Origin of the sequence: Pseudomonas sp. NMS19W, from assembly GCF_051554255.1 — a bacterium.
GTDB classification, from domain to species: domain Bacteria; phylum Pseudomonadota; class Gammaproteobacteria; order Pseudomonadales; family Pseudomonadaceae; genus Aquipseudomonas; species Aquipseudomonas kribbensis.
This window is the reverse complement of the sequence record NZ_CP136718.1, coordinates 3,423,342-3,481,012: the sequence shown is the minus strand read 5'-3', so window position 1 is coordinate 3,481,012 and position 57,671 is coordinate 3,423,342. Positions and strand designations below refer to the sequence as shown.

Genomic DNA, 57,671 nt, shown 5'->3' with positions numbered 1-57,671 from the left:
CGCGACACAGGTCAATGGTCATTTCTGGCACGCCTGTACCGTAAAACCGGGGATTCAGACCGGCGTTGCGCCCCATGAATGCTAGTGTTTACCGATGCGCCTGCCCGGGTTTACGTGCCAATGACCGAATATGTCGCAGCACCGCAAGCAGACACATTGTCGCACCCATTAAGCTGCGCAACGGATGAGCACCCGTAAAGGCATTGTCGCAGGCTCCAAAAATGATGCCGGACAGTCGTTTTTGCAGATGCCCATTCATGGAAGGTGAATGTGACCTGAGTGTCTCGTCCAGCTTCACCCACCTGTCACCCTGTTTCCTCTGCCCGAGATTCAGGAACAGGGCGACGGAACGCCCCGAAAGGGGTTTTGTACGCGACGCTTTCCATCAATAACAAGCCCAAGCGGAGTACCACAGATGGCGTTCTTCACCGCAGCCAGCAAAGCCGACTTCCAGCACCAACTGCAAGCGGCACTGGCGCAGCACATCAGTGAACAGGCACTGCCACAAGTGGCGCTGTTCGCTGAACAATTCTTCGGCATCATTTCCCTGGACGAGCTGACCCAACGTCGCCTCTCCGACCTCGCTGGCTGTACTCTTTCTGCGTGGCGCCTGCTTGAGCGCTTCGATCACGCGCAACCGCAAGTGCGCGTCTACAACCCCGATTACGAACGTCACGGCTGGCAGTCGACCCACACCGCGGTCGAAGTGCTGCACCACGACCTGCCATTCCTGGTGGACTCGGTGCGCACCGAGCTGAACCGCCGCGGCTACAGCATCCACACCCTGCAGACCACCGTGCTCAGCGTGCGTCGTGGCAGCAAGGGCGAACTGCTGGAAATCCTGCCGAAGGGCACCACCGGCGAAGGCATCCTGCACGAGTCGCTGATGTACCTGGAAATCGACCGCTGCGCCAACGCGGCCGAACTGAATGTGCTGAGCAAGGAACTGGAACAGGTTCTGGGTGAAGTCCGCGTCGCGGTCGCCGATTTCGAGCCGATGAAGGCCAAGGTGCAGGAAATCCTCACCAAGCTCGATAACAGCGCATTCGCCGTCGATGCCGGCGAGAAGAGCGAAATCAAGAGCTTCCTGGAATGGCTGGTGGGCAACCACTTCACCTTCCTCGGCTACGAAGAGTTCACCGTGGTCGATCAGGCCGACGGCGGCCACATCGAATACGACCAGAATTCGTTCCTCGGCCTGACCAAGATGCTGCGCACCGGTCTGACCAACGAAGACCGCCACATCGAAGACTACGCCGTGAACTACCTGCGCGAGCCGACGCTGCTGTCGTTCGCCAAGGCTGCACACCCAAGCCGCGTACACCGTCCGGCCTACCCGGACTACGTGTCGATCCGTGAAATCGACGCCGACGGCAAAGTCATCAAGGAACACCGCTTCATGGGCCTGTACACCTCGTCGGTGTATGGCGAAAGCGTACGTGTCATCCCGTTCATCCGCCGCAAGGTCGAGGAAATCGAGCGTCGCTCCGGCTTCCAGGCCAAGGCTCACCTGGGCAAGGAACTGGCCCAGGTTCTGGAAGTGCTGCCGCGTGACGACCTGTTCCAGACCCCGGTCGACGAACTGTTCAGCACCGTGATGTCGATCGTGCAGATCCAGGAACGCAACAAGATCCGCGTGTTCCTGCGCAAAGACCCGTACGGTCGTTTCTGCTACTGCCTGGCCTACGTGCCGCGCGACATCTACTCCACCGAAGTCCGCCAGAAGATCCAGCAAGTGCTGATGGAGCGCCTGAAGGCGACCGACTGCGAGTTCTGGACCTTCTTCTCCGAGTCCGTGCTGGCTCGCGTGCAACTGATCCTGCGCGTCGACCCGAAAAACCGCATCGACATCGACCCGCTGCAACTGGAAAACGAAGTCATCCAGGCCTGCCGCAGCTGGCAGGACGACTACGCCGCCCTGACCGTTGAAACCTTCGGCGAAGCCAACGGCACCAACGTGCTGGCCGATTTCCCGAAAGGCTTCCCGGCCGGTTACCGCGAGCGCTTCGCTGCGCACTCGGCCGTGGTCGACATGCAGCACCTGCTCAACCTCAGCGAGAAAAAGCCGCTGGCCATGAGCTTCTACCAGCCGCTGGCTTCCGGCCCGCGCGAGCTGCACTGCAAGCTGTATCACGCCGATACTCCGCTGGCGCTGTCCGACGTGCTGCCGATCCTGGAAAACCTCGGCCTGCGCGTGCTGGGCGAGTTCCCGTATCGCCTGCGTCACAACAACGGTCGCGAGTTCTGGATCCACGACTTCGCGTTCACTGCCGCCGAAGGCATGGACCTGGACATCCAGCAACTCAATGACACCCTGCAGGACGCGTTCGTCCACATCGTGCGCGGCGACGCCGAAAACGATGCGTTCAACCGTCTGGTGCTGACCGCCGGCCTGCCATGGCGCGACGTCGCGCTGCTGCGTGCCTACGCTCGCTACCTGAAGCAGATCCGTCTGGGCTTCGACCTGGGCTACATCGCCAGCACCCTGAACAACCACACCGACATCGCTCGCGAACTGACCCGGTTGTTCAAGACCCGCTTCTACCTGGCGCGCAAGCTGGGCAGCGATGATCTGGACGACAAGCAACTGCGTCTGGAACAAGCGATCCTGACCGCGCTGGACGACGTTCAAGTCCTCAACGAAGACCGCATCCTGCGTCGTTACCTGGACCTGATCAAAGCGACCCTGCGCACCAACTTCTACCAGACCGACGCCAACGGCCAGAACAAGTCGTACTTCAGCTTCAAGTTCAACCCGCACTTGATCCCTGAGCTGCCGAAGCCGGTTCCGAAGTTCGAAATCTTCGTTTACTCGCCTCGCGTCGAAGGCGTGCACCTGCGCTTCGGCAACGTTGCGCGTGGTGGTCTGCGCTGGTCCGACCGTGAAGAAGACTTCCGTACCGAAGTCCTCGGCCTGGTGAAAGCCCAGCAAGTGAAGAACTCGGTCATCGTGCCGGTGGGTGCGAAGGGCGGCTTCCTGCCGCGTCGCCTGCCATTGGGCGGCAGCCGTGACGAGATCGCGGCCGAGGGCATCGCCTGCTACCGCATCTTCATCTCGGGCCTGTTGGACATCACCGACAACCTGAAGGACGGCAAACTGGTTCCGCCGGTCAACGTCGTGCGTCATGACGACGATGACCCGTACCTGGTGGTCGCGGCGGACAAGGGCACTGCAACCTTCTCCGACATCGCCAACGGCATCGCCATCGATTACGGCTTCTGGCTGGGTGACGCGTTCGCGTCCGGTGGTTCGGCCGGTTACGACCACAAGAAGATGGGCATCACTGCCAAGGGCGCGTGGGTCGGCGTACAGCGCCACTTCCGCGAGCGCGGCATCAATGTCCAGGAAGACAGCGTGACCGTGGTCGGCATCGGCGACATGGCCGGCGACGTATTCGGTAACGGTCTGTTGATGTCCGACAAGCTGCAACTGGTTGCCGCGTTCAACCATATGCACATCTTCATCGACCCGAATCCGAACCCGGCCACCAGCTTCGTCGAGCGTCAGCGCATGTTCGACCTGCCGCGTTCGGCATGGTCCGACTACGACACCAGCATCATGTCCGAAGGCGGCGGTATCTTCTCGCGCAGCGCGAAGAGCATTGCCATCTCGCCACAGATGAAAGAGCGCTTCGACATCCAGGCCGACAAGCTGACCCCGACCGAACTGCTGAACGCCTTGCTCAAGGCGCCGGTAGATCTGCTGTGGAACGGCGGTATCGGTACTTACGTCAAAGCCAGCAGCGAAAGCCACGCCGATGTCGGCGACAAGGCCAACGATGCACTGCGCGTGAACGGCAACGAACTGCGCTGCAAGGTAGTGGGCGAGGGCGGTAACCTCGGCATGACCCAACTGGGTCGTGTGGAATTCGGTCTCAATGGCGGCGGTTCCAACACCGACTTCATCGACAACGCCGGTGGCGTGGACTGCTCCGACCACGAAGTGAACATCAAGATCCTGCTGAACGAAGTGGTTCAGGCCGGCGACATGACCGGCAAGCAACGCGATCAGTTGCTGGCGAGCATGACCGACGAAGTCGGTGGTCTGGTGTTGGGCAACAACTACAAGCAGACCCAGGCCCTGTCCCTGGCTGCCCGCCGTGCCTACGAGCGTGCCGCCGAGTACAAACGCCTGATGAGCGACCTGGAAGGCCGTGGCAAGCTGGACCGCGCCATCGAGTACCTGCCGACCGAGGAGCAGCTCACCGAGCGCGCCGCGACGGGCAAGGGCCTGACGCGTCCGGAGCTGTCGGTGCTGATCTCGTACAGCAAGATCGACCTCAAGCAGCAGCTGCTGGACTCGCTGGTGCCGGACGACGACTACCTGACCCGCGACATGGAAACGGCGTTCCCGCCGAGCCTGGTCAGCAAGTTCGCCGATGCCATGCGCCGTCACCGCCTGAAGCGCGAGATCGTCAGCACCCAGATCGCCAACGATCTGGTCAACCACATGGGCATCACCTTCGTTCAGCGACTCAAAGAGTCCACCGGCATGACTCCGGCGAACGTGGCAGGCGCGTACGTGATCGTGCGTGACATCTTCCACCTCCCGCACTGGTTCCGTCAGATCGAAGCCCTGGACTATCAGGTCTCCGCTGACGTGCAACTGGAGCTGATGGACGAGCTGATGCGTCTGGGCCGTCGCGCTACGCGCTGGTTCCTGCGTGCCCGTCGCAACGAGCAGAACGCTGCCCGTGACGTCGCGCATTTCGGTCCGCACCTGAAGGAGCTGGGCCTGAAGCTGGACGAACTGCTGAGCGGCGAAATCCGTGAAAACTGGCAAGAGCGTTATCAGGCTTACGTGGCGGCCGGTGTTCCGGAACTGCTGGCGCGTATGGTGGCGGGAACGACCCACCTCTACACGCTGCTGCCGATCATCGAAGCGGCCGACGTGACTGGCCAGGATCCAGCCGAAGTGGCCAAGGCGTACTTCGCCGTGGGCAGCGCGCTGGACATCACCTGGTACATCTCGCAGATCAGCGCCTTGCCGGTTGAAAACAACTGGCAGGCCCTGGCCCGTGAAGCGTTCCGCGACGACGTCGACTGGCAGCAACGCGCGATCACCATCGCCGTTCTGCAAGCAGGCGGCGGCAACCTGGATGTGGAAGAGCGTCTGGGGCTGTGGATGGCGCAACACGACGCGATGATCCAGCGCTGGCGCGCCATGCTGGTGGAAATCCGTGCCGCCAGCGGCACCGACTACGCCATGTATGCGGTGGCCAACCGGGAGCTGAACGACGTGGCGCTGAGCGGTCAGGCGGTCGTGCCTGCTGCGGCGACTGCGGAGCTTGAGCTTGCTTGAGTAGCTGCTGAATGAAAAAGCCCCTGCATTGTGAGATGCGGGGGCTTTTTTTTGCCTGCTAACTTATTTGTGTCCGTTAAATCCTACCCCCTCACCCCAGCCCTCTCCCCCAGGGGGGCGAGGGGAAAGGGAGCCGATCTTCATGCTTTTCAAGCCCGAGTTCGACTCGGTATTTCATGTAGGCGTAACTCTAACAAACACCTCGGTCAGTCCCCTCTCTCCCTGGGAGAGGGTTAGGGTGAGGGCAGCGGTCTGATTGTCACTGCAACTTATGTGTTTGTTTAGTATCGAGCATCGACACTTTATCTGCCGGTCTGGTCAGTAAATTACTGAGCGACTGGTCAAACTTTTGCAACGCCCGAACCTGAACTTCCTGCTGCTGATTAATATCCGCAACAATCTCCTCGGAACGCTTGAAGTCCGCCCAGACCGGCGTCAACTCTTTCGCCTCGGACCCTTTGGCCGTCCCGATATAGTTGAACTTGCCGTCATAGAAGTCCGCACTCACATCGGCCTTGATGTCCGAACTGCGCGAAGTAATCAACTGGCTGTGAGTATCGACGATCGCCACCACATCCGGATTCGCCGCACGCAGGCTCTGCATGTCCGGGTATACCGTGACCGAGCCGAACTGGCGTTGCAGCGAGGCGTTCACCCAATCCACGGCCATGTCCGGTTTCGAGGTGGCGACGTAGGCATCATGGATCGGCTGCACCAATAAACTCTGGCCGAAACCGGTGCCGGCGTTGGCCTGATAGTCGCGCAGGTATTCACGATTGGTCTGGGTACTCGGACTATAGACGATGCCCAGCGAGACACCGGGGCCGCTTTTCACCTGGGCGGCGCTGCTGCGCCCGACGGGTTGGGTGAACAGAGTGTCGAGGGAGGAAACCGCTTTGGGGGCGGTAGGAACTGAACAGGCGGACAACGCTAAAACCGATATCGCCAACGTACTGGCAAAGGCAAGTTTCATGGTGAGTCTCCCGTGAAGCAACTTCAGTCGGAAAGTAAGGAGTGTCGGGGTTCATTAAATAGAATCGGCGACAGTTGCCTCAGACTACTCCCGCCAAACTGAAAACAACCTGACAATTTGCTGAATGACTGTCATGCAATAGTTTTATTGGCAGTAAGCGTTTTTGACTAATTGCCACGGGAAATAAAAAAGGCGCAAATCAACAATTTGCACCTTTTATTTATGGCTGGTTAAACAACCATCAGTTTTTCAAAGGGATCAGCACTTGCTCGTCCGGCGACAGCACCATGAACACCAGCAACTTGGCAGGTTTGGTTTGGCTGGCGTTTTTCGACACCAGATGTTCGGAGCCGGCCGGTTCGTACCAGAACTGGCCTTTCTTGTAGGTGATCGCTTGTTCACCCTTGACCTGGGAAGTCACTTCGCCTTCGAGCACATAGGCCATGGCCGTGCCGTCGTGTTTGTGGGCGATGGAGGACTGGCCGGGTTTGTAGTCGACTTCGATCATCATGGCTTTCTTGCCGGGGACGTTTTTCAGCATCTGATCCTGCAGGACCGAGATTTTCTCGGAGGCGTCGTGGGCCATGGCAGCGGCAGAAACAGACAGGGCGAGAGCGGCGGCGAAAATGGGCAGGAGTTTCATGGCGGGTCACCTGTGAAGTGGGGGAGTCGGCCTTCACAGTAGTCCGCGAAGTGATGCATTCAAACGGCCAATATTCGGGAAGTTCGGGTGACCAATCCGGATTCCCCACAAGCCAGAAAAACCACAGCCTTCGACAGCCTCACAGGTTCCCCCGAGGCTGCCGAAGGCTGTAATTTTTTTGAGTTTCAAACGATAGGGAACGAGTTGAAGTCGACGCTGTTAGCCAGCCGACTATCGATCAAATCAATAAACCCCTGCGCCTCAGGCCGGTTGAAATGCGCCTGCATCGCCGCCTCCGACTGCCAACGGGCACTGACCGTCCAGCGGTGGCTGTCGTCAGGGCAGCGGTCGACCAGATAGGAATCACAGCCCGGCGTTTCGCGAAGGGTTTCGACGATCTTCTGCAACTGCCTGCCCAGCTCCTCGGAGCGGCCGGCCGCAGCCTGCACCTGTACGGTGTTGATCACTTCGTTGGACATTGCTCACACTCCTGAATCAGGCCGGACGAATCCTGCTCATTGAGGGATAACGCCTGTGCAGAATAGGCCTGCACCCCCGGATCACCAATAACCAATCGGCGGGTAATCCGTTAGACCAATCTACCCGGCGACCTGTTGCAGAATGTCGCGCAGGCGGTCCAGCGCGATATCGATATCCAGCGTCTCGATGGCGCCAAAACCGAAGTACATTCCGCTTCTGGCCGGCTGCTGGTAATAGAAGCCGTCGATGGCGTAGAGCCCGACTTCGACCTTTTTCGCCAGTTCGATCACCAGCGGCAAGTCGATCGGCACCCGGCAGAACACCGCCATATGAAAGCCCGCGCTGGCCGGTACGGCCTCCAGCCATGGCGACAGGTCAGTGGCCATGCGCGCAAGGATCCGCTCGCGGCGCTGGGCGTAAACGGTGTGGCAGCGGCGAATGTGCTTGAGCAGGCAGCCCTCGGCGATGAACTTGGCCAGCGCCCATTGCGGCAGGGTGGAGGCGTGCAGGTCGGTGAGCTGCTTGGCGCGGATCACCGCTTCGAGAATCGCCGGCGGCAGGATTGCGTAACCGAGGCGCAGCTCTGGCAGCAGGGTTTTCGAGAAAGTGCCGACGTAAGCGACGATGCCGCGCTGATCGAGATTGTGCAGCGAATCCGTTGGCCGGCCCTCGTAGCGAAATTCGCTGTCATAGTCGTCCTCGATGATGATCGCGCCCAGCTCGTAGGCCCGCGCCAGCAACGCCTCGCGCCGCGCATGGCTCATCGGCATCCCCAGCGGGAACTGGTGCGACGGCGTCACGTAGATCAACCGCGTGCCGTCTGGAATCTGCTCGACCTGAATCCCTTCCGCATCCACCGGCACCCCGACCACGGTGGCGCCGTGAGTCCCGAACAGCAGCCGCGCCGGCGGATAACCCGGATCTTCCATCGCCACCAGACTGCCGGGGCGCAGCAGCACCCGGGCGATCAGGTCCAGCGCCTGTTGCGCGCCGTTGCACACCACGATGTCTTCGTCCTGACAGTTCACGCCACGGGAGAACGCAATGTGCCGGGCAATCGCATTGCGCAGCGCCGGCAAGCCTTCCGCCACGCTGTAAAAGCCTTTGGAACCCGCCATTTGCCGCATGGCGTGGGAGACGCAGCGGCGCCAGTCATCGTGGGGGAATTGCCCTTGCTGGTGGCGCCGCCGATGAAGTCGTAACGCAGCGAGCCTTCCAGCGTCGGGTGCCGCAGGAACACCGGCAGATTGCACCAGCTCTCTATCACCTCGGCACTGGCCAGCTCGGAATGGCTTTGCTTGCGCTGCACCGGCGTCGAGCGGGCGTTGACGTAGGTGCCTTTGCCAATGACGCCGGTGAGGAAGTTTTCGTAAGTCAGCTGCGCGTAGGTGTCGGAAATGGTCTTGCGCGAAATCCCCAGTTGCTCGGCGAGCAAGCGGCTGGGCGGTAGTTGTGTGCCGGCGGCCAGACGCCCGGACTCGATGGCGCCGCGCAGTTGTTGATACAACTGACCGGCCAGATCCTTGCGGCCGTTGATCACGACATGAAGTTCCATACCGACGGGGCTCCTGGGGGCGAATGAGGCGGATTGTGCGCCCGCCAGATTACTCCCGAATGCACGCGGGGCAGAAGTTGCGCGGAGTAAAAACCGGAAATTGGTCAAGGATCAGTGGTCTGCCGGTTTTCCGTGCAATTGGGGCTGTAACCGTGGCGCACCAGCGCTTACCGTGAAATCACTCTTCTGCTGCCCGAGACCCGCCCATGTCCCCGCGTCTGGATTACTACAGCGCTTCACCCAAAGCCATGAAAGCAATGATTGCCCTGGAAGCGCTGACCAGCAGCCTGAGCATCGAGGCGCCGCTGCTGCACCTGATCAAAATCCGCGCCTCGCAACTCAACGGCTGCGCGTTCTGCACCGACATGCATTCGGTGGAAGCTCGGCGGGCAGGGGAGACGGATCGACGGCTGTACGCCATCGCGGTCTGGCGCGACAGCGGCTTCTTCAACCTGCGCGAGCGGGCGGCGCTGGCCTGGACCGACGCAGTGACGCTGCTGGCGGAAAGTCATGTGCCGGACGACGTCTATGAGCAGGCGCGGACACAGTTCAATGAAGGCGAACTGGTGGACCTGACCATGGCCGTCAGCACCATCAGCAGCTGGAATCGCCTCGCGGTGAGTTTCCGGCAAGTTCCCAGCGATCACTAGTTGATGATCGTTCCCGCGCGGGAGCGTGGGTAGGAACAGGTAAAAACTAGTTCGGCGGCCGCTGCGGTTTCACCGACGTGCCAAACGTATTGCCCATCCGCGTGCTGGTAGCCGCCGGCGTCGCCAGCCCCACCTGATTTGGCGGCCGCTTGTTGACCGGCACATTCATCGCTTCCTGATTCTTCTGCGCAGCCGCCGCGCCGTCGGGGTTGTTGCCCATCTGCTGGCTCAGGCAGTCGTAATTCGGCGCCTTGTAACCGCCCACGGTCACCTCGACGCAACCCACTGCCTGCTCGGCATGCACGCCGCCCGACAGGGTCAACAACAGCCCGCTCAGCGCCAATGTCCACAGTGATTTCATGTGTGCCTCCTGGCCGGCCCGAAGGGGCCGCTCTAGCTCAAGAGTCTAGTGCAACGACGGCGTCGATCCCGTGATGGTTTTTTTGCAGTGGCCGTCACACCAGATTCATAAACAGCCCTCAGGATGACGGTTTTCAGGGGTGCATCAGCCGTGCAGCGAGGCCGTGCCAGGGACGAATTTGCGCGCTCAGCGCTCATGCGCCAGCTCTGTCTGGGGCTGCTGCTTGGCTTGTTTCTGAGCCGCGCCAGCGCCGACCCGGTGCCGGCGACGATGCGCATGACGCTGCACATCCCGGCCCAGGAACTGGCCCGCGCCCTCGATCAGTTCAGCCGCGCCACCGGCATGGCGGTGCTGGTCGACAGTCAGTTGAGTCGCGGTCGACGTTCGTTGGCGGTGGATGGCGAATTCACCGCTGCGGAAGCGTTGCGCCGGATGCTCGGCGGCAGCGGGTTGATGGCCAAGTACAGCCGCGACGACGCGTTCACCTTGCAGGTGGCGCAAGTCGAGGACGTGCCATTGCCGGCGGAGAAACCGACCCCCGCCAGCGTCGCGGTCAACCGCAGTTACGCCACGGCGGTGCAGGCGGCCATCGAGCGCAACCTGTGCCGCTCGCCGCTGACCCGGCCTGGCAGTTTTCGCGCGGTGTTGCAGCTGTGGATCGGCCGCGACGGCGTGGTGCAGCACAACCGGTTGGTCACCTCGACCGGCGATGTTCGGCGCGATGCAGCGCTGGTAGACAGTTTTCACACGCTCAAGATCGACCGGCCCACACCCGGCGCATTGCGCCAGCCAGTCACGTTGCTGTTGTTACCCGAATCGTCAGGAAAGCGCATGGAATGCACACAATGGGAAGGAGTTTCCGGGGGATGAAAGACGCCGGACAAAGTTCGATGGTCCAGCTGTTCCTGACGTCCTACGAGGACTTTCGGGTACGCCTGCGACGCCGTCTCGGCTCGGAGGACCTGGCCAACGACGTGCTGCACGAAACCTACCTGCGGGTCGACCGCATGGAAGCGCCGCCGAACCTGCTGCGGCCCAACGCCTACCTCTATCGCATGGCCCTGAACATCGCCGCCGACCGCCGCCAGGCCGATGCGCGGCTGCTCACCGGCAGCGAAGTCGAAGAACTGCTGCAAGTCAGCGACGAAGCGCTGGACCCGATGCGCGTGGTCGGCGGCCAAAAGGAAATCCAGTCCCTGCTCAGCGCCCTCTACGAACTGCCGGCCCGGCGCCGCCGGATCTTCATCGCCGCACGGCTGGAAGAAGCGCCGCACCTGGAAATCTCCCAGCGTTTCGGCATCTCCACGCGCATGGTCGAGAAGGAAATCAAGGCCGCCCTCGGACACTGCGCGGCCAAACTGGAAAGAAAAGTGTTTCAGCGGTTCGGTCGCGGGGCCGGAAAACCGTCTAGTGAATGAAGCTCCGATTGAGTGTCCCGATCAACCCGTCGAGTACCTGTGCGTTTGAACATCTTCCGTCTGACACCTGCCGAGCCCACGCCTGCCGAGCGTCTGCAAAGCGAAGCCCGCGACTGGCTGATCCTGCTGACCTCCGGCCGCGCCACGGTCGCCGACGCCCGAGCGCTACGCCAGTGGTGCGCCCAGAGCCCCGAACACGCCCGCGCCTTTGAAGAGTGCAAGGCGTTGTGGCACCTGCTGCAACCGGCGGCGGAAGCGATGCAGGCGCCACGCCGGTTTGGACGACGGGCCTTTCTCGGCGGCGCGATTGCTGCGTCGGCCGCTTTCTTGCTGGTGCGCGGCACGATACCGGGCGGCTTCTCAGGGCTTGGCGCGGATTACATCACTGAAGTCGGCCAGCAACGTCGGGTCGAACCGGCCGACGGCCTGAGCCTGGAACTGAACACCCAGACCCGCATCAACCAGCGTTCGGTGGATGAGGGCGTGCAGGGCTTTGAACTGGTCAGCGGCGAAGTCGAAGTACAGACCGCACGGCTGCCGATGGCGATGCAGGCCGGTGGCGGATGGCTGCGGGCGAGCAGGGCGCGGTTCAACCTGCGCAACCTCGATCAACAGGTGTGCGTGACGTGCCTGGATGGCGCAGTAGAAGTGGAAGTTGAGGGTCGCAGCCTGCGACTGGAACCGGGCCAGCAACTGACCTATGACGCGCAACAGGTTGGCACTGTGCAAAGCGTCGACACGGCGGCGGTGATGAACTGGCGTCAGCAGGTACTGGTGTTCAACGGCACGAGCCTCAGCCAGATGATCGACGAGATCAACCGCTATCGTCCGGGCATGTTGTTGCTGCTCAATCGCGAACTCGGCCAACGCCGCGTACAAGCGCGTTTCTCTCTTGATCAACTGGCCGGGGTAGGTGCACTGATCCGTGATGCCTACGGCGTCAAATGCACCGAACTCCCGGGCGGCGTCGTAGTCCTCAGCTAACCCAACACAGTATTCAAAACCACCCCAACCCCCCTGTGGGAGCGGGCTTGCTCGCGAAGGCGTCGTGTCAGTCAATACATTCGCAGCTGATCCACCGCTTTCGCGAGCAAGCCCGCTCCCACAAGGGTTTTGAGTTGACAGGGCTTACTCCAACGGCCCCATCACCTGCCGATATTTCTCCGGCCCTTGCGGTGCTTGCCGAGTCAACCGCACCTCCAACCCCAACGGATCCTCCCGCCGATTCCCGCTCAACTGCCGCCACCCCTTGTCCATCTCCCAAACCCGCACCTGCAAATCACTCACCTCACCCAAAACCGCCACCCCAGCCGTAGGCGCCGGTAACGGATACCGACTCCGCGCCGGCGCCACCGCGCGATACAACGTGTCCCCCTTGAGCCACCAGCGCACCCGCTGCAAAGCCCCCGGCTGATCCGCCGCGCTACGAATGATGTCCAGCCGAAACCCCTTGCTGTCACTGCTGCGCACCGTAAGCGCAGGCGGGGCCGTCGCCGGCTCATCCTCCGTACCAACCTTCTTCGGCTCCGTCAGCTCGATCCCGGCGCGCATCTCCACATCCCGCTGCATCTGATTCAACGCCCGCAACAGGCTGTCGCTCTGTTCACCACTGGCCTGCAAATGGCTGTCGGCGCGGGTGACACTGTCCAGCCCCTTCCAGGCAATCAGACTGACCACCGCCATCAACAGAATCGCGACCATCACCTCGATCAGCGTAAAACCCTGTTGTCTGTTCATTGCACGCTAATCCGGCCCGAAGCATCGCGCAGCACGCTCAACCGATTGAGCCCGTCAGACAGCGTCAACTGCAGCGGCGGATTGATCCACTCCGCGTTCAGCACCACTTTCTGCTTCGGCTCCACTCGCACCTCCAGCTTCGGACTCTGCCAGGGACGCGGCCGCAACTGCGGGTCCCGATCGAAATGATCAAAGCCCTTGCCACTGTCACTGCGCCGACTGAACCGAAACCCCTTGCCATCGCTCAACCACGCAATCGGCCGCCCATCGGCGCGGGCCTCGGCCTGGGCAATCTGCAGCAACTGCGCCACGCGCTCGGCATCCTTGCGCAGCAACTGCAACGGATCGGGCTTGATACTCAGACTGATCGCCGCACTGGCGATACCGATGATCACCAGCACCACCATCAACTCGATCAGCGTAAAACCCTGCTGCCTGCACCGGTTCATCGAATGCGCACTCCCTTGCGTCCAGCCCCGTCCCAAAAAACCATCCTGCACGGCCAACATGTAAGGCGTGTGAAATAAAACCGTGAGAATTGCCGCGTAGTCTGGTCACCGGGACTAAAAGGAGATTCAGCCCATGAGATTCACCGCACGCTTTTCACCCCCCAAATCACCCAGGCCGCCGCACTGCTGGCCGCCCTGGTCGGCATAGCCACCTGGTCATCCCTGCTCCTGACCACCGCCGAATCCCACACCCCGGCCGCCACCCCGCAACTGCTCGCTGCGCGCAGCGATAACCCGGCGTTGCAGTGGTTCTCCAACCGCACTGCGCCGGTGGAAATCAAGGTCAGCGGCGTGATGGCGGGGAGTCGGGGGGCGGTGGCGATACTCAGCCTCAACGACGGACCGCCGAGGAGTTTTTTGCAGGGGGAGCGGGTGAGTCCTGGGGTGAAGTTGGTGGCGGTGGAGGGGGATGGGGTGGTGATTGAGCAAGGTGGGGAGAGGGTGAGGTTGGGGGTGGAGAGGTTGGGGGAGGGGGTGGAGATGCCTAGGTTGTTGAGGCCGTGATTAATGAGCTTTAAGGAAGAAATTTTGACGTTTCAGTTGGAGAGTGCCTTCTACATTGTCGGTTCAATCAGCACGGCACATGAAGAGAACGGCAGTGTGAAAAATGTTTGTGGTTGTTTTCAGAGCAAAGCGCCGCTTCGTTTCTACCTCCTCAAATGCGGGGGGCAGGTTCTAAATTTATTTTGCTGACTACTTCCTGATTTGCTTTTGTCTGCTAGACATACTGAAGGCAAGTTTCCGCTTTTTATTCATCGGTGTGGTTGTTCTACGCCAAGGAGTAGGTGGGTGACGATCATTCAGGAAATTCACGCGTGGTCTAATGGACTGCCTGCGTGGCAGCAAGATGCAATTGCTCGCCTTTACCAAGATCGAATTCTCAGTGCTGCCGATCTTGACGATCTTTATGCGTTGGCCAAGGCCGAATCTGGAATCCCGGATCCTGAGGGTCGAAATCCCAAGAAGCTTGAAGATGCATTGATAGCTCAGCCGAACGATCCAGCACGGTTAGTACAGGTGGCTGCGATCAAGCAGCTTGTAAACGTAAATGCCTTAGCCAACGGGGGAAGTGTTCCCATCTCCTTGACTGGTTTGACCGTAATTTACGGCGAAAACGGCGCGGGAAAATCGGGTTACTCGAGGGTGTTCAAACATGCATGCCGCGCCAGGGATCGGCGCGAGCCAATTCTCCCAAACGCCAACCTTGACCCAAAGACAGCTGGCGTCGCCCAGGCAATTTTTGAAACCGTAATAGACGGTGTGACAACCGATCTTTCCTGGCAATACGGAGCCGTTGCTCCCGAGCCGCTTTCGGACATTGCCATCTTCGATACTTATTGCGCTCGTGCTTACATTGATAACCATGGTGACTTTGCTTATGCGCCATACGGGCTGGATATCTTGGAAGGGATGGCTGGCGTATGTAACAAGCTGAAAGCGCGTGCCACGCAGGAGAAGGCAGCGAATGCTCCGACTGACGCATCGTATGCCGCCCTTACGAAGGATCAAACGCAGGTCGCCGCCGCATTACTCGGCATCCCGAGCACTACCCTTCCACAGCAAATAGAGACTCTTGCCGCGCTTACTCAAGTTGAGCTAGATCGATTATCGCTTTTGACTCAAACCCTCGCCGAAGCAGATCCGAAGCAAAAAGCACAAGCGTTACGCCAAAAGGTAACGCGTTTCTCCGGCTTAAAAGATCGCTTGGTGGTAGCGATTGCATTGGTTGACGAGAGAGCGGTAGGCCAGCTTAGACAACTTATTGAAATCTCGAAAACTGCAAAAGCTGCGGCAGAGCTGGCAGCGCAAGAGTTCAAACAAACCCCGGGTCAACTTACGGGCACTGGAGGTGAAGAATGGAAGGCGCTGTTTGACGCTGCCAGAGTTTTCGCACAAGTGAGTCATCCAGGTCATGAGTTTCCGGAGATACCTCAGGATTCTGCATGTCCCCTCTGCCAAAACCAGCTTGGTATAGAAGGTGTTGCGCACCTAATTCGCTTTGATACGTTCATTAAACAAGCTGCCGAAAAGGACGCGAAGGAGGCTCGTGATACTGCAGCCACGGCCTACAGGGCAGTCCAAAAGGCGACACTGGACGTAATGTTTCGTGATGGTCTTGTGGAAGAGTTAACCGAGCTTGATCCCGAGCTCGCTGCTGTCTGTTCGTCGATGCAAACATGCCTGAACAGTCGGCGGGCTTCGATTCTTCAAGCCGCTGCGGGTGAGCTCAAGTGGGAAGAGGTATTGGCACTATCGACTGACCCATGCCCCGGTTTAACCGCTGTAATTGAAGGCTTACTGAATCAGTCCAAAGCGCTGGACGCTACGGCGGACGAAAAGATTCGCTCTCAGATGATGGCGGAGAAGCGAGAGCTTGATGCACGGATACGTCTGGGCGAGATCAAGGACGCTGTTTTGGAAGCGATTGCCAAGCATGAGGCAGGTCGTAAGCTCCAATTGTGCATCGATGGTTTTGATACTCGAGCCATTTCTAGAAAATCCACCGAACTTTCACGGACCACCGCTAGTCAGGAGCTGGCGGACGCTCTCAACGACGAACTCAAACATCTTAAAGTGCATCAGCTTCAGATCGTGATGAAGCCTGAGTCTCCAGGTGGTAGGACGCAATTCAAGCTCGTTTTGCAATTACCAGGCGGAGGTACTCCTGCAGCCATTCTCAGTGAAGGGGAGCAGCGAGCTATCGCAATTGCATCCTTCCTTGCCGAGATTAAGCTCGGCAAAGGGCGTGGAGGAATAGTCTTGGATGATCCAGTGTCTTCGCTAGATCACCGACGTCGCTGGGAAGTTGCAGAGCGCTTAGCTTTAGAAGCGCTAAACCGACAGGTGATTATCTTCACTCACGACATCTACTTTCTTTGTATTTTGGAGCAAAAAGTCGAGGAGCTAGGGGCTCAATTGACCAAGAACTATATTCGTCGCACTGCGGAAGGATATGGTGTGCACTCGCATGAGCTGCCATTCGACGTCGTCGGTACCAAGGATCGGCTTGCAAGGCTTCGACAAGAGTTGGTGGAGGTTCGCAACGCGCAGAAGAGCGGCGATGAAGATGAACTTCGTCGCTTGACGTCTGCTTGCTACGGTCGTTTGCGCCTTGCTTGGGAGCGATGTGTTGAAGAGGTGCTCCTGAACGGGGCAGTCCAAAGATTCGGCGAGGGAGTGTCGACACAGCGCCTGAAATCGGTTGTCGTCACCGACGATGATTATCGGGAGGTAGAAAGCGGCATGTCCAAAAGCTCCAAGTTCGAGCATGACGCGGCAACTCCCGTAGGACGGCTTCCAATACCAGACCCTGACGAATTGGGTGCGGATATTGAAAGGTTAGCGGTATGGCGGAGTGCTCTAGATAAGCGGTCGAGAGAAATCGCCAAAATGAGAGGTTGAAAAAGAGGACTGAGTTGAAGGGGGCACATTGACTCGTATCGCTTGTCTGGGATGGGGCTCCTTAATTTGGGAGCCAAAAGGATTTCCAATTCAGGGGCAATGGTTCATGGATGGCCCTCTGATACCAGTCGAGTTCGCTCGGCAATCGCGCAATGGGCGAATTACGCTGGTGTTAATTGAATCTGAAAGTGTTGTTCACTCCCTGTGGGCTCTAATGCAATCAGAGGATCTCGCCTCCGCGATAGAGGCTTTGGCCTGCCGGGAAGGAATACTGAGGAAAAATGTTGAAAGGCATGTGTGTAGGTGGTCTGTGGGCCAGCCTTCGCCAAGACTGATTCCGCATCTATCCGAATGGGCCGATGCGCATGACATTGATCAAGTGATATGGACCGGTCTTCCCCCCAAGTTTAATGGTAAAGAAGTCACGCCTTCAGCCGAGCAGGTTGTTGAGTATCTAGAAAGGCTCACCGGTGAGCGGCGAGAGATAGCCGAACAATATGTTCGTCTTGCTCCGCGGCAGATCGATACGCAGTATCGACGCCTCATTGAATCGTCGTTTCACTGGTACGATGAGAGTAGTGATTAGAGAAGTAAAAGTGGACGGAAGTTTTTTGTATAAGGTGAAAATAGATCGGTTCCCAATTTGGTTGGCCGTAAATAGAGTGTGTATTATCTAAATAAATGCATTCATTGTCTTTGAATGCGCGCCTCTTTTAATTTGAGCAAGATTTTACCGTGGAAGAGAATTCGTGAATTTCTATGCAAATAAGTTAAACGGAAGCTTTCTCAGGAATGTGCTTCCTGGAGAGAGTGTTCAGGTTGATTGGGTACGTGCGGCCATCGCCTATGGCAGTGATGGAACTACTCTCGTCGAAAACTGCATTGAGCACGGACGTAGACTCGACATCTGGATGCGATATGACCATACGGTTCCGGTAGATCCTCGCCTTCTCAGAATTTTACTTCGAAGCAGTGGTAAAAATATTTTTTGCATGCTAATTCCCGATGTTCTTCACGCAAAGGTAATTTGGTGGAAGAATCATGGCGTATACATTGGTTCCGCAAACCTTACCGAAAGGGCTTGGGTATCTAATATTGAGTTTGGCGTATTTATTCCGGAACAGGATCTAGAATCCAACGGAGGCATAGCTGAGATAGAGGGGTTCTTTGAGTCACTAATATCCTGCGACGCAGCCCAGCAGTTGACGGAGGAAATAATCCAGGAGCAAGAGAGTATTCTTAGGTCTAGAGAGAAGGATCTGCAAAAACTTGAGCAAGTTTCAGAACGTATGAGGAGCATAAAGAAGTGGGATGGCCCTGCATTTACCAGCTCAGAAAAAGCGCTGGATGTTCGCCGGGAATCTTTCATTAAAGAATGGCGCAATGGCCTTTCTGTTTTGAGAGATATTGCTGACAAAGCGCCGGACTATCGACCGAGGTGGCTCAATCAAGATGTGCCCCCGGCTTGGCAAGCTGATCAGTTTTTGCACGCTTTCTACTATAACAAAGTGGTTGATGGTGTTCGTCATCCGTTTGATGAGCACTATCAGAAGAATCGAAAAAATCCAGCCGCAAGTATGCTCGCTGCATTGAGATGGTGGTCTGAACTGGAAGCACCTCCATCCAGTGAAGACGAGAATTGTCATGTCCGAGCCCCGGTCATACGTCGCTATCTAGCGAAGGACAAGGTGAGCGCTCTTTCTCTCGACGAGTTCTCTAAAGTTTTGCAAGCCAACCATTCAACCGTAGACCATGTGCGTCGTATGAGGCTTGAGGAGTTAAGTTTGAGGGGCGCGAAAAATATTACTGAGGCGCAGCGTGTTAATGCATTCGCCTCGCTGTTGTTTAACCAGCGCAATGAAAGGGGGGAAACAGTCTTAGATATCATAGCGTTTGTCCTGGATGGCGGTTCTCCGAATGAACTACCGGCAAGACTATTTGAGGTTGTGCATAGTTCAGCCAGAAGATTTCCGCATTTTGGAAATAATCAAATTGCAGAGCTTGCAGGGTGGGCTCGCCCTGAACTATGCCCACCACGTAATGGCAGAACCAGTAAAGGGTTGAGGGCACTAGGCTACGATGTTCGGGTCTATTAAACGGTTTCAATGCACTGAGATATGTTGATGCCGAACAATTCGTGCAGATGCTAGGGCCCTAACGGGCAACAGCTGGAGTTCAAACTAGTTCGGATTACGCGAAAGTGGCTGAGGTCCGAGCGATTGTTTCTTGCCGAAGCCTCGGAATGGCGTTGAAGCGTGCCGTAAAAAAGAGCGTTCATTTGGTCGAGGTCGTCAGTAATATCTGACAACCTCGTCCATTATATTTCCGTCTATTGAGATGTGGACAACAAGGGGCAACAAAGGGGACTAATTAATTTTCATAAATCAGTCTCCTTTGTTTGCTCCTTTGAATGCACTAGCAAGTGGGCATGTCAAAGAGCACATTTCTTTGGGGGTTCGAATTTTATTCCCGTTGATTGTTTACTTGCCAGAATGTAGTTCTCATCACCTAACGATGCTTGGCGATAGCTAGAATCAATTTTGCATTCTGTGCCGGGATACATGTCGAACTCAAATATAGATGCTCCAATAGTTGATTCTATTTGTTGATTGTATCGATTTAGCAAAAGAAGAAATGTTGTTGGTGCGAACCCTCCCATCGCCGAATAAAAAATTATTTGAAAAATTACCGTTGCAATAATGTAGCGACTTCCTTTGCCGTTAAGCTTAATCCCGAAAAACCACTTGGTGAGTCGTGGTGCTTTTGCCGCAAAGCTTGATCCGTAAATGAGAAGTGGAGCCATTACAACGGATATAGGGATGAAGATGGTTCCTGCGGCAATAAAAAGAAATGGAATCGCAAAAATTGCTAGAAAAGACAAAGTGTGCGGAAAAGTTGTAGGCGGTACATGAGTCATTCCGCCGATTATTTTTCCCGAGATGCTGAAGGCGAGATTAGAGCCAATAGCAAATGCGATGGCAATAAGCCCTTTGCCAACCGTGGTTTCATAGAGAATTGCGTAGATGCGATAAACGTCATGCGCCGCAACGGCTAGGCAATATATAAAAAATAATATAGCCATCGGTGTAAATAAATTTTTTGCGTCCAGCAGGTAAAGATAACCAAGTAAGGGGAGGCATAAGGTGACATTAAGGTAAAGTTGATGACGGCGCTCAAGGTTTTCGTACCAATTTACTATGACTCCCCACAACTCGGTGAATTCATATTTTCCTGGGTGAAGGATTTGCATCACCCTAACTACGACCCCAGCGGCTAGAAAAAGCACACTTGTTGTAAAGTATACAGTTCGCCAATTAGTCGGAATAATAAATAGTAAAAAGCAAATAGTGGCGCTAATTAATGCAATTCGCTTCATGAGGTCGCGAAAATTTGTTCCTCTACTAATCGGCTGCGAATCCCCAGAAGTAGTGTTGCTCGTCAGGTTTTGATTTTTCATTATTACTGTGGTCCTGAATAAAAGTATGTGCTTGCGATGATGTATGGCTACTGGGTTATCGGTGTGGCATGCAGGAAATCCAAAGCTATTTCGTCAAATCAGCATTGGTTGCCCAGCGTGTGCTGAAATAGAATTCGTACATCCACTCCAATCAGCTTTGCCATGTGAAATAGTGAAAAAGGGGACTTGTTTATTTCCAGAAAATAATCGGTCCCCTTTGTTTCTACACTCCCTTCATTAACTCGCTTCGCCGCTGTCTAGTTCTAAAAGCGCATCCGGACATTCATCGGCCCATCGCGTAACCGTCATGTCTTTGAGCCGCTCCCCCATGGTGTCGACGCGTAGGCAGGCACCTTCCTTTGAATAGAACAGGATGCAGCGCGAGTTATCAAAAGAGCAGGTATCGAGTTCCAGAAAATTGTGAGCAGCCAGTTCGCGCTCGACAGCACTGTATTCATAGCCATCGCTGGTGTGCATCCGGGTCGGCTTCCATCCCTGTTTGATCAACTTGGATCTGGCCGACACCAAGGGCTCATCGACGGCGATGCCTGCTGGCCCGTGCTTTACGTTTGTCGCTTGCGAGCCGCCGGCAAACGCAAAGCTTATACCCGTGCAATACATTGCGAGGAGCAGGATAGTCGGGGTCTTCATTTGATCGTTACACAAAAAGGAACAGACTCCTGTCCCTTTTGATTTCTGGCTTCAATCCTTTTCAGGGCATTTGAAGTTCCAGGAATAAATCTTCATGTCTTTGACTTCTTCGCCGACAGTTCCTACACCTAAACAATCTCCGCCCTTGATGTAGTTGAAGCTGCAGTAACGGACGCCTTCCGTGCAAGACTCGATTTCACTGAAGCCTTTTCTTTGGATGACGCTTTCAACCCCGAACTCACCTGAGTAGGTCGGATTCGGCTTCCAGCCATTTTTGATCAAGGCTTTGCGGGCTTTCGAAAATGGCATTCCCTCTTTGATAGGAAGGTCTGCTGCGCTAGAAAATAAACTGACGCAACCTAAAAGGCTGATGGCTAATATTTTTAGTTTCATTTAACAGTACCGCCAAAGCCTTTATATATTTTTTCTACTTCGTCGTACTCGGTATAAGGTTGGCCGGAAGGCTTTCCGTTAATTGGTCGGTTTGCCAACCCCGGCCCCATAGGTAACGCTTCCCATTTTTTTGATGCTTTTCCAACTGCCGTTTTTAAGTCGCCGCCGATCAGCGGTTCGATGGCACTCACGTTGCGCAGGAGCTCAACGGCAATCAAATCCTGGGTTCCGGGGCTGAAGTCAGATAGCCCCATTGCTTTGATGGAGAGTTCCGACCATGTGGCTTTCGTGATTTGGTACCTTCCAGAAGCTGTCGTTGAACCACCATGACCTGGTCCTGGGTGAGTGGACTCATCACTGAATGTCCACTTCCCGGATTTCCAGCCGGGTGCCCAGCCATACCCGAATTTCGCGTGATAATCGCCACCCTCGACTTTAGCCAACGTATCCAGAAAGGCCTTCACATTTTGATTCTTTAAGAACTCCGCATTCTCGGCACGCCTCTTTTGTTGCTTTGCGTCTACGGATACAGCTTTAGGGCTGGAGTCTTTGACAGGTGTCACCGTTCTGGTGGCTACAGGTGACATTTTTCGGCCGTTTTTGCTAATGACTTCAGCCATGAGGAAAACTTCCGTTATTTACTTTGACATCCATGTTCAATCCTCCAAAAACAGTTGGATCGTTTCGGCGAGGTGCGAGCTGACTACGTGCGTATACCCCATTGAATCGCTGACACCGTGCTCAATGCTGCCGTCAGCTCGCTGAATGGCGTAATCAAGATTAGCCAGGGGCTCCCCTGACTCGTCGTCAATAAGCCTGAACTTGTCGTTGAAGTGCACCGGCATTGGCATCAGGCCGCTAAAGGGCGCTGATACAACGGTGTCGCCGATAATGACCGTGCCGGAACCACCTACAACTACGTTGCCGTGGCCGCCGGTACTGCCTTGAGTCGCGGCATTCAGCCCATTGATAAAAACCGTAGAGCTGACCGCGCCGGTGATCGGGCTACCGCACGCGGATTTATCGGTCATCCGAGCGGCGGGAAGGCCATCGAAATTGACGTTGGGAGAGCCGCTGACAATTGGATTTGTGCCGTGCCCCGGGAGCGGGCAACTGGTGGGATCTGTGACTCGGGCTGCAGGTTTGCCGCTCACGGGAAGTTCCTTTTCAAAGATTCAGATGTCCTTGGCCTGATTGGATTAGAAATTCCGGCCACTGAGATAGCGCTTACATCAACCGTTCGGCAGAGCAGGAAGCGTGCTTTGGTGGAGGAGAGCATCAAACTCCACCACCCATGTACGTTTGCGTCGCACAGGATGCCTGAGGCAAATGTTGCGCTCAACATTTCTTACAATTCTTTGGTTGACGGCTTGTGAATGACCTTAAAGCGAGCAGCCCGTAACACCTTCGCGTTCGGGTCGGTTGAAGCTTTTGGTACAGAGAAAAACGCATTTGGCCGAGGTTGTCAGTCACACCTGACAACCTCGGCCATTTTCTTTCCGGCTGCTGGGCTACAGCGCTCAGCCGATCACGTCTTCACCTCAACATGATCCAACGCCTGATTCACCGCCAGCCCCGCGACCATCACCACTTGCGCGATGCCCAGTGCCGTTTTTCGGTGGCCGGGTTCCAAAATGGCGGCGAAGTTGCTGAGCATTTCGCTGGCGGAATCGAGGGACTCGCTGGCGTTGGCCAGGAGGGATTCGCTGTTGTAGGCCGGGTTGGCCAGGAACATGGGGTCGTGTTTGGTGTGGCTGCCCATGATGCGTTGTTGTGGGGTGAGGTAGTGGTCGAGGGCGCGTTCGGCGGCTTCGTTGAGGGTTCGGGAGTCGGGGAATTGGTAGGGGGAAACCGGGTCGGTTTCTGGTGGGTTGGGTGTTGGTTTGATCATTGATGTAACTCCAGTACTGATTGAATTGGAGTCAACCACTCTCGCTACCAAACGAGGGGGTGGCGACCATACGCAGGTTGGTAGACCGGAGCACTGGAACCGGCGCTTCCGAAGAAGCCCTGAGCATGGCCACCATAAATCCAGTCGCACGAATGCAACTGCATGAGGTGACGCAATGCGTCAGCGCTGCGGGCTACCAAACCCGATCACTGGTTTTCAGTGACCATGGAACGATAAGACCCGCGTACTAGACGCACAAGCCGGCGGATTCTGGCGTAGTCGTAGGTAATGACGCAAGGTTGTGTAGCCTTGAGGACGTTACGGATGGTGTCTTTTAAACGGGGTTTTGGGAGGGAGTAAACGAGTGGGTTGAAGAGCGGCCCTCACCCCAGCCCTCTCCCGGAGGGAGAGGGGGCCGACCGAGGTGTCTTGCGCTTTACATCGACCTGAGAGATCGAGTTGATTATGGATTCAACGCGGTATGTGCAGGTTGGTTTAGATCTTTAGGTGGGTGTCGGAAATGTCCCTCGGCTGATTCATATACCTCCGAGCCGTCCGGCGTTTCGGGACGGTTTAGGGCTAGGGATTTTCGGGACGGCTGAGCAACGTTTCAAGTCTGGCCAACGCCGGCGCTTCCTGGCTGCGATCAAAAACTTGCACCCCAACCTTGAGCAACCGTCCATTCTCCGCCCCCCAATCACCTGCTCACACCGCAACAACAACCGCCCTTGATCACACTCCATCGCCTTGACCCCCATCGGCAATCTCCCTTCCAACCGAAGTTCAGCCATCCGACTCTGCGCCGCAATCATCGCAATCGAGCGATCCCGCAAAATCCCGCTGCTCTGCGTCATCAACCCCGCCACGCGCACGGCGGCGGACATGGCCACGGCGATGATCGCCAGTGCGACGAGCACTTCAATCAGGGTGAATCCGGCTTGCGGGGAGGGGGTGCGCATCGGGGGCTCGGGCAGTCGGGCAGCCCTTGACGCTAACGCCCGTGCTTGACGGCTTGACGACGAAAACACCCGAGGATTTTCAACATCCCTGACATATCTTCTTGCAACACTGCGCGTCGAATCGAATCAAGCCAGGGAATGACGAGATGGATATCGCGCAGTTCAAACAGCCCAGTCGACCGAGCCGGATGCCCCGTGGGCAGCAGGGTTTTACGCTGATCGAGATCATGGTGGTGGTGGTGATTCTCGGGATTCTGGCGGCGATGGTGGTGCCCAAGGTGCTCGACCGGCCGGATCAGGCGCGGGCCACGGCGGCGAAGCAGGATATTGGCGGGTTGATGCAGGCGCTGAAGCTGTATCGCCTCGATCACGGCACTTACCCGAGCCAGAGCCAGGGCCTGAAGGTGCTGGTGGAGCGGCCGGCCGATGCCAAGAACACCAACTGGCGCTCGTACCTGGAGCGCCTGCCGAATGACCCGTGGGGTCGTCCTTATCAGTACCTCAATCCCGGTGCCAACGGCGAGATCGATATCTTTTCCCTCGGCGCCGACGGCCAGCCTGACGGCGAAGGCGTGAATGCCGACATCGGTTCCTGGCAGTTGTAAGGCCGGTCATGAACAGCCAATCGAACCAGCGGGGGATGGCGATCATCAGTGCGCTGCTGATTGCGGCGGTGGTCGCGGTGATCGCTGCCGGCATGCTGACGCGCCAGAGCGTTTCGACCCGGGCGCTGGAAGCCGAACAATTGCGCGTGCAGGGCCGTTGGGTGTTGCACGGCGGGTTGGAGATCAGCCGGCAATTGTTGTGGGATGCGCGGCAGCGCGATCCGCTGACCCGACTCGATCAGCCTTGGGCGCAGCGGTTGAACACCCAGGGTTTCGAGGGGCGGCTGGAGGACGAGCAGGGCAAGTTCAACCTGCGCAATCTGGTGGCCAACGAGCGGATCGATGACGCGCAGGTGCAGGCGTTCGAGCGCTTGTGCGAGTTGATCGGTGTGAGCAGCGGCTTGAGCCGGCGCATCAGTCAGCGGGTGATCGGCTCGTATCCGCACCTGTTGAATGCCCAAGTGGTGGACAAGCCTGTGGCGAAAAACACCTTCGACAGCGGGCGTGCGACGTCGCCGTCCGCTTCGCGCAAACCGCAATCGCCGACCTTGCCGATGCTGCGCACGCTTGACGATTTGCGCAGTGTCGACGGGGTCAACGATGCGCTGTTGGCGAAACTGGCGCCATACCTGACGGTGATTCCGGCGACCACCTGGCTCAACGGCAACACCGCCACGGCGCCGGTGCTGGCGGCTTATGTGCCGGGGCTGTCGCTGGAGCGGGCGCAGGCGTTGATCAATGAGCGTGACGCCGGGCGCTGGTTTATCAATCGCGGGGATTTCGTCAATCGGCTGCGACTGCCGCAACTGGAGATCACCAGCGTCAAGGTCGGCATCACCAGCGACTGGTTCCGGCTGCGCGGGCAGGCGCGGCGCGATCAGCGGCGGGTCAGCCTCGATGCGTTGCTGCATCGCAGCCAGGATCGTTTGCCACAAGTGATCTGGTCGCGGGTGGGCGTATGAGCCAGTTGCGCGTGAGTTTGCCGCCGCTGGCGGAGCTGAGTCTCGACAGTGAAGTGGATTGTGCTTGGCTGGATCGTCAGGGGCAGGTCGCTCGCCAGGAGCGCGTGCGCCTCGGCGCGCTGCCGAAGCAACCGCTGGTGTGTTTTCTGCACCCGTCGGACAGCCTGCTGGCGAGCATTGATCTGCCGCCGCTGCCTGCGAACAAAACCGCTGCGGCGGTGCAGTGTGCGGCGCAGGCCTTGATGCTCGGTGACAGCGCCGAGATGCACATCGCCCACAGTGCTCGGAATGAAAGCGGCCAAGTGCAGATTGCCTGGGTAGCACGCAAGGATTTGCAGCACCTCGGGCAATTCGGCTTGAACCTCAAAGGCCTGTACCCGGCGGCCTACAGCTTGCCGGTGATGGCGGGCGGCGTCGGTTGCTTGCACAACGAGCATCTGTTGCTGCGCCACGGCCCGAATGCGGCGCAGGTGCAGCCGATGATCGATGAAGCGTGGCTGCTGGAAACCGGTCTGCCGGCGCACTGGATCGGTGACGGCGCGCCGGAGGCGGTGCAATCGACATTGCCCGACACGCAACGCTGCTCCGGCCCATTGCCGAACTGGGGACTGCACGGCGGCCTTCAGCAACCGGGCACCGAACATCGCGGTTGGGGCAGGGCGCTGGGTTGCTGTGCGCTGGCGCTGGCGGTGTGGGTGATTGGTTTGAACCTGTACGCCGCCCGCGAGGCCGGGCAGGGCCAGCAGCTCAAGGCGCAGATGGCGCAGCGGGTGAAGCAGGCGTTCCCCGAGTTGCCGGTGATCCTCAATCCGCTGCAACAGGCCCGTCAGCAAATCGCGGCGCGTCAGCAGGGCGCGGTGGATGCGCCGGGTCAGGATTTCACGCGGCTGGTGTTGCAGGCCGGCAGCGGCATGCCGTCCATGGCGGGCACGGTGCAGCGGCTGGAGTTTGTCGACGGCGCGTTGCAACTGAGTCTGCTGCCCGAGGCCCGGCGTTCGGGCAACGACAAGGACTGGCAAGGCACGCTGGCTCAGGCCGGCATCAGCATCAGCCCGAATGACGACGGCTGGGTCCTGCGCCCGGCCGGCGAGGCGACCGCTGCCACCGACAACGACGACAGCAGCGGAGCCGAAGATGAATAGCCCCTCGCTTGCGAAATGCCGCGCCGGCTGGCAGCGCTTCAACGCTCAGTTGCAGGCCCGTTGGCAGCCGTTGGCGCTACGGGAAAAGCGCATGGTCGGCGGCATGGCGGCGCTGTTGCTCGGGTTGTTTGTGTGGGTGGCGTTGGTTCAGCCGCCGCTGAAGAAGATCGCCGCCTCACAAGTCGAAACCCCAAAACTGCGCGCCCAGGCCGAAGCGCTGGAAGTGCTGTTGCGCGATGTCAGTGTGCGCCCGGACGGGCAGAACCTGGAGCAGTCGATGCAACAGACCTTGCAGGCCAGCGGACTGGGCGGCCATTACCAATTGGCGGCCGCGTCCGCCGGTTGGCAGTTGACCTTCGATGCGGCACCGGCCGACGCCGTGCTTGACTGGCTACTGAGCCAACCCCGGAATTTTTCACTGCAAGTGGTCGAGGCCCGTCTGCAACGTGCAGACGACGCCGCGACTGATGACACGGCCGGCACTCTGTCGGGCACCGTACGCATGGATCAGGCGCTGGGCGCTAAGGAAGCTTCATGAAGGGGTCAGGGTCCAAACGCATGGCGTTGCCGATGCTGTTGATGGCATTGAGCGCGTGCAGCAACACCACGCCACCGAATCAACCGCCGCTGCTGGTGGACAGCGAACTCGGCCGGCCGCTGGCCAACACCCAGCGCAGTGGCGACGCGGTGCTCGACCGCGAGCGGGCGCAGGCTCAGGCAAGACCTGCGCCGAAGCAATTGCACAACATCACCGAACGCGCCCGTAACGGCGGTTTGGCCCGGGGCACGACGTTGCCGGCGAACCCTTTGGGCGATCAGCCGGTGACGCTGAATTTTGTCGACGCGGATATTCAAGCGGTGGTGCGGGCGTTATCGCGCTCCACCGGTCAGCAGTTTCTGGTGGATCCTCGGGTCAAGGGCAACCTTACGCTGGTGTCCGAAGGCCAGGTGCCGGCGCATCAGGCTTACGACATGCTGCTGGCGGCGCTGCGGATGCAGGGTTTCAGCGTGGTGGACGTCGGCGGCGTGGCGCAGGTGGTGCCGGAGGCCGATGCCAAGTTGCTCGGCGGGCCGATCTACAGCGCCGACAAACCGGCCGGCAACGGCATGCTCACCCGCACATTCCGCCTGCAATACGAGAACGCGGTGAACCTGATCCCGGTGCTGCGCCCGATCGTGTCGCCGAACAACCCGATCAACGCCTACCCGGGCAACAACACCATCGTCGTCACCGACTACGCCGAGAACCTCACGCGGGTCGCGCAACTGATTCAGGGCATCGACACCCCGAGCGCCATCGACACCGACGTGGTGCAGATCCAGAACGGCATCGCTGCCGACATCGCACCGATGGTCGCTGACTTGCTCGATGCGCCGGGCAATGATCCAACCCAGAAAATCGCAGTGATCGGCGACCCGCGTTCCAACACCATCATCATCCGCGCCGGCAGCCCCGAGCGTACGGAGCTGGCGCGCAACCTGATCTACAAACTCGACAACGCCCAGAGCAACCCGAGCAATCTGCACGTGGTGTATCTGCGCAACGCCCAGGCCGGCAAGCTGGCCCAGGCACTGCGCGGTTTGTTGACCGGCGAGAGCGACAGTGGCACCAGCGACAGTGCGCGTTCGGTGCTCAGCGCCATGGGCAGTTCCACCAATTCGGGCGGCGGGCAGAACGGCCAGAGCGGTACGCAAACCAACGGCAGCACTTCGACCACCAACAACGGCAGCACCGGCGGCAGCTATGCCCAAGGCAGCAGCAATAGCAGTGGCAGCAGCAACGCGCAAAGCAGCGAGCAGAACGTGGCCTTCAGCGCCGGTGGCGTGACCATTCAGGCGGACGCGACCACCAACACCTTACTGATTTCCGCGCCCGAGCCGCTGTACCGCAACCTGCGCGAAGTCATCGATCTGCTCGACCAGCGCCGCGCACAAGTGGTGATCGAAAGCCTGATCGTCGAAGTCGGCGAGGACGACGCCAGCGAGTTCGGCGTGCAATGGCAGACCGGCAATCTGGCCGGTAATGGCGTGATCGGCGGCGCCAACCTTGGCGGTTCGGGGATCAACGTCAACGGCAAGACCAGTGTCGATGTGTTGCCCAAAGGTTTGAACCTCGGCTACGTCAACGGCACCGTCGACATCCCCGGCATCGGCAAGATTCTCGACCTGAAAGTGCTGGCCCGGGCGCTGAAGAGCAAGGGCGGCACCAACGTGCTGTCGACGCCGAACCTGCTGACCCTGGACAACGAAGCAGCGAGCATTTTCGTCGGCCAGACCATCCCGTTTGTCAGCGGCAGTTACGTCACCGGCGGCGGGGGCACCAGCAACAACCCGTTCCAGACCGTGACCCGTGAAGAGGTCGGCTTGAAGCTCAACGTGCGGCCGCAGATTTCCGAGGGCGGCACGGTGAAGCTCGACATTTATCAGGAAGTCAGCAGCATCGACGAGCGCGCTTCGGCGGCTTCGACTTCGGCGGGGATTGTCACCAGCAAACGCGCGATCGATACCAGCATCCTTCTGGATGACGGGCAGATCATGGTGCTCGGCGGTCTGCTGCAGGATGGCTACAGCCAGAGCAATGACGCGGTGCCGTGGCTGTCGAGCATTCCCGGGATTGGCGCACTGTTTCGTAACGAACGCCGCTCGATCACCAAGACTAACCTGATGGTGTTCCTGCGCCCGTACATCATCCGCGACAGCGCGGCGGGCCGCAGCATTACGCTTAACCGCTACGACTTCATGCGCCGCGCTCAGGGCGGTCTGCAACCGGAACGCAGCTGGGCGATGCCGGACATGCAGGCGCCGCAATTGCCGACCGCTGCGCAGGGCGTGCCGGCAGCCGTTCCGACTTCCGGGCCCCGCGCGGTGATCAAGGCTGTGCCGATTGAAGCAGGCCCGCGGTTATGAGCAGCTTGCCTTACGCCTGGGCCAAGGCGCAGCGGATTCTGCTGCGCGACGGCGTGCTGACGGTGTGCCCGTCGACGCCGGGCTGGTCGATCAGCGAAGTACGGCGGCAGTTCGGCGCGGCGAAGCTTGAACGGGTGCGCGATGACGAACTCGACGGCTTGCTCGCCACGGCTTACGCCGATACCGGCAGCGCGGCGGCGGTGGTCGGTGCGGCGGAAAACGAAGTCGACCTCGACCGCCTGATGCAGGACATGCCGGAAATCACCGACCTGCTCGACACCCAGGATGGCGCGCCGGTGATCCGCATGATCAACGCCTTGCTCACCCAGGCGGCGCGGGACGAGGCCAGCGACATTCATATCGAACCGTTCGAAACCCATTCGGTGGTGCGCTACCGGGTCGACGGCACCCTGCGCGACGTGGTCTCGCCGCGCAAGGCGTTGCACGGTGCGCTGGTGTCGCGGATCAAGATCATGGCGCAGCTCGATATCGCGGAAAAACGCTTGCCGCAGGACGGCCGCATTGCCTTGCGCGTAGCGGGGCGGCCCATCGACATTCGTGTCTCCACCGTGCCCACCGGCCATGGCGAGCGGGTGGTGATGCGTCTGCTCGACAAGCAGGCCGGACGTCTGCATCTGGAAACCCTGGGCATGGACGCGCAGGTGCTGGCCAAACTCGACCACCTGATCCGCCAGCCCCACGGCATCGTGCTGGTCACCGGCCCCACCGGTAGCGGCAAGACCACCAGCCTTTACGCGGCACTGGCTCGGCTCGATGCGAGCACCAGCAACATCCTCACCGTGGAGGACCCGGTGGAGTACGACTTGCCGGGCATCAGCCAGATTCAGGTCAACGCCAAGATCGACATGACGTTTGCCCTGGCGCTGCGGGCGATTCTGCGGCAAGACCCGGACATCATCATGATCGGCGAGATCCGCGACCTCGAAACCGCGCAGATCGCTGTGCAGGCTTCGCTGACTGGTCACCTGGTGCTCGCGACCCTGCATACCAACGACGCGGTGTCGGCGGTCAACCGCTTGATCGACATGGGCGTCGAGCCGTTTCTGCTGGCCTCGTCGATGCTCGGCGTGTTGGCACAGCGCCTGGTGCGACGGCTGTGCAATCAGTGCAAACAGGAAGACCCGGCCACGCCCGGCACCTGGCGCCCGGTTGGTTGCGCGGCGTGCAATTACACCGGTTACAGCGGTCGTACCGGCATTCACGAATTGTTCTGCATCGATGACGACATCCGCACCCTGATTCACCAAGGGGCAGGGGAGCAGGCGTTGCGTGCGGCGGCGAGCAAGGCCGGGATGTTCAGCCTGCGCGAGGACGGCGAACGCTGGATCCGCAGCGGTGCCACGGCGCCGGAAGAAATCCTTCGTGTGACACGGGACGCCTGATGAATCGCTATCGTTTTGAAGCCGCCGATGCCAGCGGCAAGATCGAATCCGGGCATCTGGAGGCGGACAGTCAGGGCGCGGCGTTTGGCGTGCTGCGCGGTCGTGGTTTGACGGCGTTGTCGGTGGAGAAGGAAAGCAACGTCTCCCAGCACGGCGGCGGTGGTTTGTTCAGTGCCAAACTGTCGGATAACGATCTGGCCTGGGCCACCCGGCAACTGTCGAGCCTGCTCGGCGCTAGTCTGCCGCTGGAAGCTGCACTGAGCGCCACGGTCGAGCAAGCCGAAAAAAACACATCGCCCACACCCTCAGCGCCGTTCGTGCCGACGTGCGCAGTGGCATGCGTCTGGCCGAAGCGCTGGCGGCGCGGCCACGGGACTTTCCGGAAATCTACCGGGCGCTGATTGCGGCGGGCGAGGAGTCCGGAGATCTGGCCCAGGTGATGGAGCGGCTGGCGGATTACATCGAGGAACGCAACAACCTGCGCGGCAAGATTCTCACCGCGTTCATCTATCCGGGCGTGGTCGGGCTGGTGTCGATCGGCATCGTGATTTTCCTGCTCAGTTACGTGGTGCCGCAGGTGGTCGGCGCGTTTTCCCAGGCGCGGCAGGATCTGCCGGGGCTGACACTGGCGATGCTCAATGCCAGTGATTTCATTCGGGCGTGGGGCTGGTTGTGCGCGGGCGTCATGGCCGGTGCGTTCTGGAGCTGGCGCCTGTATCTGCGCAATCCGGCGGCGCGCTTGAGCTGGCATCACCGGGTGCTGAAGCTGCCGCTGATCGGGCGCTTTGTGCTGGGGCTGAACACCGCACGGTTCGCCTCGACGCTGGCGATTCTCGGTGGCGCCGGGGTGCCGTTGTTGCGAGCGCTGGAAGCGGCGCGGCAGACCCTGTCCAATGATCGCTTGAGCCTGAGCGTCAATGAGGCTACCGCTAAGGTGCGCGAGGGCGTCAACCTGGCGGCGGCGCTGAAAGTGGAGAACGTGTTCCCGCCGGTGCTGATTCACTTGATCGCCAGCGGCGAGAAAACCGGTGCGCTGCCGCCGATGCTCGAGCGTGCGGCACAAACCCTGTCCCGCGATATCGAGCGCCGGGCGATGGGCATGACCGCTCTGCTTGAGCCGCTGATGATTGTGGTGATGGGCGGGGTGGTTTTGGTGATCGTCATGGCGGTGCTGCTGCCGATCATCGAGATCAATCAACTGGTTCAGTAAACTTTTCCAATCTTTTTTCTCTCGTCCAACTATCACCCGAGCGCGGAAACAACCGTCCTCGGGTTCTCCTTTCTGTCATCTGCAACGGCCCTGCAAGGGCTGTGGCCGATTCCCTCGAAAAGCTCGTCTTAGACCCTCCGGATAACCACCGGAACACCCGAGAAAATCCCTCGAAAATCAGCCTGCACCTCCCGAGGTTTTTTCCTTTATCTGTCACCGGAAACTGCGAATTTCTCAGTGCGACTTAACCACGGACCCCGCTTGCGAAGGTCAGCGGTGAGTCCTCCCAGTGTCATGCAAGCAATCCGAAACCTGTGTTCCCAACCTAGTTGAAAAGGAGATTCTTCATGTTCAAGCGCACTCTGATCGCAGCTTCCCTGACCGTCGCTGCCCTGGCTTCCGCCCAGGCCATGGCTGCCAACGTAACCGGTGGTGGCGCGACTCTGCCTGCCGCTCTGTACAAAGGCTCTAGCAACAGCATCCTGCCAGCCAACTTCAGCTACCTGGGTACCGGTAGCGGCACCGGCAAAACCGCTTTCCTGACCAACAACTCGGCACTGTTCAACACCACCGGTTCGGTTCACTTCGCCGGTAGCGACTCGATCCTCAGCGCTTCGGAAATCAGCACCTACAACGCCAACTTCGGCGCTTCCTACGGCCCGCTGATTCAACTGCCTTCGGTGGCTACTTCGGTTGCCATTCCGTACAAAAAAGCCGGTCAGACCGCTCTGAACCTGACCAGCGCTCAGCTGTGCGACGCCTTCTCCGGCGCCAAAACCACTTGGGGTGATCTGCTGGGCACTTCCGACGCCACGCCGATCCGCGTTGTTTATCGCAACGTTTCCAGCGGCACCACGGAAATCCTGACCCGCCACCTGAACTCGATCTGCCCGACCAAGTTCGTCACCAACTCCACCTTCGCCAGCGCTCGTCTGCCAGCCGGTTCGACCCTGCCATCGACCTGGGTAGGCGTTGCCGGTACTGCTGACGTGGCCACTCAAGTCAACGCCGTTGACGGCTCCATCGGTTACGTTGGTCCGGACGGTGTGAACGCCGCCAGCAACGCCGTGGTTGCTCGCGTCAACGGCGTACAGCCAACCACCTCCAACGTTTCGCTGGCTCTGGGTTCGGCGACTCTGCCAACCGCGCCTTCGAACCCTGCCCAGTGGGTACCGGTCGTTCCTAACCCAGCCAGCGGTTACCCAATCGTGGCTTACACCAACTTCATCTTCGGTCAGTGCTACAAGGACGCCTCCGTGGCCGCTGATGTCAAATCCTTCCTGACTACTCACTACAGCAACCCGGGCAACAACGCTGCCACCATCGCTCACAGCTTCACTCCGGTTCCAACCAACTGGAAAGCGGCCGTGACTGCCAACTTCGTCACCAACACCTCGGGCAACAACCTGGACATCAACAACGCCAGCGTCTGCAACGCTGTCGGCCGTCCTTTGTAAGCCTCGCTTCACGGCAATGAAATGGCAGCAGCCTTCGGGCTGCTGCCATTTTTTTTGGCCGATCTACTCCTCATTCATGAAGTTTGTGTGACATCCGTTCGGTCGCGGCCCTCGCCAACTGCCTATGTCGTAACAGCAGGGGCAAGCCGCCCTGCGGCCTCATGTGGCAAACAAAAAGGATCTCGTAGTGATGCTCGCTCGCCCATCCCGTCGCAGTACCCGTGTTCAGCCTCAGCAGCGCATGGCCGCCGATCCGGCGCTGTGGTTGCTCAAGCCCTTGGCGCAGGCAGTTGCCTTGTGCCTGGTGGCGGGCAGTGCCGAGGCGGCGACCACATTCAGTTCGGGATGGTTTGCCGCCAAGGGCGCAGCGCAACAGGCAGCGGCAGCACGCCCGAGTGCGGGTGGTTTGCCGGGGATGACGCCGCCGCTGGCGCAGCAGCAAAAGGCCAACCAGCAGTTGCAGCGCTCGATTCAGACCCTGAACAACACCGTAGCGGCGATTGCGGCCCAACAGGCGGCGCAGGCGGCCGGTCGCGCGGCGGCACTGGGCACGGTGCAGTTTGTGCCTGACGGTCTGGGCGAGGGTGGCCTGAAGGTCGACAACAGCCTCACGCAAGGTTGGCAGAACGCCAAAGGCCCACAGCAGACTCAGGCTGACGGCAAGACCACGGTGAAGATCGAGCAGACCGCCGACAAGGCGATCCTCAACTGGGAGACCTTTAACGTCGGGCGCAACACCACGGTCGATTTCGTCCAGCAGTCGAACTGGGCGGTGCTCAACCGGGTCAACGATCCGAATGCCCGGGCCAGCCAGATTCAGGGCCAGATCAAGGGCAACGGTACGGTGATGTTGATCAACCGTAACGGCATCGTGTTCAGCGGCACCAGCCAGGTCAACGTGCGTAACCTGGTGGCGGCGGCGGCCAACATTACCGATATTCAGTTCCGCGATCGCGGCCTCTATTTCGACAGTACCGGCAGCCAGCCGACGTTCACCGAGGCGGCCGGCAAAGTACTGGTGGAACGCGGTGCGTCCATCGAAACGGCGCGGCCGGCCAAATCGACCGATGCTGGCGGCTATGCCTTGCTGCTCGGCAGCGAAGTGCAGAACGACGGCAGCATCAACACCGCCAAGGGCCAGACGGTGCTCGGCGCGGGGGATCGCTTTTACATTCGCAAAGGTTCGGGCACTGAAGGCAATGCCTTCTCCACGACGTTCGGCAACGAAGTCACGCCGGGTTTCAAGACCGGCAGCACTGCCGGCAAGGTCAGCAACAACGGTCTGATTCAGGCCGCAACCGGCGACATCACCCTGACCGGCCATGAGGTCGTGCAAAGCGGCGTGTTGCTGGCCAGCACCTCGGTCGCCACTCGCGGCACGATCCACTTGCTCAACCCGGCGACAGACACCCAAGGCAGCGTGACGCTGGGGCAGGGCAGCGCGACAGCGATCCTGCTCGACAGCAGTGACCTGACGGCCCTCGACAGTCAGCATCAGGCCGCCCTGACCGGCGTTACGCCCAACAACAGGATTCGCGGCGATCAGTCGCGTATCGACATCCAGAGCGGTGGCAGCGTCGAGTTCCAGAACGGCTCGATCACCCTGGCCACCGGCGGGCAAGTCGCGGTGGCGGCGCAGCGTCGCAGCCTGGTGCGTGACGGCGCATTGATCGATGTTTCCGGTGCCATCGGCGTCAAGGTCGCGATGGAATCCAACAGCATCAAGATCAACGTCCAGGGCAACGAACAGCGCGATGCCTCGGTCAATCGCGATAAAGGTGCGCTCAACAGCAATGACATCTGGGTCGATGTGCGTGAGCTGGTTTACGTCCCGGCCGGCACCAATGGTTACGCGACGGATCGCTGGTACACCGCTGGCGGTTTGCTCGAGGTCGGCGGCTATCTCGGCACCCAGGGCCATAGCATCGGCGAGTGGATGGCTCAGGGTGGCATGGTCAGTTTTGCCGGCAATGACGTCGTGACCGAGAAGGGCTCGCTGATCAACCTGTCCGGCGGCACGCTGGATGTTCAAAGCGGCGAGATCCGCCAGAGCTGGCTGCGCGGTGCCGACGGGCGCCTGTATGAGGTCTCCAAAGCACCGGGGGATCTGCTCTACACCGGGCTGTACAAAGGCTTTGAAGACAGCAGTGAACGCTGGGGTCAGACGAGTTATTACTACAACCCGTTGATTGCACCGACCAAGCGTCAGGAGTCGGGCTACACCGTGGGACGCGATGCCGGACAACTGGTGATCGGCACCCGCAACGCCGTGCTCGAAGGCCAGATGCTTGGTGAGGTTTATCAGGGCGAACGCCAGACCCAGGCACCGCGTGCGGTACTCGATGGCTATGCGCAGAGTCAGACGGCGCTGGCGCGGCGCGGGCAGTTGATTGTCGGCAGTTATGACCCGGCTTACGTGGCGGCTTCCGGTGGTTTGCTCTATGGGCTTAATCCTTTGCTCGATCAGGTGCAGATCGGCGGCGAGCGCCCGGTCGCCGGCCATGATCTGGATCTGAGCGGCGCCGTGTCCGATGCGCGCAACGGCAAGCTGTTCCTCGATGCCGGGCAACTCAGCGACTGGCAACTGGGCGCGTTGAAAGTGGCGGCCAAGGAGCGGATCGACGTGCAAGGCGCCGTCACGGTCGACAATGGTGGCGACATCACCCTTTACGGGCCGGACGTGCAGGTCAACGCTAACCTGACCGCGCGCGGCGGCAGCCTGCACCTGGGCAACGTGCTCAATCAGCTCAACACCGATCGCCTTACCGACACCCGGCTCGTCGCACCGACCGGCAAGGCTACCCGCGTGAGCGTGGCTGAAGGGGCGCAACTGGACACTCGCGGTCTGTGGAGCAACCTGCGCACCAACCCGGACGATGCGGCGAGCCTGGCGTATCTGGACGGTGGCGTGGTGTCGATACGCAGCAGCGGCGATATCGAGGTCGGTGCCGGCAGTCTGCTGGACGTGTCTTCCGGCGGGGCGATTCTGGCCAACGGCAAGACTCGTGGTGGCAAGGGCGGTGACGTGACGCTGGAGGCCGGCGCCTTGACCGCGTCGGGTGACAGTCATCTGACTCTGGACGGCCAGCTGCGGGGTTACGGTGTGTCTGGCGGCGGCCGTTTGTTGCTACAGACCGGCGATGTGCTGATCGGCCAGACCGATAAGCGTCAGGCCGACTCTGTGTTGCAGCTGACGCCGACGCTGTTTGAAAAAGGCTTCTCGACCTACAACCTGCTTGGCCTGAACCGGATGGAAGTGACGGATAACACCGTCATTGATGTGTCGATGCCGGTCTATCGCTTCAGCGAGGCGGCCGCCAATCAGGTCAGCGGTGCCGCGCCGCAGCAGGCACTGGAGCTGTGGACGCCGCCGCTCTATCAGGAAAATCCGACCAAGGCCCAACTGACGCGGCGTGCCGGTGCCAGCCTGACGCTGCAGGCCGGCACCAGCGAAGTCAGGTTGCTCGATCCTGCGCACACGACCCTGAGCCTCGGCCAGGGCTCGCGCATCAGCGTCGACCCCGGGCAGACCATCAACTTGCGCGGCGCAGGACAGATCACCCTCAATGGCGAACTGAATGCCTGGGGCGGCACCGTCGATATACGCCAGCAACAGTTCGGTTTGAACGACGTCGCCGACAACTCACAACTGGCTGACAACGCAGCGCACAACCGCTCGATTTGGATCGGCGAACACGCGGTGCTGGATGTGGCTGGCCGCGCGGCCACGGCGGTGGATGCGCTGGGTCGTACTTACGGGCTGGTGGGCAAGGGCGGCACGATCATCGTCGGCGGTGAAATCGATGCGAAAAAAGCCACGGCGACATCGGCCGATGCGTATGTGATCGTGCGTGAGGGCGCACGACTGGACGCGTCCGGTGCTCAAGCCACGCTGGATATCGCCGGGCAGGGTCCAACGCCGATAGCCACCGATGGTGGGCGAATCAGCCTGAGCTCCTATAACGGACTGTTCATCGATGGCAGCCTGCGAGCAGTCGCCGGTGGTGCGGGTGCAGCCGGCGGGCGTCTAGACATTGCACTGGAGACGCCGCTCTACGACCTCAACCTCGCCGCCAATAAAGTGCGTGCCGCCAGGGAGATTATCCTCGGACAGGACGCAGGAAAGTCCCAGCTGCCGCAGGATCTGCAACCCGGTGCCGCTGCTTCAGCCTTGCAATACGGTCGTGCCCGCCTGGGCGCCAATCAGTTGATGGCCGGCGGTTTCGACAACCTGAGCCTGCTGAGCAATGGCTTGCTGTCGTTCGACGGCGATGTCGATCTGCACAGCCGCCAGAGCCTGAGCCTGTATGCCGGCGCATTGGCGTTGGCCGACGGCGCCAGAGACACTGCGCGGATCAATCTGTCAGCGCCGTATCTGCGGTTGTCGGGGACCGGCAAATACTTCGACGCGCCGGGTTATCTGCGCCCGCGGGTCATGAACACTCCGACGACCCAGGTGGCACCCGCCACGTTCAATGCCACGGCGGACCTGCTGGATCTGGGCAATAGCCTGTCGTTCGGCACGGCGGGGAAGATTGCGTCACTCAACGGTGCGGCAATCGAGGTCAGTCGGCGTGGCTTTGATCAAGTGACCTTGCACAGCCGGGGTGATCTGCGCTTTCTGGCTCCGACCGGGTACACCACTAAAACGGAGTTGTGGACGCCCGGAGATCTGAACTTGCAGGCCGCGCAAATCTATCCGGCCAGTGATGTCACTGCCGAGGTGCGGGTCGGTTATCAGAGCGTGCACCCGGGCGCGGACCCGGCGCGCACCTTGCGCATCACTCGCGCCGGTAACGCCCCGGCCGGCTTGCCTTACTCGGTGTTTGGCGACCTGACGCTGGCTGCCGGGCACATCGAGCAGGGCGGCGTTATTCGTGCGCCGCTGGGCATGATCCGCCTGGGTGACGAGACCGCGGTCAATACCCATGACCTGCATTTGTTGCCGGGCAGTGTGACGTCGGTCAGCGCGGACGGACTGGTCATGCCCTATGGCGGCACCACCGACGGCATCGACTATCGCTACGCTGGCAAATCGGTCGTGCTCAAGGGGATTACCGCAGAAACGGCCGGTGTAACCCTGACCTCGCGGTATGTTGATGTGCAGCAGGGCGCCTTGATCGATTTGTCTGGCGGCGGTGATCTGCGAGGTGCCGGGTTTGTGTCCGGACGCGGCGGCTCTACCGATGCACGCTTCAATCCGCTGGTGCGCAACGCCGCTGACGGTACGTTCAGCTTGCCAGGCCTGGCCAGCAACCCGGTGTACGCCATCGTGCCCGGCAATCAGAGCACCTATGCGCCGATGCTCGCCGAAGCGGGGGCGGTTGATCCGCGCATCGGCCAGCAAATCACCCTCGGCGCCGGCGTGCCGGGGCTGGCGGCAGGCACCTATACGCTGCTGCCCTCGACGTTCGCCTTGTTGCCGGGGGCGTTCCGGGTCGAGGTCAACGGCCAGGCCGCAGCGGGTGTCACGCCTGGCGCGTTGCCTTTGCGCAATGGTTCATGGACCAGCTCGGGGCTGATGTCGATCGCCAACACCGGGCTGCGTGACAGCCTGGCCAGCCAGGTCATCCTGACCTCGGCCGATGTCGTGCGCCGTTATTCGCAGTACAACGAAACCGGTTTTACTCAATTCATCCGCAGTGACGCTGCACGGCGCGGCGTGCCACGGGCGTTGGCGCCGATGGATGGCAAGTCGCTGAATCTGTACTTGATGTCGGGCGCCGAGCAGGGCATTGCGCTGGATTTCGCCGGACAGGTGTTGTTCAAACCGGCCACTGGCGGCGTGGTCGGGACGGCGGTGGTGAGGGGCGCGCGGGATGTGGAACTGCTCGGCGACGGGCATCGGCCTACCGAGGGTTTCAGCGGCGTCTCGCTGTATGCCGACAGCCTCAACAGACTGGGTGCAGGCCGTCTGACCATCGGCGCGCAACCGGCGATCGATTACAACACGGCGGGCAATATCGTTTCGTTCATCGGTGATACATCGAATATCACCCTGCGTGAGGGCGCCATGCTGTCTGCGCCTGAAGTGCTGCTGCGCACCACCAGTACCCGTGGCAGCATCACGCTCGAAGCCGGTTCGGGGATCAACACTCTGGGGCGCGGCGACGCACCGTACGATTCATCCTCAGGCTTTATCTATGCTCCGGGCACGGCAGGTCTGCTGGTGGTCTCGAACGGTTGGACCAACGTGCTCGCGCCGTCGCTGTCGACCCCTACCTCCGGCGCGGGGGATATTCGCATCGGCAACTGCCCGACGAACGCCTGCACCAACCCGACGCTGCTTTACTCCAATGGCAGCATCACGGCGGCCACAGACAAACAGTTCGAGCTCGACGAAACGGTACGCTTCGGTACTCGCCATCTGACGCTGGCGGTGGGGACGATCAATGCCGGCAGTGCCGAGGCCTTGAGTGCCGCCGGCAATCGCGTGCCCACCGGCCTGACCCTCAACCAGAACGTGCTCGACCGGCTGTTGCGCGGTGATACGCAGTTCGGCGCTCCAGCCCTGGAGACCTTGAGCCTGACCAGTCGCGATGCCTTCAATTTCTATGGCAGTGTCAGCCTCGACACGCTGGATCGGCAGACCGGCGTCAGCAAACTGCAGAATCTGATACTCAGCACACCGGCCATTTATGGCTTGGGCCAAGCAACAGACGTTGCGAGCATCCGCACTGCGAATCTGGTCTGGAACGGTGCCACGCAAGCGCCCGCTGCTGTCATCTCTGGCGGCGCCGGCACCGGGCAGGGCACGCTCGACATTCAGGCCCAGCGCATCGAATTCGGCTACGGCCCCAACCCGCAGGCCAGTGGCCTGGAGCAGAACGATCGCCTGGTGCTGGGCTTTGCCAACGTCAATCTGACCGCCAGCGACCGCATCACCGCCAACCACAAGGGCAGCCTTGCGGTGTATGAGGCGCAAGGCGCTTTCGACCCGGTCGGGGGCTATGCCTACAGCGGTGGCAACCTCAACCTGCGCACCCCGTTGCTGACGGGAGAGGCGGCCTCGGTGAACCTGCTCAAGGCCGGTAACAACCTGACTCTCACGGGCGCCGGTACCCCGGCGGCGGCCAATGCCCTGGGCGCGGAACTGACACTCGATGCGCGTAATGTCACGCTCGACAGTCGCATTGCTCTGGCCAGCGGCAAACTGGTGATCAAATCGGCAGAAGACCTGACCCTGAACAGTGGCGCTTACCTGGATATGGCCGGGCGTACCCTGGCGTTCAACGATGTGAACAAGTACAGCTGGGGCGGTGATGTGGCGCTGTACAGCAGCCACGGCAATATCCGTCAGCTCGCGGGCTCAAGCATCGACCTGTCGGCGCAGAACAATCAGGCCGGCAATCTCAGCGCCATCGCCCTGGCCAGCGATGCCGGGATGGTCGATCTGCAGGGCCAGATCCTCGGCGCCAGCAGCGGCAGTTATGACGCGGGTGGTACATGGGTGCCGTACAAGGCCGGTGGCGTGGACATCCGCGCGCAACACTTGAATGGCGATCCGAGCCAGCAATTCGCGGCGCTTAATCAGCGCTTGAACGCAGGGCAGGTTTTTGGCAGCCGCAGCCTGCAACTCAAGCAGGGCGATCTGTTGATCGGCGACGGGCTCAAGGCCGGTGAGGTCAATGTCTCGGTGGACAACGGTAGCCTGACCGTCGCGGGTCTTGTCGACGCGAGTGGTTCAAGGGTCGGTTCGATTCGTCTGTCGGCGAAGAACGGCCTGACAGTGACTGGCAGCGCCGTGCTCGACGCCCATGGCCGTGTGCTGCGGGTCGACAGCTACGGAAAAATCATCGATGCACCGAACCGGGCGATGGTCGAGCTCAATTCCGGCGCCGGAACGCTGACGCTGGGCTCCGGCGCACGGATCGATCTGCGCCACGGCACCGACGCTGCACCTGGGCCATTGCCCGGGCAGTCCGATGGATTGCCGCGCGGTACGCTGGAGTTGAACGCACCACGTCTGGCCGGCGGCGACATCGCCATCGATGCCAGCGGCGCACTGAACATTCAGGGCGCACGTTCGATCGGGCTCAATGCCACGCGCCGTTACAGCGATGCCAGCGACGGTGCAGACCCGGCGGCCAGCGGACGCCCGTATCAGGTGATCGATCAGGCCTACCTTGACCGCATCCATGACGACAACACGGCGTTCATCGATGCAGCGTTGCTCAACAGCAACCTGCTGCAGAACAAACTGGCCGGCTTGAACAATGCGTCCTATGCCGATGCCTTCCACCTGCGACCGGGTGTCGAGATCGTCAGCAAAACCGCCGACGGCGATCTGGTGGTGCAGGGCGATGTAGATCTGTCCGGTTACCGCTATGCCAGTCTCAATCCGCATACGCAAAAAACCGCAGCCTATGGTTCTGGCGAGTCAGGCAGCCTGGTGATTCGCGCCGGCGGCAATCTCGATATCCACGGCAGCCTCAACGACGGCTTTGCTCCGCCACCCGAGACGGTCGACGATGCGGGCTGGAAACTGTTACCGGGGATTCAGCCGTTCGGCGGTGATCTGGTGGTGCCGGGTGCAGGCGTCACACTGGCGGAGGGCACGCTGTTCCCGGCGGGCGTCACGTTGAACTACGACGTGCCGCTGCAAGCGACGACCCTGGCCGCTGGCACGTTGTTGCCAACCGAAGCGACCTTGGCCGCGCCGTATACGCTGGGCGCCGGCACGGTACTGGCAGGCGCGGTTCACGATGCCTCGGGCCAGTTGATTTTTGCCGCTGGAACGCTGCTGACCGACAGCGTCACATTGCCGGCCGGCAGCCGCCTTGGCGCGGGCATTCGCTTGAATGACGTCACGTCTGTCAATGCGATTCGCTGGCCGAAAGGCGTGCCGTTGCCGGGAAGTGTCGAAGCCGGTACCAACGCGATCAAAGGCGTGCGCTTGAGTGGATCGCTGGCATTGCTGCGCGGTTCTTTGATTCCGTCGATGACCGACGTGGTGCTGGCCGATGGGACGGCGTTTATCGAGTTGCGGCCATTGAACGGCAACCAGCAGGGGCGCAACTGGGCCGTTGCCAGCCTGTTGCCGGCCGGCAGCGCGTCCTGGTCGATGCGGGTGGTGGCGGGGGCCGATTTGGGTGCCGCTGATACGCGAGCGATCAAGCCGGTTTCCAGCGACGGCAATCTGCGTCTGGCCGACACTCATTACGGGCTCAAAGTTACTGAAAAGGCACCCACCCTGGTCTGGGGTGAGGGCAACCTGGGTGGCTTCACCCCGGGCGATCCGGTACCTGACGAGCTCAAGGAATGGTGCGACTGGGCACCGAACTCCTGCGTTTCTGCACCGCGATGGACGTGGGCACCGGACAATTGGATGGGCATGCCCCCGGGGTCACCGATAAGCGATGACGACGTGCTTGCCTGGTGTGGGCCTTTCCCTGAGCTGTGCCTGGAAAACAAACCGGGCATCACCGTCAAGACTCGCACACAAATGTTCAGCGTGCTGCGTACCGGCACCGGGGATCTGGACGTACTCGCAGCCGGTGATCTGAGCATGGACTCACCGTTTGGCGTCTATACCGCCGGCACCCAGTCCGAAGAGATTGATCCGCGCTTCAACCAGCCGCGCGGACGTCTGTCGGACAACGGTTCGGTGCTGGGCAGTGCCGGCAGCGATTACGAGCGGTGGGTCACAGGCAACGACAGTCTGTATCAGGCCTGGTACCCCCAAATGGGCGGCAACCTGATCATCAACGCCGGTGGTTCGATTTCGGGGGATGTGCTGGGTCGGCGTGGCCCTTCGGCAACCCTGGAAACACCTGAACAAGTGCCAAGTGTGGCGGTGGGCAACTGGCTCTGGCGTCAGGGGACCGGCAACAGCGATGTGCCGACGGCGTGGTGGATCAACTTCGGCAGTTATGCGACTCAGCCGTTGCCAGACCAAGGTGTCGATACCGGGCCGTTCCTGGTTGGCTTCACCGGTTTCGGTACGTTGGGTGGCGGCAACATCAGCCTGCGCGCAGGTGCCGATGCGGGCATGGTCAAGGCGTTGGGCGAAAACTCCAACGCCAATCTTTACCCCGTGGCCAAGGCCTGATCGTGGCGATCGGGAGTACCGGGCGCGTCGGCGACGATGGCCGGCTGCAATTGACCGGTGGCGGCGACATGGACATCCGGATCGGCGGTTCGCTCAATCCGTCGTTGCAGGCCCGGGCTGGCAGCAGTGGCGTGGGAGTCCCCCGGCACGACCTGCAGGGCGCTCTGATCAACCTGCGCGGCGCGGCCCGACTGACCGGTGGGGCGCTGGGTGGAATCAATCTGCAGTACGGCGCCGCCTCCTATGTGCAGGACCCGCGCGAAGTACGACCGTTTGACCCGTTCACATCCACCGCTGGCAGTGCCTCCGGCGGCCTGGTCTTGATCCCTGGCGACTCGGGCATGAGCCTCAATACCCGCGGCGACCTGGTGCTGGGTGGTGCGGCGGACCCGGGGCGGGTTCGGTTGCAGAACTCGACGCCGTTCACCACCGCTGACGGTGTCGTGCATGACGGGGGCGGATTGAGTGGTTTCTCGCTATGGACCGATCACACGGCTATCGATCTGTTTTCGGCTGGAGGCAACCTGACGCCAAGTACGCAGCTGGGCGAGGTTGACGGGCAGGGCCCCATGATCGGGCGAAACACATCTCCCACCGATGGGCGCTTCGTATATCCGTCGATCCTGCGTGCGGTGGCGGCCCAGGGCTCGATTTATGCCGGGCCGTCGGCAACCTACATGCAAGGCAGCGGATTTTTGCCGGCCACAGCGTACTCCTTGTTGCTGGCGCCCTCGAAGGCCGGGCAACTGGAGCTCCTGGCGCAAGACTCGATCTATGCCGGTGGCTACGCAATCAACCAGTCGGGCGCCAGTCCGTCGGCCATCGCCAAGCCATTTGCACCGGCGTTCAATGGCTACGGTGACAACACGTCGAAAACGCCGATCATGACCAATCGTGGCAGTGACGGGGTTTCACCCGATAAAAACCTGCGATATCCGCTGTTTGCTTTCGGTGCCGACAGTTACTCGGGTTTGAGTGAGGTGCAGGCACCCGCACGGTTCTATGCCTTGACCGGTGATCTGGTGGGGGTGCGCAGTGGTGAAACGCTGACGTTCAGCCTCTCCAAACGTACCTGGTACGAGGCGGCCAGCCCGGTCTGGATGCTGGCAGGGCGAGACATCGTGGCTTCCGGTACCTTTCTCGGGCAGCCGACCACGGCGCCCAATGGCGAGATGGGGTTACCGAATACAGAGGGTGTCGCCTCGACCGGCAATCTGTTCGTGCACAACAACTCACGGGATATTTCCCGGGTCTCGGCAGGGCGCGACATCCTCTACAGCAGCTTCGAGATCGCCGGCCCTGGTGTGCTGGACATCAAGGCAGGGCGCAACATCCTGATGGAGGACCGTGCCAGCATTACCAGCATCGGGCCGATTCTGGCGGGGGACAACCGCCCTGGCGCCAGCCTGGTGATGCAGGCCGGTACGGGCGCACAGGGAGCGGATTATTCGCGGTTCATCGCCCGTTACCTGAACCCGCAGAACCTTGCCGACCCGAGCGTTTCCCTCAACGGGCAACCGGGCAAAGTGGTCAAGACCTACCTCGACGAACTGCAGAGCTGGCTGACCCTCGGCTACGGCTTCAGCGGCAATGCCGAGCAGGCGCAAGCCTTCTTCGCCGCGTTGCCGAGTGCCGAGCAGGCAATCTTCGCCCGTCAGGTGTACTTCGCCGAACTGCGTGCCGGTGGCCTGGAATACAACGACGCCGATGGCCCGCGCAAAGGCAGTTACCTGCGCGGTCGCAACGCCATCGCGGCGCTGTTCCCGACCACCGATGTGGCCGGCAATCCGGTCCGTTATGACGGCGATATCACTCTTTATGGGGGCGCCGGGGTCAAGACGCTGTTCGGCGGCGACATCCAGATGCTCACGCCGGGCGGCGGTCAGGTGTTCGGCATCGAGGGCGAGGCGCCGCCGTCCACGGCGGGGATCATCACTCAGGGCTCGGGCAACATTCAGCTCTACTCCGAGGGCAGCATTCTGCTGGGGCAGAGCCGGATCATGACGACGTTTGGTGGCTCGATTCTGGGCTGGTCCGCCTCGGGCGACATCAACGCCGGTCGCGGCTCGAAAACCACCGTGGTCTACACGCCGCCGAAACGCGTGTACGACACCTGGGGCAACGTGACCCTGTCGCCATCGGTGCCGAGCACCGGCGCCGGTATCGCCACGCTCAACCCGATTGCCGAAGTGGCACCCGGCGACATCGACCTGATCGCGCCGCTGGGCACCATCGATGCGGGCGAGGCGGGGATTCGCGTCTCGGGCAACGTCAACATCGCCGCGCTAACGGTGGTCAACGCCGCCAACATCTCGGTGCAGGGCAAGGCGACCGGTGTGCCGGTGGTCTCGGCGGTCAATACCGGGGCGATCACCTCGGCCAGCTCCGCTGCGTCGTCGGCGACCCAGGCAGCGGAAGACGTCGCCCGTCAGCAACAAGCCGCGTCGCGCCAGAACCAGGCCTCGGTGTTCACCGTGCAGGTACTGAGTTTCGGCAACGAGCAACTGGCCCCGACCCGCGACGGCGCCAGCCGTGCACCGACGCCGGGCTACAACCCCAACAGCCCGGTGCAGGTACTCGGCGCCGGGGTGCTGGATGAACAGGCGAAACAGCAGCTGACCGAGGAGGAGCGGGGGCAGCTGACGTTGTAAAGAACTCTCGTGTAGTACGCTTCGGGCGGCCTTTTGGCCGCCCTTTTTTTATGTTGAAGATGTCAGCCAGTTGACCCATTCAAGCAGCAGAGCGGCGCTTCCTGCGTATCTCTTCCAGCATCTGGTCGAGCATTGCCATAACTTCATCATGGGGAATGCCAGGGCTAGGATCATCGAGTGCCTCCTGTACCTCTGCACGAAACCAGCGATCGTAGCTCTCTGCCTCTTCTTCGGAGTCGAAGTCAGCATAAAACGGGGAATGCAATATGCTCATAGTGATCTCCGTGATCAATTTCAGCAGTCTAAGGGGGAATGGCCCATTGTCGTCACTGGCAGACGATGCACCCCATAGCCCTTGTGGAACCATGAGGTAGCGGGACCCAGTATCTGCAAGCCCCCCTTTCAAATCTGCCGGACGTTTCCCTCCGTTGTCCGGCAATCTCGACCGCCGTTGTAGGCCTATTCCACCCCAGTGTTTTTCAGGTTTTCCGGCTACACATTCAGGCGCGTTTTCCTACAAATGCGCTCAAAACGCATACGGAATACTCACCTTCGCCCACAACATATCGCCCTCCGGCCGGTTCTCCACGTCGAACTCCCTGGCCCAGCGAATCTCCGCGCTGGCGTACTTGAGGAAGGTGAAGTGCAGCGCCGGGCCGATGGCGAACACCTGGCCGCGCACGCCGTCGTCAACGTCCTGGCCGGCGAACTGCACGGTGTGGCCGAACTGTTTGTCGTCGGTGGTCTGCTTCAGGTAATAGCCATTGACGCCGAGCATCAGGTCGTCGGTGATCTTGTAGCTGGCCGAGTAATCGAAGTGGAAGATCTGCCCGGACTTGTAGTCGGTGTCCTTGTTCCTCTCGTTGAAGCTGTAGGTGGTCTTCATCGAGACTTCGGTCTTGTCCGTCGGCAGCCAGGTGAAGGAGAACAGCGGCTTGTAGGTGTAGAAATTGTTGCTGGTGTTGGCCAGCCGATCGACGCTGTATTCGCCGGTGGGCACGGTGACTTCCACGGCAGCGCCCAAGGTCAGGTTCTTGCCCATGTCCCACAGGATGATCGGCGCGAAGGTGGTATCGCCCATGCTTTCGCGGGTATCGCTCTGGCCGAATACCGAGACTTCTTGCTTCAGCCAGGGTTGCGCGATGTAACCGGCCAGGCGTCCGCCGAATATCCGCACCGGGCTCAGGTAGTCGAGACGCGGGATCACGGCGGTGGATTCGATATCGACATTCGGCACTTTCCCGCCGAATGAGCTGATGTTGAGCTTCGTCGCCTTGTAGTGGTTGTAATAGAGATTGAAGGCAACCATGTTTTCGGGAAGGTTGTCGACGTCCAGCGGCAGCACGAAAAATCCGTCGGTGCCAGTACCGATGTTGTCGACGCCGGCCTCGGTGGCCAGGGCTGGCAGGGTCACGGTGCAGCCAAGCAGGCTCAACGCCAGTCGCACAGGGAAAGTCGCGCGGTTCGGGTTCATGTCCGTCCTCATTATTATTGTGTTTGGGCGCAACGCCGGCACGCAGGACGCCCGGCCACTATAGAAATAAGCCCTTGGCGTACAACGGGGCAGGGTATTGGCGGACACGGAAGGGGGCTTCTGCGGACACTTCGTCAACCCTGTGCTAACTTCCTTCGACATAACCGGTAACAAAAATAACAATTCAGCGTGATCCGGAATGTCAGCCCCCATGAACGCAAAACTCCAAGACCCCACCTTCGATCTGGCGCTGGTGTCGCCATTTCTGCTGCAGACCCTGGCAGAAGTTGCCGCCAACAAGGGCATAGAGTCGCAAAGCCTGTGCCGTGGTCTGGGTTTTGACGTCGAGGATCTGCAGGATCCTTCGCAGCGGATTTCCTATCGCCAGGCCGTGGCCATGATCCAGCGGGCGCTCAAGGCCTTGCCCAATCAGGGGTTGGGCCTGTGGGTCGGCGCGCAGAACGTGCTCGGCACCCTGGGTTTGCTCGGGCATGTGCTGTCGCTGTGCAAGAACCTGCGCGATGCGTTCGAGCTGGGCATTCGCCATCAGCACACGTCCGGCGGGATCGTGGTGATCAGCGTGGATGTGGTGGGCGAGCAGGTGCACGTCGACGTGGAGTGCCGTTTGCCGTTCGCTGAGGTGCAGATATTCGCCGTCGAAGAGTTTTACGCCAGCCTGCTGGTCTACGGCCGGGCGCTGGTGGGCGAGACGTTCAAGCCGATTGCCGTGGAGTTCGTCCACGCCGCGCCGGATTACGTCGATGAATACCGGCGGCTGCTGGGGCCGGACGTGCGCTTCGGCTGCCTGCACAACCGCATGCTGATCGACGTGCAATGGCTGGATGTGAACTTGCCCAACCACCATTCGCTGGCGCTGCGCCAGGCAGTCAAGTTGCTCGAACTGGAGGCGGCGCAGGTTCATCAGAAGCTTGATCTGATCCAGGCTGTGGAGCGGGCGATTGCCCGGGACTTGAGCCGGGGCAGCCATATCGAAAAGATTGCTGGCGACTTGAATATGAGCAGTCGTACTTTGCGTCGGCGTCTGACCGAACACTCGCTGACCTTCGAAGCGCTGCTGGAGCAAGTGCGGCAGGCGCGAACCATGAGTCTTCTGGCAAATCCCGACATGCCGATCGAGCGGATTACCGAGGAGGTCGGCTATAGCGATGTGCGCAGTTTTCGTCGGGCGTTCAAGCGCTGGACCGGCAAAAGCCCGAGCGCGTGGCGCAACGAGTGCGTCATCTGATCCCACACAAACCCTCCGGCTACAGTTAAACTCCGCGCTCTTTCCCAAGGAGTTCACATGAGTTACTACCAGCCGGGCATCCTCGCCACCCCAGTTCCACCGCAAGCACGTCACCTGTTTTTCGCCCTCGAGTCGGTTGAAGCGCTGCCGCAGGCGATCGATAACCTGCTGAACCTGGTGGACGGCAAGTCGGCGGTGGTCGGTTTCGGTGAATCCCTGGCCAAGGCCCTGAATGTGAACATCGATGGCCTGCGCAGTTTCCCGGCGCTGACCGGCGTTGGCGTGGAAAACCCGTCGACCCAGCACGCCCTGTGGGTCTGGCTGCACGGCGTCGACCGTGGCGAGCTGCTCAATCGCAGCACCGCGCTTGAGGCCGCACTGGCTCCGGCGCTGCGTCTGGTGCAGATGCAGGAAGCCTTCCGCCACAAGGACGGCCATGACCTGACCGGTTATGAAGACGGCACCGAAAACCCTCATGACGAAGCCGCCATCGCCGCCGCACTGCAAAGTGAAGGCGCCGAAGGTCTGGTCGGTGGCAGCTTCGCCGCGATCCAGCAATGGCAGCACGACCTCAAGGGTTTCCATGCGCTGTCCGCTGAAGACAAGGACAACATCATGGGCCGTCGCCTGAGCGACAACGAAGAGATCGACGACGCCCCGGTGTCCGCCCACGTCAAGCGCACCGCCCAGGAAAGCTTCGCTCCGGAAGCCTTCGTCGTGCGCCGTTCGATGCCGTGGATCGAAGGTGACCGCGCCGGCCTGATGTTCCTGGCGTTCGGTTTCTCCCTCGATGCCTTCGAAGCGCAACTGCGTCGCATGAGCGGTCTGGAAGACGGCATCACCGACGGTCTGTACCGCATCAGCCGGCCGATCACCGGCGGCTACTACTGGTGCCCGCCGCTGCAAAACGGCCACCTCGACCTGCGCGCACTGCGCATCGGCTAAGGCGTGACGATGAACGTGGTGCGCTGGGGCATGATCGGTTGTGGCAGTGTCGCCGAACGCAAGAGTGGGCCGGCCTTCTACAAGGCGCCCGGCTCGGCGTTGGTGGCGGTGATGGGGCGGCGCCTCGAAGCCGTGACCGATTACGCCGCGGGCCACGGCATCGCCCGGACTTACACGGACGTCGATGCGCTGATCAACGACCCCGAGGTGGACGCGGTGTACATCGCCACGCCACCCGACAGTCACCACGCCTACAGCCTGAAAGTCGCCGCCGCCGGCAAGCATTGCTGCGTGGAAAAACCCATGGCCCTCAACGCTGGGCAAAGCCGCGAAATGCAGCAGGTGTTTTCCGACGCCGGTCTGCACCTGTTCGTCTCCTATTACCGCCGTTCGCTGCCGCGTTTCCAGCAGGTGCGGCAATGGCTGGAGCAGGGGCGTATCGGCGAGGTGCGGCACCTGAGCTGGACGCTGACAAAGGCGCCATCGCCCAAGGATCTGGACGGCAGCGCCAACTGGCGCACCGATCCGGCGGTGGCTGGGGGCGGGTATTTCGCGGATCTGGCCAGCCATGGTTTTGACCTGTTCCAGTATCTGCTCGGCGACATCGTTGAAGTCGCCGGCTTCACCGCGCGTCAGGCCGGGTTATACGCGGCGGAAGATGCGGTCAGCGCCAGTTGGCGGTTTGCCTCGGGCGCGCTGGGCATGGGCTGCTGGAGCTTTGTTGCGGACCGGCGCGAGGATCGGGTCGAGATCATCGGCAGCCAAGGGCGGATCGGCTTTTCGGTGTTCGATGAGCATCCGGTCGAACTGCACGCCGATGAACACATCAGCCTGGAAATCCCCCATCACGAACACATCCAGTGGCATCACGTGCTGGGCATGAACGCGCAGATTCGCGGTGAGTCTAGGCATCCGGCAGTAGCCGCCGAAGCGCTGAAGACCGATTGGGTCATGGATCAGATTCTCAAGCGCCACTGAAGGCGCATCTAACCTTATGCTCATTCGGTATTTCTCAAGCTTGTCATAACGTCTCTAAGATCACGTCATAACTCGTTATAACAAGTGATCCCGTGATGACCGATAACGTTCTCTCCCTGGGCAGCGTCCCGCTGCACACCCAACTGCGCGATGTACTGCGCGCCCGCATCCTCGACGGCGAATACCCGCAGGACAGCCAGATGCCGTCCGAAAGCGAGCTCGGCACGCTGTTCAAGGTCAGCCGCATCACCGTGCGCCAGGCCCTGGGTGATCTGCAGAAAGAAGGGCTGATCTTCAAGATCCACGGCAAAGGCACCTTCGTCGCCAAGCCCAAGACCTTTCAAAACGTCAGCACCCTGCAAGGCCTCGCCGAGTCCATGACCGGCCGTGGCTACGAGGTGATCAACCGCCTGCGCAGCTTCAAATTCATCGCCGCCGACAAACTGGTCGCCGAGCGTTTGCAGGTCGCCGAAGGCGAAATCGTCGCCCAGATCAAACGCGTACGGCTGATCAACCGCGAGCCGATCTCGCTGGAAATCACCTACCTGCCCAAAGCCGTCGGCGAACGGCTGGAGAAGGCTGATCTGGTCACCCGCGACATCTTCCTGATCCTCGAAAACGACTGCGGCATCGCCCTCGGCCACGCCGATCTGGCCATTGACGCGGTGCTGGCCGACAGCGACCTGACCCAGGCGCTGAACGTCGAGGCCGGCTCGCCGATCATGCGCATCGAGCGTCTGACCCACGACGCCCACGGCCAGCCGCTGGACTTCGAACACCTTTACTACCGTGGCGATGCCTTCCAGTACCGCCTGCGGATCGACCGGCAAAAAGGGGAGCAGGCATGAGTCGAACGACACTCGAACAGGAATACGACATCGTCGTGATCGGCGGCGGCACCGCCGGCCCGATGGCGGCGATCAAGGCCAAGGAAAAGAACAAGGAACTGCGCGTACTGTTGGTGGACAAGGCCAACGTCAAGCGCAGCGGCGCGATCAGCATGGGCATGGACGGCCTGAACAACGCGATCATTCCCGGCCACTCGACGCCCGAGCAGTACACCAAGGAAATCACCATCGCCAACGACGGCATCGTCAATCAGGCGGCGGTGTACGCCTACGCGACGCACAGCTTTGAAACCATCGAGCAGCTCGACCGCTGGGGCGTGAAGTTCGAGAAGGACGAAACCGGCGATTACGCGGTGAAAAAGTTCACCACATGGGTGCCTATGTGTTGCCGATGCCGGAAGGGCACGACATCAAAAAAGTCCTGTATCGCCAGTTGAAACGAGCGCGGGTGAGCATCACCAATCGCCTGGTCTGCACCCGTTTGCTGACCGACGAGGAGGGCGCCGTCAACGGTGTGATGGGGTTCGACTGCCGCACCGCCGACTTCCACGTGATCAAGGCCAAAGCCGTAATCCTCGCCTGCGGCGCTGCCGGGCGACTCGGTCTGCCGTCCTCGGGGTACCTGATGGGCACCTACGAAAACCCGACCAATGCCGGCGACGGTTACGCAATGGCGTATCACGCCGGGGCGGAACTGGCGAACCTCGAGTGCTTCCAGATCAACCCGCTGATCAAGGATTACAACGGCCCGGCCTGCGCCTACGTCACCGGCCCTTTGGGTGGCTACACCGCCAACAACAAGGGTGAACGCTTCATCGAGTGCGACTACTGGAGCGGGCAGATGATGTGGGAGTTTCACCAGGAGCTGGAGAGCGGCAACGGCCCGGTGTTCCTCAAGCTCGATCACCTGGCCGAGGAAACCATCCAGAACATCGAGGAAATCCTGCACAGCAACGAGCGCCCGAGCCGCGGCCAGTTCCACGCCAATCGCGGCACCGATTACCGCACGCAGATGGTCGAGATGCACATCTCGGAAATCGGCTTTTGCAGCGGCCATTCGGCGTCCGGCGTGTGGGTCAACGAGCGCGCCGAAACCTCGGTGAAAGGCTTGTACTCGGCCGGTGACATGGCCGCCGTGCCGCACAACTACATGCTCGGCGCGTTCACTTACGGCTGGTTCGCCGGGCATAACGCGGCGGAGTTTGTCGCCGGGCGCGAGTTTTCCGCGCTGGATGCTGAGCAGATCGCGAAGGAAAAGGCCCGGGTCTACGCACCGCTGGACCGCGAACACGGTCTGCCGCCGGCCCAGGTCGAGTACAAGCTGCGGCGCTTCGTCAACGACTACCTGCAGCCGCCGAAAGTGACGAAGAAGATGGAAATCGGCCTGCAACGCTTCAGCGACATCGAACGCGATCTCAACGAGTTGAAGGCCAACAACGCCCACGAACTGATGCGTGCCATGGAAACCAGTGTGATCCGCGACTGCGCCGAAATGGCCGCCCGCGCCTCGCTGTTCCGCGCCGAAAGCCGCTGGGGCCTGTACCACTACCGCGTCGATCACCCGCAACGGGACGACCGCGAATGGTTCTGCCACTGCCACCTGAAGAAGGGCGAAGACGGGCGCATGACCAGTTTCAAAAAAGCCGTCGAGCCTTACATCATCCCGCTCGATGCCGAAGAAATGCAGGCCTACGACCGTTTGCGGGTCGGCGCTTTTGCCGCTTGAAGCATCACTAGAGAGAGTCCGGACCATGACCTATCAAGCCCAGGAAATCTTCTTCCGCTCCAATGCCCCCGTCACCGTGGACGAGGACAAATGCATCGCCGAAAAGGGCTGCACCGTGTGCGTCGACGTCTGCCCGATGGACCTGCTGGCGATCAACCCGGCCACCCAAAAGGCCTACATGGCCTTCGATGAATGCTGGTACTGCATGCCTTGCGAAAAGGACTGCCCGACCGGTGCGGTGAAAGTCGAAATCCCGTACCTGCTTCGCTAAAACGCTATCCGGCAACACCGGACGCCTGATTCAAGACACCCCTCGTTTCCCACCGCGCCCTGATCGCGGCGGAGACGAACATCCAATAAATGATTCGAGGGGATTCAACCATGTTGCGTGCAGCAATCGCCGGTCTGGTACTGGCTTCGTTCACCCTGTCGGCCTCGGCCGAAACCATCCGCATCGCCATCGGCACCCAGGACACCACCATCAACTGCGCCGCCGGTGGGCTACTGATCCGCGAGCTGGGCCTGCTCGACAAATACCTGCCTCACGACGGCGCCTACAAGGACGCCAAATACGATGTGCAGTGGAAAAACTTCACCAGCGGCGCACCGCTGACCAACGAGATGGTCGCGGGCAAACTCGACTTCGGTGCCATGGCCGATTTCCCCGGTGCGTTCAACGGCGTGGCGTTTGAAACTGCCGGCAAGCACAGCCTGTTCATCAGCGTGTTGTCAGGGAGTATCAAGGGCAGCGGCAACGGCATCGTGGTACCGAGCGCGTCCGGCGTGCAGTCGTTGAGCGAGCTCAAGGGCAAGACCATCTCCGTGCCGTTCGCGTCCACCGCCCACGGCATGCTGCTGCGGGCCGTGGCGGAGCAGGGCTGGGACCCGCTGAAGGATGTGAACATCATCGCCCAGCCGCCGGAGGTCGCAGGCTCGGCGTTGCAGGCCGGCAAAATCGACGCCCACGCCGACTTCGTACCGTTCGCTGAACTGTTCCCGAGCCGTGGCTTCGCCCGCAAGATTTACGACGGCGCCCAGGCCAATGCGCCAACCTTCCACGGTGCGCTGGTGGATCAGGCCTACGCGAAAAAGTACCCGGAAATCGTCGTTGCCTACCTGCGCGCAAGCATCGAGGCCAATCAACTGCTGGCCGCCGAACCGGAGAAATACAGCGAACTGATCGCCAAGGTCACCGGCGTCGATGCCGAGGTCAATTACCTGTTCCACGGCCCGCTCGGCGTGCAGACCCGTGACCTGAGCTGGAAACCGGAATACCGCCAGGCCGTGGGCACCGCCATCGACACGCTGAAACTGCTGAAGAAGGCCGATCGCGGACTCGACCTGAATACCTTTATCGACGATCAGTACATCCGCGCAGCGTTCAAGGCTTCGAATCTGGATTACACCGCGCAACTGGCCAACTACGCGCAGACGCCGTTGAAGTCTGTCGATGCGGTGACTGGAAAAGCCATCACCGATTTCAGCCATGTCGCGGAAATCTGGGTGCGCGGTGAGGACAAGGTTCGCCGGTATGCCTCGGCTGAAGAGGCGTTCACCGCACTGGCCGGCCTGAAATCGGAAGGCAAGAACATCCGGGCGGTGTATGCGCAGGCGAGTGACAGCGGGATCAAGTTGCTGGCGGAGCAGGCGTGGTTTGCCAGTGATGGGAAGGGGCGCCTTAGCGCGTTTTTGCTCAAGGGGCAGGCGCAGCAATTTGCCGTGGCGCAGGGCGGGAAGGTTTTTGACTTCACGGATGCCACGACCCAGGCCGTGGCCGCACGCTAAGAGCAAATCAAAAGCTTTCCCTCACCCTAACCCTCCCGAAACGTCGGACCGCCCGGAGGGAGAGGGGACTGACCGAGGTGTTTGGTAAAGGTACGCCGACCTGAAATATCGAGCCGAACTCAGGTTTTGAACATCATGAACATCTGCTCGTTATCGAGCCGAGCCGAGATTTTGAAAAACTTGAAGATCGGCTCCCTTTCCCCTCGCCCCCTTGGGGGAGAGGGCTGGGGTGAGGGGGTTCGATCTCAGCCATCACACCGCTCCAAACCTGGAAACCCGATCCATGAAAATCCCGAAAGCCCGCTGGACCACCAGAGCAACCTCCATAGCGTTCTGCCTGCTCTTCTGGCAACTCGCCGCCAGCCACCACTGGAACCTCGGCCTCGTCACCTTCGCCAACGTGCCAACCCCGCTGGCCGTGATCGAAGCCGCATTGGGCCTCGGCGACTCCGGCAAGCTCCTCCAGCACCTGACCGCCAGCCTCGGCCGGGTCTTCGCCGGTTACCTCGCAGCGCTGATCATCGGCATCGCCCTGGGCCTGGCCATCGGCCGCTCGAAATGGGCCGAAGACCTGCTGCTGCCACCACTGGAAGTGCTGCGCCCGATCCCCGCCGTGGCGTGGATTCCGCTGGCGATCCTGATGTTCCCGTCGTCGGAACTGTCGATGGTGTTCATCACCTTCACCGGCGCGCTGTTTCCGATCCTGCTCAACACCGTGCATGGCGTCGAAGGCGTCGATCCTCGGCTGATCGCCTCGGCGAAAAGCCTCGGGGCGGGGCGCCGGGCGATCCTGCTGGAAGTGATCCTGCCGGGCGCCGCGCCGAGCATCATCACCGGGCTCGCCATCGGCATGGGCACGTCGTGGTTCTGTCTGGTGACCGCCGAAATGATCTCCGGCCAGTTCGGCATCGGTTACTACACCTGGGAGTCCTACACCATTCAGAACTACGCCGACATCGTGGTCGGCATGTTGCTGATCGGCGTGTTGGGCATGGGCAGCAGCCTGCTGATCAAACGCCTGGGCGGGCTGTTCACGCCCTGGCATCGACCACGAGGAAAAGCCTGATGAGCGTGATGCAAACCCCGGAAGGGCGGATCGACATCCGCCAGTTGTCCATCGTCCTCGGCGAAGGCCGGCAAGCGTTTGAAGCGGTGCAGGGGCTGGATTGCCAGATCGAACCCGGCCAGTTCGTGTGCATTCTCGGCCCGTCCGGTTGCGGTAAGTCGACTTTGCTCGGCGCATTGGCCGGGCACCTGCAACCCCATGGCGGGCAGTTGAAAGTCGACGGCACCGAAGTGTCCGGCCCGTCGCCACAGCGCGGAATGGTGTTCCAGCATCACACGCTGTTCCCGTGGCGCACGGTGCGCGACAACATTGCCTTCGGCCTGAAAATGCGTGGCATCGGCAAGGCCGAGCGCCATCGTGCCGCTGATGAAATCCTCAAACTGGTCGGCCTCGAAGGCTTCGCCGAACGCTGGCCGGATCAGCTCTCCGGTGGCATGCAGCAACGGGTGGAGATCGCTCGGGTGCTGGTCAACCGGCCACGGTTGTTGCTGATGGACGAACCCTTCGGTGCACTGGATGCGCTGACCCGCCTGAACATGCAGGAACTGCTGCTGGACATCTGGACGCGAATTCGCACCACCGTAGTGTTCGTCACCCATGACATCGACGAAGCGCTGTTCCTCGCCGACCGTTTGCTGGTGATGAGCGCACGGCCGGGGCGGATCATCGAAGACCTGCGCCTGGATTTCCCGCGCCCACGCACCACCGGACTGGTCACCAGCCACGAGTTCTCGCGCCTCAAGCGCCACTGCCTCGACCTGCTGCGCCACGACAACGACCGACCGCTGCCGCGCCTTAATCCGCTCGGTTTGCCTCCTGAAAACGCCTTGCCGA

At 60.5% G+C, this 57,671-nt stretch carries 37 protein-coding genes and 6 pseudogenes (1 of these 43 only partly in view); 27 read left to right on the top strand and 16 right to left on the bottom strand.

Features of this window, described 5'->3' with window-relative positions; translation table 11 throughout:
• The first annotated feature begins 415 nt into the window (after positions 1–415).
• Entirely contained in the window at positions 416–5,302 is a 4,887-nt protein-coding gene (locus tag R1A29_RS15675; protein ID WP_438298831.1) for an NAD-glutamate dehydrogenase, read from the top strand.
• A gap of 259 nt (positions 5,303–5,561) precedes the next feature.
• Here the strand turns inward: R1A29_RS15675 and R1A29_RS15670 are convergent, their stop codons facing one another.
• From R1A29_RS15670 to R1A29_RS15655, 4 genes and pseudogenes are all read right to left on the bottom strand, one after another.
• On the bottom strand, positions 5,562–6,275 hold the full coding sequence (locus R1A29_RS15670; RefSeq protein WP_438298830.1) for an ATPase: 714 nt from the start codon (positions 6,273–6,275) through the stop codon (positions 5,562–5,564).
• Between the two features lie 241 nt (positions 6,276–6,516).
• The gene (locus tag R1A29_RS15665) at positions 6,517–6,918 is read right to left on the bottom strand and encodes a cupin domain-containing protein (protein WP_265814203.1); all 402 of its coding nucleotides are present in this window, start codon (positions 6,916–6,918) and stop codon (positions 6,517–6,519) included.
• Between the two features lie 185 nt (positions 6,919–7,103).
• Complete coding sequence (locus R1A29_RS15660) at positions 7,104–7,397, bottom strand: putative quinol monooxygenase (RefSeq protein WP_085711307.1); 294 nt, start codon at positions 7,395–7,397, stop codon at positions 7,104–7,106.
• 120 nt (positions 7,398–7,517) lie between these two features.
• A pseudogene (locus tag R1A29_RS15655) lies at positions 7,518–8,953 on the bottom strand (PLP-dependent aminotransferase family protein).
• A 206-nt stretch (positions 8,954–9,159) separates the two neighbouring features.
• On the opposite strand from R1A29_RS15655, the gene R1A29_RS15650 reads away from it, so the two are divergent.
• Positions 9,160–9,603 (top strand): carboxymuconolactone decarboxylase family protein, encoded by a 444-nt coding sequence (locus tag R1A29_RS15650; protein WP_248741893.1) that lies wholly within the window; start codon positions 9,160–9,162, stop codon positions 9,601–9,603.
• Positions 9,604–9,649: 46 nt separating this feature from the next.
• Here R1A29_RS15650 and R1A29_RS15645 read toward each other — a convergent pair whose 3' ends face one another.
• On the bottom strand, positions 9,650–9,964 hold the full coding sequence (locus tag R1A29_RS15645) for a hypothetical protein (protein ID WP_025109823.1): 315 nt from the start codon (positions 9,962–9,964) through the stop codon (positions 9,650–9,652).
• Between the two features lie 195 nt (positions 9,965–10,159).
• On the opposite strand from R1A29_RS15645, the gene R1A29_RS15640 reads away from it, so the two are divergent.
• The 3 genes from R1A29_RS15640 to R1A29_RS15630 are packed head-to-tail and all read left to right on the top strand — an operon-like array spanning position 10,160 to position 12,366.
• Positions 10,160–10,834, top strand: coding sequence for an STN domain-containing protein (locus tag R1A29_RS15640; protein WP_438298829.1), 675 nt, complete (start codon positions 10,160–10,162; stop codon positions 10,832–10,834).
• Positions 10,831–11,382 (top strand): RNA polymerase sigma factor, encoded by a 552-nt coding sequence (locus R1A29_RS15635; RefSeq protein WP_011334580.1) that lies wholly within the window; start codon positions 10,831–10,833, stop codon positions 11,380–11,382. The genes R1A29_RS15640 and R1A29_RS15635 overlap by 4 nt, the downstream gene beginning before the upstream one ends.
• Before the next feature lie 45 nt (positions 11,383–11,427).
• Positions 11,428–12,366 (top strand): FecR family protein, encoded by a 939-nt coding sequence (locus R1A29_RS15630; protein WP_438302053.1) that lies wholly within the window; start codon positions 11,428–11,430, stop codon positions 12,364–12,366.
• Between the two features lie 144 nt (positions 12,367–12,510).
• Here the strand turns inward: R1A29_RS15630 and R1A29_RS15625 are convergent, their stop codons facing one another.
• Entirely contained in the window at positions 12,511–13,119 is a 609-nt protein-coding gene (locus R1A29_RS15625; protein WP_438298828.1) for a prepilin-type N-terminal cleavage/methylation domain-containing protein, read from the bottom strand.
• Positions 13,116–13,568 (bottom strand): type II secretion system minor pseudopilin GspH, encoded by a 453-nt coding sequence (gene gspH / locus R1A29_RS15620; protein ID WP_011334577.1) that lies wholly within the window; start codon positions 13,566–13,568, stop codon positions 13,116–13,118. The genes R1A29_RS15625 and gspH overlap by 4 nt, the downstream gene beginning before the upstream one ends.
• Before the next feature lie 133 nt (positions 13,569–13,701).
• Here gspH and R1A29_RS15615 point away from each other — a divergent pair.
• The 4 genes and pseudogenes from R1A29_RS15615 (at position 13,702) to R1A29_RS15600 (ending at position 19,126) form a co-directional block, all read left to right on the top strand.
• A pseudogene (locus R1A29_RS15615) lies at positions 13,702–14,132 on the top strand (type II secretion system protein N).
• A 285-nt stretch (positions 14,133–14,417) separates the two neighbouring features.
• On the top strand, positions 14,418–17,030 hold the full coding sequence (locus R1A29_RS15610; protein WP_438298827.1) for an AAA family ATPase: 2,613 nt from the start codon (positions 14,418–14,420) through the stop codon (positions 17,028–17,030).
• Positions 17,031–17,136: 106 nt separating this feature from the next.
• Entirely contained in the window at positions 17,137–17,616 is a 480-nt protein-coding gene (locus R1A29_RS15605) for a hypothetical protein (protein ID WP_438298826.1), read from the top strand.
• 163 nt (positions 17,617–17,779) lie between these two features.
• A complete protein-coding gene (locus R1A29_RS15600) occupies positions 17,780–19,126 on the top strand; it encodes a phospholipase D-like domain-containing protein (protein ID WP_438298825.1) in 1,347 nt (448 codons plus the stop codon).
• Positions 19,127–19,461: 335 nt separating this feature from the next.
• Here the strand turns inward: R1A29_RS15600 and R1A29_RS15595 are convergent, their stop codons facing one another.
• From R1A29_RS15595 to gspI, 7 genes and pseudogenes are all read right to left on the bottom strand, one after another.
• The gene (locus R1A29_RS15595) at positions 19,462–20,487 is read right to left on the bottom strand and encodes a hypothetical protein (protein WP_438298824.1); all 1,026 of its coding nucleotides are present in this window, start codon (positions 20,485–20,487) and stop codon (positions 19,462–19,464) included.
• Between the two features lie 237 nt (positions 20,488–20,724).
• On the bottom strand, positions 20,725–21,138 hold the full coding sequence (locus R1A29_RS15590) for a hypothetical protein (RefSeq protein WP_438298823.1): 414 nt from the start codon (positions 21,136–21,138) through the stop codon (positions 20,725–20,727).
• 51 nt (positions 21,139–21,189) lie between these two features.
• Positions 21,190–21,531, bottom strand: a complete 342-nt coding sequence (locus R1A29_RS15585; protein ID WP_438298822.1) for a hypothetical protein — start codon at positions 21,529–21,531, stop codon at positions 21,190–21,192.
• The gene (locus R1A29_RS15580; RefSeq protein ID WP_438298821.1) at positions 21,528–22,151 is read right to left on the bottom strand and encodes a hypothetical protein; all 624 of its coding nucleotides are present in this window, start codon (positions 22,149–22,151) and stop codon (positions 21,528–21,530) included. The genes R1A29_RS15585 and R1A29_RS15580 overlap by 4 nt, the downstream gene beginning before the upstream one ends.
• A 36-nt stretch (positions 22,152–22,187) precedes the next feature.
• Positions 22,188–22,685, bottom strand: coding sequence for a PAAR domain-containing protein (locus R1A29_RS15575; RefSeq protein ID WP_438298820.1), 498 nt, complete (start codon positions 22,683–22,685; stop codon positions 22,188–22,190).
• Between the two features lie 374 nt (positions 22,686–23,059).
• Entirely contained in the window at positions 23,060–23,422 is a 363-nt protein-coding gene (locus tag R1A29_RS15570; protein WP_102621811.1) for a DUF6124 family protein, read from the bottom strand.
• Positions 23,423–24,001: 579 nt separating this feature from the next.
• A pseudogene (gene gspI, locus R1A29_RS15565) lies at positions 24,002–24,381 on the bottom strand (type II secretion system minor pseudopilin GspI).
• A gap of 146 nt (positions 24,382–24,527) precedes the next feature.
• Here gspI and gspG point away from each other — a divergent pair.
• From gspG to R1A29_RS15520, 9 genes and pseudogenes are all read left to right on the top strand, one after another.
• Positions 24,528–24,986: a type II secretion system major pseudopilin GspG gene (gene gspG, locus R1A29_RS15560; protein WP_408984893.1), complete on the top strand. Its 459-nt coding sequence runs from the start codon at positions 24,528–24,530 to the stop codon at positions 24,984–24,986.
• An 8-nt stretch (positions 24,987–24,994) separates the two neighbouring features.
• The gene (gene gspK, locus R1A29_RS15555) at positions 24,995–25,948 is read left to right on the top strand and encodes a type II secretion system minor pseudopilin GspK (RefSeq protein WP_438298819.1); all 954 of its coding nucleotides are present in this window, start codon (positions 24,995–24,997) and stop codon (positions 25,946–25,948) included.
• Positions 25,945–27,090: a type II secretion system protein GspL gene (gene gspL, locus R1A29_RS15550; RefSeq protein WP_438298817.1), complete on the top strand. Its 1,146-nt coding sequence runs from the start codon at positions 25,945–25,947 to the stop codon at positions 27,088–27,090. Before gspK ends, gspL begins: the two co-directional genes overlap by 4 nt.
• The gene (gspM, locus tag R1A29_RS15545) at positions 27,083–27,628 is read left to right on the top strand and encodes a type II secretion system protein GspM (protein WP_438298815.1); all 546 of its coding nucleotides are present in this window, start codon (positions 27,083–27,085) and stop codon (positions 27,626–27,628) included. The genes gspL and gspM overlap by 8 nt, the downstream gene beginning before the upstream one ends.
• Complete coding sequence (gspD, locus tag R1A29_RS15540; protein WP_438298814.1) at positions 27,625–29,997, top strand: type II secretion system secretin GspD; 2,373 nt, start codon at positions 27,625–27,627, stop codon at positions 29,995–29,997. Before gspM ends, gspD begins: the two co-directional genes overlap by 4 nt.
• A complete protein-coding gene (gene gspE, locus R1A29_RS15535) occupies positions 29,994–31,400 on the top strand; it encodes a type II secretion system ATPase GspE (protein WP_438298813.1) in 1,407 nt (468 codons plus the stop codon). Before gspD ends, gspE begins: the two co-directional genes overlap by 4 nt.
• Positions 31,400–32,610: pseudogene (gspF, locus tag R1A29_RS15530) on the top strand (type II secretion system inner membrane protein GspF). Before gspE ends, gspF begins: the two are co-directional and overlap by 1 nt.
• 347 nt (positions 32,611–32,957) lie before the next feature.
• Complete coding sequence (locus R1A29_RS15525) at positions 32,958–34,067, top strand: substrate-binding domain-containing protein (protein ID WP_438298812.1); 1,110 nt, start codon at positions 32,958–32,960, stop codon at positions 34,065–34,067.
• A gap of 190 nt (positions 34,068–34,257) precedes the next feature.
• Positions 34,258–46,769, top strand: a pseudogene (locus R1A29_RS15520) (filamentous haemagglutinin family protein).
• A gap of 79 nt (positions 46,770–46,848) precedes the next feature.
• Here R1A29_RS15520 and relB read toward each other — a convergent pair.
• On the bottom strand, positions 46,849–47,043 hold the full coding sequence (relB, locus tag R1A29_RS15515) for a type II toxin-antitoxin system RelB family antitoxin (RefSeq protein WP_438298811.1): 195 nt from the start codon (positions 47,041–47,043) through the stop codon (positions 46,849–46,851).
• A 252-nt stretch (positions 47,044–47,295) separates the two neighbouring features.
• Positions 47,296–48,243, bottom strand: a complete 948-nt coding sequence (locus R1A29_RS15510) for a SphA family protein (protein ID WP_438298809.1) — start codon at positions 48,241–48,243, stop codon at positions 47,296–47,298.
• A 211-nt stretch (positions 48,244–48,454) separates the two neighbouring features.
• Between R1A29_RS15510 and R1A29_RS15505 the strand changes: the two genes are divergently transcribed.
• The 9 genes and pseudogenes from R1A29_RS15505 to R1A29_RS15465 form a co-directional block, all read left to right on the top strand.
• Positions 48,455–49,489 (top strand): AraC family transcriptional regulator, encoded by a 1,035-nt coding sequence (locus R1A29_RS15505; protein ID WP_438298808.1) that lies wholly within the window; start codon positions 48,455–48,457, stop codon positions 49,487–49,489.
• Positions 49,490–49,546: 57 nt separating this feature from the next.
• Positions 49,547–50,434 (top strand): Dyp-type peroxidase, encoded by an 888-nt coding sequence (locus R1A29_RS15500; protein ID WP_273897331.1) that lies wholly within the window; start codon positions 49,547–49,549, stop codon positions 50,432–50,434.
• Positions 50,435–50,443: 9 nt separating this feature from the next.
• Positions 50,444–51,412 carry a Gfo/Idh/MocA family protein gene (locus R1A29_RS15495; RefSeq protein WP_438298807.1) on the top strand — a complete coding sequence of 323 codons (969 nt, stop codon included), beginning with the start codon at positions 50,444–50,446 and terminating at the stop codon, positions 51,410–51,412.
• Between the two features lie 95 nt (positions 51,413–51,507).
• The gene (locus R1A29_RS15490; RefSeq protein WP_085710142.1) at positions 51,508–52,260 is read left to right on the top strand and encodes a GntR family transcriptional regulator; all 753 of its coding nucleotides are present in this window, start codon (positions 51,508–51,510) and stop codon (positions 52,258–52,260) included.
• A pseudogene (locus tag R1A29_RS15485) lies at positions 52,257–53,986 on the top strand (fumarate reductase/succinate dehydrogenase flavoprotein subunit). The gene R1A29_RS15490 and the pseudogene R1A29_RS15485 overlap by 4 nt, the downstream one beginning before the upstream one ends.
• 25 nt (positions 53,987–54,011) lie before the next feature.
• Entirely contained in the window at positions 54,012–54,257 is a 246-nt protein-coding gene (locus tag R1A29_RS15480; RefSeq protein ID WP_438298806.1) for a 4Fe-4S dicluster domain-containing protein, read from the top strand.
• Positions 54,258–54,367: 110 nt separating this feature from the next.
• Positions 54,368–55,771 carry an ABC transporter substrate-binding protein gene (locus tag R1A29_RS15475; protein ID WP_438298805.1) on the top strand — a complete coding sequence of 468 codons (1,404 nt, stop codon included), beginning with the start codon at positions 54,368–54,370 and terminating at the stop codon, positions 55,769–55,771.
• Between the two features lie 283 nt (positions 55,772–56,054).
• Positions 56,055–56,837 (top strand): ABC transporter permease, encoded by a 783-nt coding sequence (locus R1A29_RS15470; protein WP_438298804.1) that lies wholly within the window; start codon positions 56,055–56,057, stop codon positions 56,835–56,837.
• Positions 56,837–57,671, top strand: the 5' portion of a protein-coding gene (locus R1A29_RS15465; RefSeq protein ID WP_438298803.1) for an ABC transporter ATP-binding protein. The gene runs 14 nt beyond the window's last position; the window shows 835 of its 849 coding nt (coding positions 1–835); it begins with the start codon at positions 56,837–56,839; its stop codon lies off the right edge, out of view. The genes R1A29_RS15470 and R1A29_RS15465 overlap by 1 nt, the downstream gene beginning before the upstream one ends.

Coding starts and splice junctions, on each gene's coding strand:
- R1A29_RS15675 (WP_438298831.1), top strand. CDS start 416: ATGGCGTTCTTCACCGCAGCCAGCAAAGCCGACTTCCAGCACCAACTG.
- R1A29_RS15670 (WP_438298830.1), bottom strand. CDS start 6,275: ATGAAACTTGCCTTTGCCAGTACGTTGGCGATATCGGTTTTAGCGTTG.
- R1A29_RS15665 (WP_265814203.1), bottom strand. CDS start 6,918: ATGAAACTCCTGCCCATTTTCGCCGCCGCTCTCGCCCTGTCTGTTTCT.
- R1A29_RS15660 (WP_085711307.1), bottom strand. CDS start 7,397: ATGTCCAACGAAGTGATCAACACCGTACAGGTGCAGGCTGCGGCCGGC.
- R1A29_RS15650 (WP_248741893.1), top strand. CDS start 9,160: ATGTCCCCGCGTCTGGATTACTACAGCGCTTCACCCAAAGCCATGAAA.
- R1A29_RS15645 (WP_025109823.1), bottom strand. CDS start 9,964: ATGAAATCACTGTGGACATTGGCGCTGAGCGGGCTGTTGTTGACCCTG.
- R1A29_RS15640 (WP_438298829.1), top strand. CDS start 10,160: ATGCGCCAGCTCTGTCTGGGGCTGCTGCTTGGCTTGTTTCTGAGCCGC.
- R1A29_RS15635 (WP_011334580.1), top strand. CDS start 10,831: ATGAAAGACGCCGGACAAAGTTCGATGGTCCAGCTGTTCCTGACGTCC.
- R1A29_RS15625 (WP_438298828.1), bottom strand. CDS start 13,119: ATGAACAGACAACAGGGTTTTACGCTGATCGAGGTGATGGTCGCGATT.
- gspH (WP_011334577.1), bottom strand. CDS start 13,568: ATGAACCGGTGCAGGCAGCAGGGTTTTACGCTGATCGAGTTGATGGTG.
- R1A29_RS15605 (WP_438298826.1), top strand. CDS start 17,137: ATGGATGGCCCTCTGATACCAGTCGAGTTCGCTCGGCAATCGCGCAAT.
- R1A29_RS15595 (WP_438298824.1), bottom strand. CDS start 20,487: ATGAAAAATCAAAACCTGACGAGCAACACTACTTCTGGGGATTCGCAG.
- R1A29_RS15590 (WP_438298823.1), bottom strand. CDS start 21,138: ATGAAGACCCCGACTATCCTGCTCCTCGCAATGTATTGCACGGGTATA.
- R1A29_RS15585 (WP_438298822.1), bottom strand. CDS start 21,531: ATGAAACTAAAAATATTAGCCATCAGCCTTTTAGGTTGCGTCAGTTTA.
- R1A29_RS15580 (WP_438298821.1), bottom strand. CDS start 22,151: ATGGCTGAAGTCATTAGCAAAAACGGCCGAAAAATGTCACCTGTAGCC.
- R1A29_RS15570 (WP_102621811.1), bottom strand. CDS start 23,422: ATGATCAAACCAACACCCAACCCACCAGAAACCGACCCGGTTTCCCCC.
- gspG (WP_408984893.1), top strand. CDS start 24,528: ATGGATATCGCGCAGTTCAAACAGCCCAGTCGACCGAGCCGGATGCCC.
- gspK (WP_438298819.1), top strand. CDS start 24,995: ATGAACAGCCAATCGAACCAGCGGGGGATGGCGATCATCAGTGCGCTG.
- gspL (WP_438298817.1), top strand. CDS start 25,945: ATGAGCCAGTTGCGCGTGAGTTTGCCGCCGCTGGCGGAGCTGAGTCTC.
- gspM (WP_438298815.1), top strand. CDS start 27,083: ATGAATAGCCCCTCGCTTGCGAAATGCCGCGCCGGCTGGCAGCGCTTC.
- gspD (WP_438298814.1), top strand. CDS start 27,625: ATGAAGGGGTCAGGGTCCAAACGCATGGCGTTGCCGATGCTGTTGATG.
- gspE (WP_438298813.1), top strand. CDS start 29,994: ATGAGCAGCTTGCCTTACGCCTGGGCCAAGGCGCAGCGGATTCTGCTG.
- R1A29_RS15525 (WP_438298812.1), top strand. CDS start 32,958: ATGTTCAAGCGCACTCTGATCGCAGCTTCCCTGACCGTCGCTGCCCTG.
- relB (WP_438298811.1), bottom strand. CDS start 47,043: ATGAGCATATTGCATTCCCCGTTTTATGCTGACTTCGACTCCGAAGAA.
- R1A29_RS15510 (WP_438298809.1), bottom strand. CDS start 48,243: ATGAACCCGAACCGCGCGACTTTCCCTGTGCGACTGGCGTTGAGCCTG.
- R1A29_RS15505 (WP_438298808.1), top strand. CDS start 48,455: ATGAACGCAAAACTCCAAGACCCCACCTTCGATCTGGCGCTGGTGTCG.
- R1A29_RS15500 (WP_273897331.1), top strand. CDS start 49,547: ATGAGTTACTACCAGCCGGGCATCCTCGCCACCCCAGTTCCACCGCAA.
- R1A29_RS15495 (WP_438298807.1), top strand. CDS start 50,444: ATGAACGTGGTGCGCTGGGGCATGATCGGTTGTGGCAGTGTCGCCGAA.
- R1A29_RS15490 (WP_085710142.1), top strand. CDS start 51,508: ATGACCGATAACGTTCTCTCCCTGGGCAGCGTCCCGCTGCACACCCAA.
- R1A29_RS15480 (WP_438298806.1), top strand. CDS start 54,012: ATGACCTATCAAGCCCAGGAAATCTTCTTCCGCTCCAATGCCCCCGTC.
- R1A29_RS15475 (WP_438298805.1), top strand. CDS start 54,368: ATGTTGCGTGCAGCAATCGCCGGTCTGGTACTGGCTTCGTTCACCCTG.
- R1A29_RS15470 (WP_438298804.1), top strand. CDS start 56,055: ATGAAAATCCCGAAAGCCCGCTGGACCACCAGAGCAACCTCCATAGCG.